The organism is Rhizobium sp. BK650 (genome assembly GCF_014195325.1).
Taxonomy (GTDB): domain Bacteria; phylum Pseudomonadota; class Alphaproteobacteria; order Rhizobiales; family Rhizobiaceae; genus Rhizobium.
Window position 1 is genome coordinate 279,041 of the sequence record NZ_JACIBK010000007.1, and the last position, 57,020, is coordinate 336,060.

At 59.3% G+C, this 57,020-nt stretch carries 53 protein-coding genes and 1 tRNA gene (2 of these 54 running past the window's edge); 35 read left to right on the forward strand and 19 right to left on the reverse strand.

Annotated elements, in window-relative coordinates; translation table 11 throughout:
* From FHX15_RS18945 to hflX, 3 genes are all read left to right on the forward strand, one after another.
* Positions 1-161, forward strand: partial view of a D-amino-acid transaminase gene (locus tag FHX15_RS18945; RefSeq protein WP_184399803.1) — the 3' end only. 703 nt of this gene lie to the left of the window's left edge; only the last 161 of its 864 coding nucleotides appear in the window; its start codon lies off the left edge, out of view; it ends in the stop codon at positions 159-161.
* A gap of 110 nt (positions 162-271) precedes the next feature.
* Positions 272-514 carry an RNA chaperone Hfq gene (gene hfq / locus FHX15_RS18950; protein WP_003539403.1) on the forward strand — a complete coding sequence of 81 codons (243 nt, stop codon included), beginning with the start codon at positions 272-274 and terminating at the stop codon, positions 512-514.
* Positions 515-592: 78 nt separating this feature from the next.
* The gene (gene hflX, locus FHX15_RS18955) at positions 593-1,918 is read left to right on the forward strand and encodes a GTPase HflX (protein ID WP_184399805.1); all 1,326 of its coding nucleotides are present in this window, start codon (positions 593-595) and stop codon (positions 1,916-1,918) included.
* A gap of 16 nt (positions 1,919-1,934) precedes the next feature.
* On the opposite strand, the gene mazG is transcribed toward hflX, so the two are convergent.
* Together mazG and FHX15_RS18965 are read right to left on the reverse strand one after the other, a co-directional pair.
* Positions 1,935-2,780, reverse strand: a complete 846-nt coding sequence (gene mazG / locus FHX15_RS18960) for a nucleoside triphosphate pyrophosphohydrolase (protein ID WP_184399807.1) — start codon at positions 2,778-2,780, stop codon at positions 1,935-1,937.
* A 6-nt stretch (positions 2,781-2,786) separates the two neighbouring features.
* Positions 2,787-3,374 (reverse strand): nucleoside deaminase, encoded by a 588-nt coding sequence (locus FHX15_RS18965; RefSeq protein WP_184399810.1) that lies wholly within the window; start codon positions 3,372-3,374, stop codon positions 2,787-2,789.
* A gap of 48 nt (positions 3,375-3,422) precedes the next feature.
* On the opposite strand from FHX15_RS18965, the gene FHX15_RS18970 reads away from it, so the two are divergent.
* Genes FHX15_RS18970 through FHX15_RS18995 form a run of 6 tightly spaced genes read left to right on the forward strand, consistent with a single transcriptional unit; the run spans position 3,423 to position 8,879 of the window.
* Positions 3,423-3,689, forward strand: a complete 267-nt coding sequence (locus tag FHX15_RS18970; RefSeq protein WP_184399811.1) for a hypothetical protein — start codon at positions 3,423-3,425, stop codon at positions 3,687-3,689.
* Positions 3,673-5,109, forward strand: a complete 1,437-nt coding sequence (gene cysG / locus FHX15_RS18975) for a siroheme synthase CysG (protein WP_184399814.1) — start codon at positions 3,673-3,675, stop codon at positions 5,107-5,109. The genes FHX15_RS18970 and cysG overlap by 17 nt, the downstream gene beginning before the upstream one ends.
* A 1-nt stretch (position 5,110) precedes the next feature.
* The gene (locus FHX15_RS18980) at positions 5,111-5,425 is read left to right on the forward strand and encodes a DUF2849 domain-containing protein (protein WP_184399816.1); all 315 of its coding nucleotides are present in this window, start codon (positions 5,111-5,113) and stop codon (positions 5,423-5,425) included.
* 8 nt (positions 5,426-5,433) lie between these two features.
* The gene (locus FHX15_RS18985; RefSeq protein WP_184399818.1) at positions 5,434-7,104 is read left to right on the forward strand and encodes a nitrite/sulfite reductase; all 1,671 of its coding nucleotides are present in this window, start codon (positions 5,434-5,436) and stop codon (positions 7,102-7,104) included.
* A 10-nt stretch (positions 7,105-7,114) separates the two neighbouring features.
* On the forward strand, positions 7,115-7,627 hold the full coding sequence (locus FHX15_RS18990) for a DUF934 domain-containing protein (protein WP_184399927.1): 513 nt from the start codon (positions 7,115-7,117) through the stop codon (positions 7,625-7,627).
* Positions 7,628-7,667: 40 nt separating this feature from the next.
* A complete protein-coding gene (locus FHX15_RS18995; RefSeq protein WP_184399820.1) occupies positions 7,668-8,879 on the forward strand; it encodes a UbiH/UbiF family hydroxylase in 1,212 nt (403 codons plus the stop codon).
* A 145-nt stretch (positions 8,880-9,024) separates the two neighbouring features.
* On the opposite strand, the gene FHX15_RS19000 is transcribed toward FHX15_RS18995, so the two are convergent.
* Positions 9,025-9,774 (reverse strand): cytochrome c biogenesis CcdA family protein, encoded by a 750-nt coding sequence (locus FHX15_RS19000; RefSeq protein WP_184399822.1) that lies wholly within the window; start codon positions 9,772-9,774, stop codon positions 9,025-9,027.
* Between the two features lie 425 nt (positions 9,775-10,199).
* Here FHX15_RS19000 and FHX15_RS31045 point away from each other — a divergent pair, with 425 nt between their 5' ends.
* On the forward strand, positions 10,200-10,379 hold the full coding sequence (locus tag FHX15_RS31045; RefSeq protein WP_246698108.1) for a hypothetical protein: 180 nt from the start codon (positions 10,200-10,202) through the stop codon (positions 10,377-10,379).
* An 83-nt stretch (positions 10,380-10,462) separates the two neighbouring features.
* Here FHX15_RS31045 and FHX15_RS19005 read toward each other — a convergent pair whose 3' ends face one another.
* A complete protein-coding gene (locus FHX15_RS19005) occupies positions 10,463-10,738 on the reverse strand; it encodes a hypothetical protein (protein WP_184399824.1) in 276 nt (91 codons plus the stop codon).
* 183 nt (positions 10,739-10,921) lie between these two features.
* Positions 10,922-10,997 (reverse strand) — tRNA-Lys (locus tag FHX15_RS19010).
* Positions 10,998-11,660: 663 nt separating this feature from the next.
* Here FHX15_RS19010 and FHX15_RS19015 point away from each other — a divergent pair.
* The 5 genes from FHX15_RS19015 to FHX15_RS19035 all read left to right on the forward strand — a co-directional run bounded on the left by FHX15_RS19015 (position 11,661) and on the right by FHX15_RS19035 (position 16,085).
* Complete coding sequence (locus FHX15_RS19015; protein WP_184399826.1) at positions 11,661-12,950, forward strand: efflux RND transporter periplasmic adaptor subunit; 1,290 nt, start codon at positions 11,661-11,663, stop codon at positions 12,948-12,950.
* 12 nt (positions 12,951-12,962) lie between these two features.
* Entirely contained in the window at positions 12,963-13,676 is a 714-nt protein-coding gene (locus FHX15_RS19020; protein ID WP_184399928.1) for an ABC transporter ATP-binding protein, read from the forward strand.
* Positions 13,666-14,868 carry an ABC transporter permease gene (locus tag FHX15_RS19025; protein WP_184399829.1) on the forward strand — a complete coding sequence of 401 codons (1,203 nt, stop codon included), beginning with the start codon at positions 13,666-13,668 and terminating at the stop codon, positions 14,866-14,868. Before FHX15_RS19020 ends, FHX15_RS19025 begins: the two co-directional genes overlap by 11 nt.
* An 89-nt stretch (positions 14,869-14,957) precedes the next feature.
* Entirely contained in the window at positions 14,958-15,368 is a 411-nt protein-coding gene (locus FHX15_RS19030) for a GNAT family N-acetyltransferase (protein ID WP_184399831.1), read from the forward strand.
* 102 nt (positions 15,369-15,470) lie between these two features.
* Complete coding sequence (locus FHX15_RS19035; protein WP_184399833.1) at positions 15,471-16,085, forward strand: GntR family transcriptional regulator; 615 nt, start codon at positions 15,471-15,473, stop codon at positions 16,083-16,085.
* A 47-nt stretch (positions 16,086-16,132) separates the two neighbouring features.
* Here the strand turns inward: FHX15_RS19035 and FHX15_RS19040 are convergent, their stop codons facing one another.
* Positions 16,133-16,945 carry a ferredoxin--NADP reductase gene (locus FHX15_RS19040; RefSeq protein ID WP_184399836.1) on the reverse strand — a complete coding sequence of 271 codons (813 nt, stop codon included), beginning with the start codon at positions 16,943-16,945 and terminating at the stop codon, positions 16,133-16,135.
* Positions 16,946-17,189: 244 nt separating this feature from the next.
* Between FHX15_RS19040 and pcsA the strand changes: the two genes are divergently transcribed.
* The 14 genes from pcsA to FHX15_RS19110 all read left to right on the forward strand — a co-directional run bounded on the left by pcsA (position 17,190) and on the right by FHX15_RS19110 (position 33,338).
* Entirely contained in the window at positions 17,190-17,915 is a 726-nt protein-coding gene (gene pcsA / locus FHX15_RS19045) for a phosphatidylcholine synthase (RefSeq protein WP_184399838.1), read from the forward strand.
* An 11-nt stretch (positions 17,916-17,926) separates the two neighbouring features.
* Positions 17,927-18,907 carry a quinone oxidoreductase family protein gene (locus FHX15_RS19050; protein WP_184399840.1) on the forward strand — a complete coding sequence of 327 codons (981 nt, stop codon included), beginning with the start codon at positions 17,927-17,929 and terminating at the stop codon, positions 18,905-18,907.
* Positions 18,908-18,946: 39 nt separating this feature from the next.
* Complete coding sequence (locus FHX15_RS19055) at positions 18,947-20,515, forward strand: ABC transporter ATP-binding protein (RefSeq protein WP_184399842.1); 1,569 nt, start codon at positions 18,947-18,949, stop codon at positions 20,513-20,515.
* Positions 20,505-21,590, forward strand: a complete 1,086-nt coding sequence (locus tag FHX15_RS19060) for an ABC transporter permease (RefSeq protein WP_184399844.1) — start codon at positions 20,505-20,507, stop codon at positions 21,588-21,590. Before FHX15_RS19055 ends, FHX15_RS19060 begins: the two co-directional genes overlap by 11 nt.
* A complete protein-coding gene (locus FHX15_RS19065; RefSeq protein ID WP_184399846.1) occupies positions 21,587-22,507 on the forward strand; it encodes an ABC transporter permease in 921 nt (306 codons plus the stop codon). The genes FHX15_RS19060 and FHX15_RS19065 overlap by 4 nt, the downstream gene beginning before the upstream one ends.
* 52 nt (positions 22,508-22,559) lie before the next feature.
* Positions 22,560-23,636, forward strand: a complete 1,077-nt coding sequence (locus FHX15_RS19070) for a BMP family ABC transporter substrate-binding protein (RefSeq protein ID WP_184399849.1) — start codon at positions 22,560-22,562, stop codon at positions 23,634-23,636.
* A 148-nt stretch (positions 23,637-23,784) separates the two neighbouring features.
* Positions 23,785-24,747 (forward strand): galactofuranose ABC transporter, galactofuranose-binding protein YtfQ, encoded by a 963-nt coding sequence (gene ytfQ / locus FHX15_RS19075; RefSeq protein ID WP_184399850.1) that lies wholly within the window; start codon positions 23,785-23,787, stop codon positions 24,745-24,747.
* A 119-nt stretch (positions 24,748-24,866) separates the two neighbouring features.
* Positions 24,867-26,390, forward strand: a complete 1,524-nt coding sequence (gene ytfR, locus FHX15_RS19080) for a galactofuranose ABC transporter, ATP-binding protein YtfR (protein WP_184399930.1) — start codon at positions 24,867-24,869, stop codon at positions 26,388-26,390.
* Positions 26,387-27,397, forward strand: coding sequence for an ABC transporter permease (locus FHX15_RS19085; protein ID WP_184399852.1), 1,011 nt, complete (start codon positions 26,387-26,389; stop codon positions 27,395-27,397). Before ytfR ends, FHX15_RS19085 begins: the two co-directional genes overlap by 4 nt.
* Positions 27,394-28,362, forward strand: coding sequence for a galactofuranose ABC transporter, permease protein YjfF (yjfF, locus tag FHX15_RS19090; protein WP_184399854.1), 969 nt, complete (start codon positions 27,394-27,396; stop codon positions 28,360-28,362). Before FHX15_RS19085 ends, yjfF begins: the two co-directional genes overlap by 4 nt.
* 13 nt (positions 28,363-28,375) lie before the next feature.
* On the forward strand, positions 28,376-29,149 hold the full coding sequence (locus FHX15_RS19095) for a FadR/GntR family transcriptional regulator (RefSeq protein WP_184399856.1): 774 nt from the start codon (positions 28,376-28,378) through the stop codon (positions 29,147-29,149).
* A gap of 63 nt (positions 29,150-29,212) precedes the next feature.
* Complete coding sequence (glmU, locus tag FHX15_RS19100) at positions 29,213-30,574, forward strand: bifunctional UDP-N-acetylglucosamine diphosphorylase/glucosamine-1-phosphate N-acetyltransferase GlmU (protein ID WP_184399858.1); 1,362 nt, start codon at positions 29,213-29,215, stop codon at positions 30,572-30,574.
* 106 nt (positions 30,575-30,680) lie between these two features.
* On the forward strand, positions 30,681-32,507 hold the full coding sequence (glmS, locus tag FHX15_RS19105) for a glutamine--fructose-6-phosphate transaminase (isomerizing) (RefSeq protein ID WP_184399860.1): 1,827 nt from the start codon (positions 30,681-30,683) through the stop codon (positions 32,505-32,507).
* Positions 32,508-32,630: 123 nt separating this feature from the next.
* A complete protein-coding gene (locus tag FHX15_RS19110) occupies positions 32,631-33,338 on the forward strand; it encodes a DUF502 domain-containing protein (RefSeq protein ID WP_184399862.1) in 708 nt (235 codons plus the stop codon).
* Between the two features lie 6 nt (positions 33,339-33,344).
* Here FHX15_RS19110 and recG read toward each other — a convergent pair whose 3' ends face one another.
* Positions 33,345-35,450, reverse strand: a complete 2,106-nt coding sequence (gene recG / locus FHX15_RS19115; RefSeq protein ID WP_184399863.1) for an ATP-dependent DNA helicase RecG — start codon at positions 35,448-35,450, stop codon at positions 33,345-33,347.
* A 93-nt stretch (positions 35,451-35,543) separates the two neighbouring features.
* On the opposite strand from recG, the gene FHX15_RS19120 reads away from it, so the two are divergent.
* Both FHX15_RS19120 and mfd read left to right on the forward strand, forming a co-directional pair.
* Positions 35,544-35,843 (forward strand): succinate dehydrogenase assembly factor 2, encoded by a 300-nt coding sequence (locus FHX15_RS19120; RefSeq protein ID WP_184399865.1) that lies wholly within the window; start codon positions 35,544-35,546, stop codon positions 35,841-35,843.
* Complete coding sequence (gene mfd / locus FHX15_RS19125; protein WP_184399867.1) at positions 35,843-39,349, forward strand: transcription-repair coupling factor; 3,507 nt, start codon at positions 35,843-35,845, stop codon at positions 39,347-39,349. Before FHX15_RS19120 ends, mfd begins: the two co-directional genes overlap by 1 nt.
* A 58-nt stretch (positions 39,350-39,407) precedes the next feature.
* On the opposite strand, the gene FHX15_RS19130 is transcribed toward mfd, so the two are convergent.
* Positions 39,408-40,079, reverse strand: coding sequence for a DsbA family oxidoreductase (locus FHX15_RS19130; protein ID WP_184399869.1), 672 nt, complete (start codon positions 40,077-40,079; stop codon positions 39,408-39,410).
* A 126-nt stretch (positions 40,080-40,205) separates the two neighbouring features.
* Positions 40,206-42,008 (reverse strand): extracellular solute-binding protein, encoded by a 1,803-nt coding sequence (locus FHX15_RS19135; protein ID WP_184399871.1) that lies wholly within the window; start codon positions 42,006-42,008, stop codon positions 40,206-40,208.
* Positions 42,009-42,294: 286 nt separating this feature from the next.
* Here FHX15_RS19135 and FHX15_RS19140 point away from each other — a divergent pair, with 286 nt between their 5' ends.
* Positions 42,295-42,966 carry an invasion associated locus B family protein gene (locus FHX15_RS19140; RefSeq protein ID WP_184399873.1) on the forward strand — a complete coding sequence of 224 codons (672 nt, stop codon included), beginning with the start codon at positions 42,295-42,297 and terminating at the stop codon, positions 42,964-42,966.
* Positions 42,967-43,081: 115 nt separating this feature from the next.
* On the opposite strand, the gene hspQ is transcribed toward FHX15_RS19140, so the two are convergent.
* From hspQ to FHX15_RS19155, 3 genes are all read right to left on the reverse strand, one after another.
* The gene (hspQ, locus tag FHX15_RS19145; protein WP_132651471.1) at positions 43,082-43,411 is read right to left on the reverse strand and encodes a heat shock protein HspQ; all 330 of its coding nucleotides are present in this window, start codon (positions 43,409-43,411) and stop codon (positions 43,082-43,084) included.
* Between the two features lie 154 nt (positions 43,412-43,565).
* Positions 43,566-44,975 carry a type I glutamate--ammonia ligase gene (gene glnA, locus FHX15_RS19150; protein WP_184399874.1) on the reverse strand — a complete coding sequence of 470 codons (1,410 nt, stop codon included), beginning with the start codon at positions 44,973-44,975 and terminating at the stop codon, positions 43,566-43,568.
* Positions 44,976-45,055: 80 nt separating this feature from the next.
* Entirely contained in the window at positions 45,056-45,394 is a 339-nt protein-coding gene (locus FHX15_RS19155) for a P-II family nitrogen regulator (RefSeq protein WP_003539626.1), read from the reverse strand.
* A gap of 344 nt (positions 45,395-45,738) precedes the next feature.
* On the opposite strand from FHX15_RS19155, the gene FHX15_RS19160 reads away from it, so the two are divergent.
* A complete protein-coding gene (locus FHX15_RS19160; protein ID WP_184399876.1) occupies positions 45,739-47,211 on the forward strand; it encodes an NAD(P)H-hydrate dehydratase in 1,473 nt (490 codons plus the stop codon).
* A gap of 4 nt (positions 47,212-47,215) precedes the next feature.
* Here FHX15_RS19160 and FHX15_RS19165 read toward each other — a convergent pair whose 3' ends face one another.
* The 3 genes from FHX15_RS19165 to uvrA are packed head-to-tail and all read right to left on the reverse strand — an operon-like array spanning position 47,216 to position 51,429.
* Positions 47,216-48,022, reverse strand: coding sequence for a DUF72 domain-containing protein (locus FHX15_RS19165; protein WP_184399878.1), 807 nt, complete (start codon positions 48,020-48,022; stop codon positions 47,216-47,218).
* Between the two features lie 24 nt (positions 48,023-48,046).
* The gene (locus FHX15_RS19170) at positions 48,047-48,508 is read right to left on the reverse strand and encodes a GNAT family N-acetyltransferase (RefSeq protein ID WP_184399880.1); all 462 of its coding nucleotides are present in this window, start codon (positions 48,506-48,508) and stop codon (positions 48,047-48,049) included.
* Complete coding sequence (gene uvrA / locus FHX15_RS19175) at positions 48,505-51,429, reverse strand: excinuclease ABC subunit UvrA (RefSeq protein ID WP_184399882.1); 2,925 nt, start codon at positions 51,427-51,429, stop codon at positions 48,505-48,507. The genes FHX15_RS19170 and uvrA overlap by 4 nt, the downstream gene beginning before the upstream one ends.
* Before the next feature lie 255 nt (positions 51,430-51,684).
* On the opposite strand from uvrA, the gene FHX15_RS19180 reads away from it, so the two are divergent.
* Positions 51,685-52,230, forward strand: a complete 546-nt coding sequence (locus FHX15_RS19180) for a single-stranded DNA-binding protein (RefSeq protein ID WP_184399884.1) — start codon at positions 51,685-51,687, stop codon at positions 52,228-52,230.
* A gap of 47 nt (positions 52,231-52,277) precedes the next feature.
* Here the strand turns inward: FHX15_RS19180 and FHX15_RS19185 are convergent, their stop codons facing one another.
* Positions 52,278-52,925, reverse strand: coding sequence for a MarC family protein (locus tag FHX15_RS19185; RefSeq protein ID WP_184399886.1), 648 nt, complete (start codon positions 52,923-52,925; stop codon positions 52,278-52,280).
* 225 nt (positions 52,926-53,150) lie between these two features.
* Between FHX15_RS19185 and gyrA the strand changes: the two genes are divergently transcribed.
* Positions 53,151-55,952: a DNA gyrase subunit A gene (gene gyrA, locus FHX15_RS19190; protein ID WP_184399888.1), complete on the forward strand. Its 2,802-nt coding sequence runs from the start codon at positions 53,151-53,153 to the stop codon at positions 55,950-55,952.
* 377 nt (positions 55,953-56,329) lie between these two features.
* Here the strand turns inward: gyrA and FHX15_RS31490 are convergent, their stop codons facing one another.
* The 3 genes from FHX15_RS31490 to FHX15_RS19200 all read right to left on the reverse strand — a co-directional run.
* A complete protein-coding gene (locus FHX15_RS31490) occupies positions 56,330-56,464 on the reverse strand; it encodes a hypothetical protein (RefSeq protein ID WP_281413820.1) in 135 nt (44 codons plus the stop codon).
* Positions 56,465-56,501: 37 nt separating this feature from the next.
* Positions 56,502-56,711: a hypothetical protein gene (locus FHX15_RS19195; protein WP_184399934.1), complete on the reverse strand. Its 210-nt coding sequence runs from the start codon at positions 56,709-56,711 to the stop codon at positions 56,502-56,504.
* Positions 56,712-56,809: 98 nt separating this feature from the next.
* Positions 56,810-57,020 carry the 3' portion of a hypothetical protein gene (locus tag FHX15_RS19200; RefSeq protein WP_184399890.1) on the reverse strand. The gene runs 62 nt beyond the window's last position, so 211 of the gene's 273 nt are visible here — the last part of the coding sequence; the start codon falls outside the window, past its right edge — the gene reads right to left on this strand; the stop codon is at positions 56,810-56,812.

The window sequence follows — 57,020 nt, forward strand, 5'->3', positions numbered from 1 at the left end:
AGATGATGGCAGCCCGCGAGGTCTTCATCACCGCCGCCACAAGCATTTGTTTTCCGGTCGTTTCCATTGATGGACAGGCGATTGCGAACGGTCATCCCGGAAGCCTTTCGCAGAATATTCGCGAAGCCTTTTTCGACGTTGCGGAAAAGATTACGATTTGATACCAAGATTTGCTGGGCAGGAGGAATGAGGGTGCCACCTGCCTTGCTGGAGAGGTTGATTGATATTCTACCGGCTTGATCAGGCCGGCAATAAAGAAAGAAGCGGCGCGATGGCGGAACGTTCTCAGAATCTGCAGGACTTATTTCTCAATACTGTACGCAAACAAAAGATTTCCCTGACAATCTTTCTGATTAACGGCGTAAAACTCACGGGCGTTGTCACGTCATTCGACAATTTCTGTGTTCTTCTCCGGCGTGACGGACATTCGCAGCTCGTGTATAAGCACGCTATCTCGACAATCATGCCTGGTCAGCCAATGCAGATGTTCGAGAGCGAAGAAGCAGCGTCCTAAACAAGGCCGGCCGTCATTTCGACACGCGATACAAAGAACGATTCCATCATCCCTGAAGCCGCCAAGCACAGGGATGATATGCGCGCGACCGTTGTCGTGCCGGTGCTGAAATCGCGCTCGCGCGGCGGGCAAACCGAATCGGCATCGACCCGCACGCCGGAAAGCCGTCTCGACGAAGCGACGGGTCTTGCTGAGGCGATCGATCTCGATGTCGTGAACGCTTCCATCGTGCCGGTCAATGATCCGCGGCCGGCGACACTGCTGGGCACGGGCAAGATCGAGGAAATCAAGCACCTGCTCGACGAGCGTGATTCCGGTCTTGTGATCGTCGATCATCCGCTAACGCCGGTGCAGCAGCGTAACCTTGAAAAGGAATGGAACGCCAAGGTCATCGACCGGACAGGCCTGATCCTGGAAATCTTCGGCCGCCGCGCCTCCACCAAGGAAGGCACGCTGCAGGTCGATCTCGCGCATCTGAACTATCAGAAGGGCCGCCTGGTTCGAAGCTGGACCCACCTTGAACGCCAGCGCGGCGGCGGCGGCTTCATGGGTGGTCCGGGTGAAACCCAGATCGAAGCCGACCGGCGCCTGTTGCAGGACCGTATCATCAAGCTTGAACGCGAGCTGGAGCAGGTGGTGCGCACCCGCCAGCTTCACCGAGCCAAGCGCAAGAAGGTACCGCATCCGATCGTGGCGCTCGTTGGTTATACGAACGCCGGCAAGTCGACGCTGTTCAATCGCATCACGGGCGCAGGGGTTCTCGCAGAGGACATGCTCTTTGCGACGCTCGATCCGACGCTGCGCCGCATGAAGCTGCCGCATGGCCGCACCGTCATCCTGTCCGACACTGTCGGCTTCATCTCCGACCTGCCGACTCATCTGGTCGCCGCCTTCCGCGCGACGCTGGAAGAAGTACTTGAAGCTGACCTCATCCTGCATGTGCGCGACATGTCCGACCTGGACAACCAGGCCCAGAGCGCTGACGTGCTGCGCATCCTGAACGACCTCGGCATCGACGAGGCCGAAGGCCAGCGACGAATCCTCGAAGTATGGAACAAAATCGACCGGCTGGAGCCTGAAAGCCATGATGCTATCGTGCAGAAGGCTTCCGGCACGCAGAATGTGATTGCCGTTTCTGCGATCAGTGGCGAGGGCGTGGACAGGCTGATGGACGAGATCAGCCGTCGTCTGTCTGGCGTCATGACGGAAACGACGATTACGCTGCCCGTCGACAAGCTGGCGCTGCTGCCGTGGCTCTACGATCATGCCGTCGTCGATAGCCGTGAGGACAATGAGGACGGTTCGGTGACGCTCGACCTGCGTCTGTCGGAAACCGAGGCTGCCGAACTGGAACGCCGCATTGGCAATGGTCCGAAGCCTGCCAAGGAAGACTGGGAGCGATAGGTCCGTTTGACGGAGTTTAGTCCGCCCCGGTCGCGACTGCCCGTTCTATCGCCTTGGCTGCCTGCCAGATTTCCTCCATCCGCTCTAAGCTGGCTGCCTCCAGCGTCTCACCTTCTGCATCAAGAACCGTCTCAATGTGGTTGAATCGGCGCCTGAATTTGGTGTTCGTTCCCCGCAGCGCCTGTTCCGGATCGGCCTTCACGTGTCGGCCGATATTGACGACCGCAAAAATCAGGTCGCCGAGCTCATCGGTGACCTTTGATTTATCGCCCTCGCGCAGTGCGACGCGCAGTTCGTCGACCTCTTCCTGGATCTTGTCGAGGATCGGTTCGGGTGCCGACCAGTCGAAACCGACCTTGGCGGCGCGCTCCTGAAGTTTGAGCGCCTCTGTCAGGGCAGGAAAACTGCGCTGCACCGAGCCAAGGAAGCCGGCTTTGAAAGCTTCTGACATGCCGCGGCGCGCCCGGCGCTCCGAACGCTCGCGCTTTTCAGCCTGTTTGATCTCGTCCCACTGTTTCTTCACAGCATCGGGCGTGTCCGCGTCCGAACGAGCAAAAACATGCGGATGCCGGCGGATCATCTTGCGGGTGATGGCTTCCACAACATCACCGAAGGAAAATTCGCCTGCTTCTTCGGCCATGCGCGCATGAAAGACCACCTGCAGCAGCAGATCGCCGAGTTCGTCGCAGAGGTCGTCCATGTCGTTGCGCTCGATAGCATCGGCAACCTCATAGGCTTCCTCGATCGTGTAGGGCTTGATGCTTTCGAAATCCTGCTCGATGTCCCACGGGCAGCCGGTTTTCGGATTGCGGAGAGCCGCCATGATCTCGATCAGGCGTGAAATGTCTTTCGAAGGTTCCATGGTCTCTCAGTTCAGCGGAATGTCGTTGGAGCTTTTGGCGGCCTGATAGGTATTGGAGAGGCCGGCATAGCGCGATTTGATCCGTGCCGTCTGCGCCTTGAGCGCGGCTCTCAACTGCTCATCCTCGGTTTCGACTAGATCGGCGATTGCGAAACTCTTCCAGAATGCATTCTGGCGCCGATAGCCGCCGGGCTCGAGCCCGAAGACCTCCTTCAGGATTTTCAGGTCATGCGGGATCGCGAAGCTGTCACGCGAATCCTCGTGGCTGAAGAAATAATAGAAATTATCAAAGCCGGCCCAGGTGATTGCGGACATGCACATCGTGCAGGGTTCGTGCGTCGAAAGAAAGATCAGGTCCTTGGTCGCCGGCTTGTCGTTGAGTTCGTAGAAGCGTTTCAGCGTATGCACTTCGCCGTGCCAGAGCGGATTTTCCAGCTCGTTATTGGTTTCGGCGACGATGACCGACAGATCGGATTTGCGCAGGATCGCGGCGCCAAACACCTTGTTGCCGGTGGCGACACCAAGTTCCGTCATCGGCAGGATATTCTCTTCCATGACCTGCAGCAGGCGGGCGGCGATTGTCTTTTCCGGCATGAAATTCTCCTGTTCGTCCCATCCTAGCGCCCATCGGAGTGAAGCGGAATGCGCAACTGTTTCGCAGGCGACTTTGCCACAAGCTTTCTTGGTGTCGCCGGTCATTCGGCAGGCGGTCTGCCGCGAAAAAACCTGGTGGTGGCTCACGATATGTGGTTTTTGCGCCGCACGGGTGAGTTTTCTCAAATCATTGGTCAACCGGGTAAAAGAATACGCCGCTGGCCGGCCTTTGGAATTCTGTTTCTTCATACGCTTGCTTGGAAAATGCATATTCGGCCATCTTCGAAGTGGATCGAGAATGCCTTCCAGGACTGAACAGCTTTCGGTATTTCCCGCCTTCTTTCGCGTGGAAGGTCGGGTTGCTGCCGTTTTCGGCAATGGCGATGAAGCTTTCGCCAAGGTTCGCCTGCTCATGAACACGCAGGCGCGCATCATCGCGCATGCCGATCGCCCCGAGGCCGATTATCACGCCTTCCTGATTGCCAATCGTATCGAAACTGTCCGCGACTCCTTCGCGCCCGAGCAGCTTGAAGGTACTGTTCTGGTATTCGCTGCGACTGGCGACGCCGAGCAGGATCGCCGAATCGTCGGAGCGGCCCGCGCGGCGAAAATCCCGGCCAATGCCGTCGACCAGCCCGAATACTGCGATTTCTACACGCCGGCTCTCGTAAATCGTGCGCCCGTTGCCGTCGCGATTGGTACGGAAGGCGCCGGTCCCGTGCTCGCCCAGATGATCCGGGCTCAGATCGACCAGCTTCTGTCGCCCTCTCTCGGGCGCCTCGCAACGCTTGCGACGAGCTATCGCAAGGCAGTCGAGCATCTTGTCCCACGCGGCGTTTCCCGCCGCATCTTCTGGCGTCGTTTCTTTTCCGGCCCTGTGGCAAATGCCGTTGCCAGCGGCAATCTCCCGCAGGCCCGCAGCGCCGCCAATGGCCTGTTGCGCTCGCTTGATCGCGTCGAAGGCTATGTCTGGCTGGTTGGCGCCGGTCCGGGTGCCGAGGATCTGCTGACGCTGCGTGCTCAGCGCGTCATGATGGAAGCTGATGTTATCGTCTATGACGCGCTCGTGCCGCAGGCGATCGTTGATATGGGCCGCCGCGATGCCGAGCGTCTTTCGGTCGGCAAGCGCAAGGGGTGCCATTCAAAATCTCAGGAAGAGATCAACGACCTTCTGGTCGAGCTTGGCCGCCGGGGCAAGCGCGTCGTGCGCCTGAAAAGCGGAGATCCCTTGGTCTATGGCCGGGCAGGGGAGGAAATGGCCGCTTTGCGTGCTGCCGGTATCTCCTATGAGATCGTCCCGGGCATCACCTCGGCCTTTGCCGCCGCTGCCGATTTCGAACTGCCGCTGACGCTGCGCGGTGTTGCCTCTTCGCTGGTCTTTACGACCGGTCATGATCTGACCGGTGACGTTCTGCCTGATTGGGCGAGCCTTGCCGTTTCCGGTGCGACAATCGCCGTCTACATGGGCCGCACGGTCGCGGCCTCTGTCGCCGAGCGGCTGATGCAGGCCGGCATTCCCGCCGAAACCACGGTCGCTGTCGTCGAGAATGCCAGCCGCGCCGACCGCCGCCTGTTGCACGGCACCCTGAGCGATCTTCCCGACCTGCAGCATCGTGACGAATTGACGGGGCCGGTGATGGTCGTTATCGGCGATGCGGTCGCAGGCGCCAACTTCGAACTGTCCGAACCGCTGGTGCGTGAGCGTGTCCGGTTCGATGAATTTGTAAGGAGCTGACATGGTAGACAAGGTTCTGACCGCCAACCGCCTGACGGACGGCGTTGCAGTCTGGCTGAATGCTAATGGCGAGTGGGTACTTTCGTTGCAGGAAGCGCTCGTCGCTCGCCATGCCGAAGCCGTTGCGGCCATCGAGGAGATCGGCAAGAAATCCTACGCGGACAACAAGGTCGTTGACGTCGCAGTCGTCGACGTCCAGGAAGTCAACGGTCAGCTCTGGCCGCTGCGTCTGCGCGAGCGCATCCGCGCCCAAGGCCCGACCATGGAATATGCGCCCGGCTACAAGCCGGCTGATCCAGAATTCATTGCAGTCTGAGGAAGACGATGTACCGTTACGACGAATTTGACCACGCCTTTGTCGCCGAGCGCGTCGAGCAGTTTCGCGACCAGGTCCAGCGCCGCCTTTCGGGCGAACTGGCCGAGGACGCGTTCAAGCCGTTGCGCCTGATGAACGGTGTCTACCTGCAGCTCCATGCCTACATGCTGCGCATTGCCATTCCCTATGGTACGCTGAGCTCGCGTCAGCTGCGCATGCTCGCCCATATCGCCCGCACCTATGACCGCGGCTATGGCCACTTCACCACCCGTCAGAACCTGCAATTCAACTGGCCGAAACTATCGGAAATCCCCAATGCGCTTGCCGACCTCGCGACCGTTGAAATGCACGCGCTCCAGACCTCGGGCAATTGCATCAGAAACGTGACGGCCGATCACTTCGCCGGCGCTGCCGCCGATGAGATCGCTGATCCGCGCCCTTACGCCGAAATCCTGCGCCAATGGTCGTCCGTCCACCCGGAATTCTCCTTCTTGCCGCGCAAGTTCAAGATTGCCGTGACCGGTGCCGAGCGTGACCGCGCCGCCATCCAGGTCCACGATATCGGCCTGCATTTGAAGAGGAATGACAAGGGCCAGATCGGTTTCGCCGTCTATGTCGGCGGCGGTCAGGGCCGCACACCGATGATTGCCAAGCTGATCCGCGACTTCCTGCCGGAAGAGGACCTGCTCTCCTACACCACCGCCATCGTGCGCGTATACAATCTTCACGGCCGCCGCGACAACAAGTACAAGGCGCGCATCAAGATTCTCGTGCATGAGACCGGTGCCGAAGAGCTCGCCCGCCAGGTCGAGGTCGAGTTCGCACAGCTGAAGGATTCCGAGCTGAAACTGCCGGAACGGGACGTTCAGGCCATTGCAGCCTACTTCGCGCCGCCGGCCCTGCCGGAGCGTTCCGAGGGCTGGGAAAATCTGGCTCGCTGGAAGAAGGCCGATCCGGCTTTCGCGCGTTGGGTCCAGCAGAACGTCCAGCCGCACAAGAACCCCGATTACGGGATGGTGACGATCTCGCTGAAGCCGATCGGCGGTATTCCGGGCGATGCATCCGATTCCCAGATGGATGCGATTGCCGATATCGCCGAAGAATATGCCTTCGACGAAATCCGGGTCAGCCATGAGCAGAACCTGATCCTGCCCCATGTGGCGCTCGCCGATCTCGAAGCCGTCTATCGCGGCCTTGTTGCCATCGATCTCGCCGAAGCCAATGCCGGCCTGATCACCGATATCATTGCCTGTCCGGGGTTGGACTATTGCGCGCTCGCCAATGCGCGCTCCATCCCGGTCGCGCAGGAGATCTCCCGTCGCTTCGGCGATCCCGCCCGTCAGGCGGAGATCGGCGAGCTGAAGATCAAGATTTCCGGCTGCATCAATGCCTGTGGCCACCACCATGTCGGCCATATCGGCCTGCTGGGTGTGGAGAAGAAGGGTGCCGAACTCTACCAGATCACGCTTGGCGGCTCCGGTGACGAGCACACCTCTATCGGCGAAATCATCGGTCGCGGTTTCGAGCCCGACAAGGTAACGGATGCGATCGAGACGATCGTCGATACCTATCTCGGCCTGCGTCAGGACCCATCGGAAACCTTCCTCGCCGCCTATCGCCGCGTGGGCCCGCAGCCTTTCAAGGATGCGCTCTATGGCTCGGCGGCGGAAGCGGCATAAGGAGGGGATGATGATGAAGATCTGGAGAGAAGCCGGTTTTGTCGAGAACGATCCCTGGGTGGTCGAGACCGACGAGGTAAAGGCGACGGGCGATCAGAAGCCGCTTTTGACGCTCGACGAACTGATCGCCAAGGCCGACGAGAGCAACGATGTCAGCTTCGGTGTGCTGATCAAGCCGGCCGACGATGTCTTGAAACTTGAGCCCTATCTCTACCGCCTCGAAATCGTCGCGGTGGCTTTCCCGGCCTTCAACGACGGGCGTGCCTTCAGCCATGCTTCACTGCTACGTCAGCGTCTTGGTTACGCGAATGAACTGCGTGCGGTCGGTGATGTGTTGATCGACCAAGTGCCGCTGATGCTACGCGTCGGCATCGACAGTTTTGCTGTCACCAACGAGACGGCGATCCGCCGGCTGTCGGAAAAGCGCCTGCCGTCCATTCCGCATCATTATCAGCCTGCGGCGCGTGACGCCGAAGCCGGCAAAGGCTATAGTTGGCGCCGTCAGGCAAAGCCGGCCGCCTGAGGCTGCCGGTTCTGCCGTCTTTTGATGACGGAACGATAGCATGAGCAAATTCGAAGTGGCGGTGATCGGCGGCGGTCTCGCCGGTATGATCGCCGCGGTCGCCCTGGCACGCGGCGGCCGCACCGTGGCGCACGTCGCCCCTCCATCTCTCAAGGATGATCGCCGCACTACGGCGCTGATGGACCAGTCGATTCGCTTCCTGGACCGGCTCACGCTTTGGGAAAAGCTCCGTCCTGCTGCCGCGCCGCTCACCAGCATGCGCATAGTCGACGGCACAAACCGCCTGTTGCGTGCGCCGACCACGACCTTCCGCTCCGCCGAAGTGGGACTCGATGCCTTCGGCTATAATTTCCCGAACAAGGCATTGATGGACGTGCTCGAAGCTGCCGTGGCCGCCGAGGGCAATATCACCCGTTTCACCGACATGGCTGAAACGATCGGGATCTCCAAGGACTCTGTAACTGTTACGCTCACAGGCGGCGGAGAGGTTGCCGCCGATTTCGCCATTGGCGCTGACGGCCGCAAGTCGAAGCTGCGGGAGACGGCCGGCATCGATGTGCGCACCTGGTCTTATCCGCAATCGGCCATGGTGCTGAATTTCACCCATACGCTGCCGCACCAGAATATCTCCACCGAATTCCACACGGAGCACGGCCCGTTCACGCAGGTTCCGCTGCCGGGCAACCGTTCCAGCCTCGTCTGGGTGCAGAATCCGTCGGATGCGACGGCACGCGCCGAGCTTTCACTCGCCGAACTCAGCAATGTCGTGGAAGAGCGCATGCAGTCCATTCTCGGCAAGGTCGAGGTTGAGGAGGGCGTGCAGATCTGGCCGCTGTCGGGCATGATGGCGCATCGTTTCGGCAAGGGGCGCTTCGCGCTGATCGGTGAAGCCGCCCATGTTTTTCCGCCGATTGGCGCGCAAGGTCTCAACCTCAGCCTGCGCGATATCATGGCCCTGACCGATCTTCTATGCGTGCACGCCGAGTTGCCCATTCCCGCCGATGCCGGTAGCAGCTTCGATCGAAAACGCCGCGCCGACATCATGACGCGCACGGCAAGCGTCGATCTCTTGAACCGTTCGCTGCTCTCCGACTTCCTGCCGGTGCAGGTGCTGCGCGCTGCAGGCCTGCATGTGCTGTCTGCCATTCCGCCACTGCGCAACATCGTCATGCGCGAAGGCATCGAGCCGGGCCGCGGCTTTCGCGATATTCCGGACGCGATCAAGGAACGGCTAAAGCGGAAGAAAGCCTGATTTTTGCAATCGGACAGAGCGACGATAGTCGCGGTGATCAGCACTATCGCTGAGACCCATTCCTGCCAGCTACCAATAGCCGGGTGATGATGAATGATACTGGCTGACAGATCTCCCGGTTGGTTGAGGCAGGAGAGGCTCCCGGTCACCCGATTTGCATCAGGATTGGAAAGGTCTGCTGGAACCAGATTGCAACATTGCTCACCCATCCGAGCAGAAAGGCGAGGCCGGTCAGCACGAGGAAGATGCCCATAACCTTCTCCACCGTGCCGAGATGCCGGCGGAAGCGCGACAGGAAGCGCATGAAGGCCCCCGAAAAACCGGCAGCGATCCAGAAGGGTACGGCAAGGCCGAGCGAATAGATGGCGAGCAGCCCAGCGCCGGAGCCGACCGTTTCGCGTGACGCAGCAACGCCGAGGATTGCCCCAAGCACCGGCCCGATGCAGGGCGTCCAGCCGAATGCGAAAGCCAGTCCCATAACGTAAGCGCCGGTCAGCGTTGCCGGCTTGCCGCTACTCTGGAAGCGGGCTTCCCGCGCCAGAAAGCCGACGCGGAAAAGCCCGAGGAAATTCAGCCCCATGACGATGATGATCAGGCCGCCGATCTTGGACAGCAGATCAAGGTGCTGACGCAGCACCATGCCGATCGTGGAAGCACCGGCACCGAGCGCCACGAAGACAGTCGCAAAGCCGAGCGTGAAGAAAAGTGCAGAGAAAAGCACGCCGCGCCGTACATCCGGTGCCGCAGCAACCGTGCCACCGCCGCGGAACTGCTCGACCGAAATGCCCGCCATATAACAGAGATAAGGCGGAACGAGTGGAAGCACGCAAGGCGACAGGAAGGAAAGCGCTCCGGCAATCAGCGCGCTCCAAAGGGAAATATCGGCAATCGACACGCATTCTCTCCGGCAGCAATCGAGCGATGTTCCTACCGCCGCAAAAGGGGGATTGCCAATCACCTTTTTGCGCTGATCGGAGTTGGCGAGCGAACCCGTGCGTTCCGAAGCGGGACAGAGCATGTGGATACTAACTGGCTATAAACCATCACAGACACTGTGAATGGATCGACTCACGCGCTCTCGCTCGTATCGCCGGGCATTTGCGGACACCCCACTGCAAATGCCGGGAGGTCCGGCTGGGTATGCGAGAGGCCGATGCCGGATCTCCCGCTGGCGGTCGACCCATCACTGCTAGTGGTGTGAACAGGAGTTGCGCCCTCGGGATTGCGGAAATAGCTGTAAGATTTCCGATATAAAACCGCATTCAGTTGCGGTGACTGCGTGATAGATTGCCGCCAGAGAATCTACGAGGAGAAGCATTTATGAGCAGATTTCGGGCATTTGTGGCGGTCGGAGCGCTGATTGGCATTTCGGTGTTGACGGCATGCGCAACTCCCCCGAATTCATACGGCTCGGCGTCAGGCTACGTGCCAGGAGATTCGTTGAACAGAGCATGCCAGGATGGTTTCCGGCCGAGAGACGGCCGTTCCTGCAGCTATTGACGACAACCGGACGAGACATCGAGCCGGCAGGATCGTTGCGAGCCGCTTAGAGCACTCTTGCTCATCCGTCCGGCAACATCCCGTCAGTGCAGTTGCGGCTCGCCCTCATCTTCATCGAGGAAACTTCGCACGCCATCTCGCTCTGCTGTAGCCAGGAATTCTTCCCAGGCGTCCAGATCCGTGGCAAATTTATCTTCCCAGATCGTCACGATTTCGGTTTGGGAGATGACCTCGAGGGTCCAGTCTCCATTGGTGCCCGCCGGCCGAAATATATCGACGAGCACGGTTATTCCGCCGTCTTCGAACTCGCCGGAGAAATCAGAGTGTTCGAGTTTCGGTTCCTGGGTCTTCTTCGCCATTTCAATCTCCGGCACCGAAAGGTGCATCATTCTCATAAGTACCCGCGATATGAACGTGTCGCATTCTCGGACGTTGGTCGTCGGACGAGCGCGATCAGGCCGATTGCCTGAGCCTTCGCGCACCCAACCTTACGTCGATTCGCAAATCGTCATCTCTACCGCAGTGAAAATAAAAGGAGTTTTTGGTGAGAGCGATGGGATTCGAACCCATGACCTACTGATTAAAAGTCAGTTGCTCTACCGGCTGAGCTACGCTCTCCCTCTCCGCGGGTGCGAAGCACCCCGGCTGGAAGTGCGCGGAACATAGGCAGGCGACCTACTGTGGTCAACCGAAAAATCTTCTCATTCAATATATCGGACACATTTCTTGCGCACGACCATTTTTTTAAACCGGCATTACCCCAACATTCCCGATTGAGCGCAACAGATCTGGAACTCATTAATTCGGTAAGTGTGATGACAGCGATGCCAGTCAACGCGCAAAGATCAGGCACTTCATCGAAGAATAGGTAACTTCCCGCAGTCGAAAGCTGGCGATCCGATGGGCGCGCCGCAGAAAGCAGAATTACTCGAATTGCGCCAAGGCCGATGCCGCGGCGGGCACCAACCTTTGATGCCGCGGGATTAAAGCTGACCGGTGCCGCGGCTTTCCAGAGTCGCGGATCGCTCTAAATAGATGGAGAGCGATGCCGAAACCGCTGCGTCAGACTCAACTCTGGATATTGCTTTCGATCCTTGTCAGTTTCCTGTCGAACAACTTGCGCCAACTGCGCCATCCGGCTGTTTCCTTACGGATATTTCATGTTTTTCAGCCGCATTTCCGTACCATCATAAGGGCATCGGTAATGTTGGGTTCATCTTCATTATGATTATTTCGGCGTGAACCAAGCCTGACACGAGGCAAGCATATATCGAGGATTAGATGGACAGTTTGGAAGCTGGCAAAGAGACCGTAACAGGCGCAAACGCCGATCTGGCTGCCGTGCTTGCTGCCGGCCGGCGGAGCGGAGGGCGTCGCTGGCGTGGCCGGCTGATCGTCCTGGTGCTTTTGATCCTTGCCGCCGCGGCTGCTTCCTATTTCTACATGGGCCGAAGCCGCGCTGAGTTCACCTACGCGACGCAGCCGGTCAAGCGCGGCGACCTGACGGTGCTCGTCACCGCCACGGGTTCGGTCCAGCCGACCCAACAGGTGGATATATCGAGCGAACTGTCGGGCACGATGCGCGACGTCAATGTCGACTATAACAGCACTGTCAAGGCAGGCGATGTTCTGGCCGTGCTCGATACGAATAAGCTGGAAGCGGACGTAAAGAGCTCTCGCGCCAAGCTCAATTCGGCAAAAGCCAATGTGGTCAAGGCGAATGCCGATCTGCAATCGGCGGCGACATCGCTTGATCGCTTGAAGAGCCTTGTCAAAAGCAACGTCTCCACCCAGCAGAGTCTTGACGACGCGACCTACAAATATGACTCGGCAGTCGCCGCCAAGGATATCAACGAGGCCGACGTGCTGGCCTCCGAGGCCAACCTGCAGCTTGCCGAGGTCAATCTCGGCAAGGCAAAGATCGTCTCGCCGATCGATGGCGTGATCCTGACCCGCTCCGTCGATCCAGGTGCAACCGTTGCCGCCTCGCTCTCGGCGCCCGTGCTGTTCACCATTGCCGGCGATCTGAAGAAGATGGAGCTGCAGGTGGATATCGATGAAGCCGATGTCGGCCACATCGCCGTCGGTCAGAAGGCGACCTTTACGGTCGATGCCTATCCGGATCGCACTTTCCCTGCTGTCATCGAGCAGATCCGCTTTGCTTCGGAGGTGGTAAACAATGTCGTCACCTACAAGGCTGTCCTATCGGTGGACAACGCCGACCTGCTGCTGCGCCCCGGCATGACGGCGACATCAGATATTACCGTCGAGGCCATCAAGGATACGCTTATGGTCCCAAACGCGGCCTTACGTTATGCTCCGCCGCAGACGGAAGCGCGTAGTGGCCGCGGTGTCTTAAGCCTTTTCCGCCCGCCGCGTCCATCGCGCAGTGGTGGCGGCGATCCGAAGCTGACCGGTACGCAGCGCCGCGTTTGGGTGCTTCGTAACGACCATCCGGCACCGGTCGTGATCCAGGTTGGATCCTCCGACGGCCAGTTCACACAGGTCATCTCGGGTGAGCTTACCGAAAAGGATGCTGTTATCACCGATGCCGCAGCGCGGACGAACTGACGGGAGCCAATGATGGAACGCCCGCCACTTCTTGAATTCAGGCAGGTCTCGAAAGTCTACGGCGAGGGCGCTGCGGCCATCCGTGCGCTTGATCATGTAGACCTTTCGATCCGCACGCATGAATTCGTCGCGATCATGGGGCCGTCCGGCTCCGGCAAGTCTACGGCGATGAATATTCTCGGCTGCCTCGATGTACCAACCTCCGGTGACTATGTCTTTCAGGGCATTTCCACAAGCGGCTTTGATCGCAGCCAGCTGACGCTTCTTCGCCGTCATATGCTGGGTTTCGTCTTTCAGGGTTTCAACCTGTTGTCGCGCACATCGGCAGTCGAAAATGTCGAACTGCCGCTGATCTATCGCGGCATGGCGGTCGGCGCGCGGCGAAAGCGCGCCAAGGAGGCACTCGGCCTCGTCGGCCTGTCGGGCCGGGAGCATCACAAGACGCAGGAACTCTCCGGCGGTCAGCAGCAGCGCGTGGCGATCGCCCGCGCCATCGTGACCGAACCTGCACTGCTGCTCGCCGACGAGCCGACTGGCAATCTCGATACCAAGACCAGCATCGAGATCATGGATCTGATGACCCGGCTGAACCGCGAACAAGGCATCACTATCGTCATGGTCACGCATGAGCCTGATATCGCCGCCTATGCGGGGCGCCTGCTGCGCTTTGTCGATGGCAAGCTGGAAACCGAAGCGGAGCATCAGCGGAGGGCACATGTTCTTTGAAACGCTGAAGCTCGCGCTGCGCGCCATCCGCCGCAACCTGCTGCGGTCCTTTCTCACTGTACTCGGCGTCGTCATCGGCGTAGCCGCGGTTATCGCGCTTGTGACCATCGGCAACGGCACAACAGCGCAGGTTTCTACCGAGCTTTCGCGACTCGGCACAAACATGCTCTTCGTGCGCCCGGGCCAGTTCGGTCCCGGCCGGGCCAGTTCCGAGGCGCGGCGCTTTACGCTGAAGGATGTCGAGGCGATCCGCGATCAGGTTTCCGGCCTTCGGGCAGTTGCGCCGTCCAATCAGTCGACGGCAACCGTCATTTTTGGCGGCCAGAACCATTCCACCACGGTATACGGCACGACCAATGACTATTTCATCGCGCAGGACTGGGACCTGGCGTTCGGCCGCAATTTCACGCCGGCCGAGGAACGAGGCCAGTCGCGCTGCATCATCGGCGAGACCGTGCGCGAACAGCTTTTCGGCGCCGCCGATCCGACCGGTCAGCAGATCCGGGTCGGCAAGGTTTCCTGCCCGGTCATCGGCGTCCTGGCAAAGCGCGGTCAGTCCGGTATGGGCAACGATCAGGACGACGTCGTCGTCATGCCAGTCAAGGTTTTCCAGCGCCGCATCAGCGGCAGTTCCAACGTGCCGACGATCCTTATTTCGGCTCGTGACGGCGTCTCGACCTCGAAAGTGCAGGCCGATGTCGAGAACCTGCTGCGTGAACGCCGCAAGATCATCCCTGGCCGCCAGGATGATTTCAACGTCAACGACATGACGCAGATCGCTGAAGCCATGACTGGCACGACGACGCTGCTGACGGGCCTGCTTGGGGCGGTCGCCGCTGTCAGCCTGCTCGTTGGCGGTATTGGCATCATGAACATCATGCTCGTGTCGGTTACGGAGCGTACGCGAGAGATCGGTATTCGCCTAGCCATCGGCGCTCTCGAAAATCAGGTGCTGACGCAGTTCCTCGTCGAGGCTGTCGCCCTCTCGCTCTTCGGCGGTATCGCCGGCATTCTGCTCGGCCTGACGCTCGCATACGGTACAGTCAGCTTCCTCAATGTCCCCTTCGTGGTCAGCCCGCTCATCATCTTCATCGCCTTCGTCTTTTCGGCGGCGATCGGCATGATCTTCGGCTTCTTCCCTGCCAGACGTGCAGCGCAGCTTAATCCTATCGAGGCGCTGCGCCACGAATAGCGTTTGGCCGACCTGATCGTGCTCTCCTGCTTCTCACGGGCCTCTCATGTGGTTTTGGGATATTCATGATAACTGACCAGGAGCTCACCTTGCTGAGAAGAGCAATTATTGCCGACATTCCGAGACTTAAGATCATCCGGTCGTCCGTTGTCGAAAATGTCCTTGGCGATGCATCCAGAGTACTTGATGCCCATTATGAATGGTTCGTCGTCAATCCCGGCATTTTTTTATGGAAGGAACAAAGTGAAATTGTTGCCTTCTCCGCCGCCGACCCGCGCGATGGGAGCATCTGGGCATTGTTTGTCCTTCCGGAATTTGAAAGCAGGGGTATTGGCTCGGCATTACTCGAGGCTTCCTGCAACGTGCTGAAAGCCGCTGGGCTCTCGCGAGCATGGCTGACGACCGATCCAGGCACGCGGGCGGAGCGCTTCTACAGGAACGCCGGATGGGAGGTCGTTGGCACAAAGAATGACGAGCTGCTCCTTGAGCGCATCTTCTAAGTCGACAGTCTCCCCGGTGCAGAATTTTCGAAACATCACAGTGGCTTGCAAGATTTCAGGAGGTCCATGTATGATATATCAGACCGGAATGGATTCGTCCGCATGCAGGAATCGCTAAGCCATCTCGCCTATCTTGCACTTGAGCACGCCATTGTAACGCTGGCTCTCGTGCCTGCAGCGTTGGTGACGGAAAAGCAGCTTATCGATCTTGCTGGTCACGGCCGTACGCCGGTGCGCGAAGCGATCCAGAAACTCGCCTGGCAAGGGCTGATCGTGGTGAAGCCGCGCGTCGGCCTGCAGATTGCCGAAATCAACGCCGAAGACCATGCCAATGTGATGCAGGTTCGCCGCAAGCTGGAGCCGGTGGCAGCAGCGCTTGTTGCCGATGCCGCCAATGAGGAGCAGAGATTGAGCCTCATCGCCTGTGCTCGCGCGATGGAGGAATGCGCCATCTGCGGCGACTTGGCGGGCTTCTTTGCCGCTGACAAGGCGTTTGACGAAATCCTTGAAGATGCCTGTCCCAACCGCTTCATCACGGCGGCGCTGGGGCCGGTCCAGACGCATTCCCGCCGCCTGTGGTATTCGACCGCCAACCCCGAACGAATGGATCGCTCCATCTTTCTCCATGTCGCGGTGATCAAGGCCATTCAACAGGGTGAAGTTGAGCAGGCGCGCAAGACCATGGCCGATCTCATCGATTATCTGAGCCAGAAATAGAAACGGCCCCGTTTCCGGAGCCGCTGCCTGGAATATGTACTGCAGCCTCAGCCGACGAACGCCCGCTCGATCACGAATTCTGCAGGCTTGCTGTTGGCGCCCTCTTCGAGCCCAGCCTTCTCCAAAAGCTCCTTCGTGTCCTTCAGCATGGCGGAGGAACCGCAGATCATGCCGCGGTCGAGAGCCGGATCGATCGGCGGGATTCCGAGATCGGTGAAGAGTTTGCCGGAGGAAATCAGGTCGGTAATGCGGCCGCGATACTCGAAATCCTCGCGGGTGACGGTTGCATAGTGACGGAGCTTGTCACCGACCACTTCCTGGAGGAGCTCGTCGTTCCGGATCTCTTCGACGAGATCAAAGCCGTACTTCAGCTCGGAAATCTCACGTGTCGTGTGGGTAAGGATGACCTCATCGAACTTCTCGTAGGTTTCCGGATCGCGGATGAGACTCGCGAACGGCGCAATGCCTGTGCCGGTGGAGAACATATAGAGGCGCTTGCCGGGGGTGAGCGCATCGAGAACCAGCGTGCCTGTCGGCTTCTTGCGCATCAGCACCTGATCGCCGGGCTTAATGAGCTGCAGATGCGAAGTCAGCGGGCCATCCGGGACCTTGATGGAGAAGAATTCCAGCTCTTCGGCCCAGGCGGGGCTTGCAATCGAATAGGCTCGGAAGATCGGCTTGCCATCGACCATGAGGCCGATCATCGCGAACTCGCCCGAGCGGAAGCGGAAGCCATCCGGCCGGGTCATCGTGAAGCGGAAGAGCCGATCGGTATAATGCGTCACGCTCAGCACCGTCTCGGCATAGACACCGGCGGGAATGGCAGAGGCGAATTCTTCGGTCTTTGCAGGAGCGTTCATTTCGATATCGGGCTCGTCGTTCGCAAGATGATCATCACATGCGAGGCAGATATTACAAAACCCCGCTAAATTAAAGGCAATCCATTCCATCGCATGGCTGAGGAGCGAAATATGCATGTCATGGTCAGGATTCGCTGGCTATGGCGAACTGTCGCTTTTGCGCTGGCTAAGCTGTTCAAAGGATGCATATTAGGCGAAAAGTCGCCCGCCTCGGCGTGGCGCGCGACAGGTGGTACGGGGGAACATGAAAATCTTCAACTATAAGCGCGTTCCTTACGCGGAAATGCGTGCATTCTCCGTTCATATTCTGACGGCTTCTGGTTCCTTTCTCGCATTCCTCGGTGTGGTCGCCGCTGCCGAACTCCGTTTTGTCGACATGTTCTGGTGGCTGGGCCTTGCGCTTCTGGTCGACGGCATCGACGGGCCGATCGCCCGCAAGGTGCGTGTCAAGGAAGTGCTGCCGAATTGGTCGGGGGACACGCTCGACAACATCATCGATTACGTGACCTATGTGCTGCTGCCGGCATTCGCGCTCTATCAGAGCGGCATGATTGGCGAACCCTGGTCCTTCGTTGCCGCCGGCATGATTGTCGTGTCCAGCGCCATCTACTATGCCGACATGGGCATGAAAACGGAGGAGTATTTCTTTTCGGGCTTCCCCGTTGTCTGGAATATGGTGATTTTCACGCTCTTCGTCATGCATGCGGGCGAGATGACGGCCTTTATCGTCGTCACCGTCTCTGTGATCCTGACCTTCCTACCGATCAACTTCCTGCATCCCGTGCGGGTCCAGCGCCTGCGCTCGCTGAATCTAGGCATCTTCCTGCTCTGGTCGGCGCTTGGCGCCTACTCGCTGCTGATGCGCTTCGACATGCCACAATGGGCGGTCGCTCTCTTCATTGTGAGCGGCATCTATCTTTACGTCATCGGCGCGGTGCTCCAGTTCTTCCCGGCACTCGGACGCAAGTGAGGTAGAGAGCGATGGCAAAGACGAAGGCGGTTTCTTTTTCCAGAAACGGTGGACCTGAGGTTTTCGAATATGTCGATATCGATCTGCCGCCGCCGTCAGCAGGCCAGGTGCAGATTCGCCACGAGGCGGTCGGCCTGAATTTCATCGATGTCTATTTCCGCGACGGCACCTACAAGGCGCCGTATCTGCCCTTCGTGGCCGGCAAGGAAGCCGCTGGCGTTGTCACGATCATCGGTCCCGGTGTGACCGATTTTGCCGTTGGCGACCGCGTCGCCTATGCGGGCTCTGATGGCGCCTATAGTACTGAGCGCAACATCGACACGAAACATCTGGTGAAGGTGCCAGAGGGCATTAGTCTGGAAACCGCAGCCGCCATGATGTTGAAAGGCATGACTGCAGAATATCTTTTGAACCGCACCTTCAAGGTCGGTCCCGAAACCGTGTTGCTCTTCCATGCCGCGGCAGGCGGCGTCGGCCTCATCGCCGGCCAGTGGGCAAAGGCGCTTGGCGCAACCGTCATCGGCACGGCAGGCTCTGCCGATAAGGTTCAGCTTGCACTTGAGCACGGCTATGATCATGTCATCAATTACCGAACCGAGAATTTCGCAGAGCGCGTTCGGGAGATCACGGGCGGCAAGGGCGTCGACGTGGTCTATGACTCGATCGGCCGCGACACCTTTCCGCAATCGCTGGATTGCCTGAAACCGCGCGGGCTCTTCGCCTCGTTCGGCCAATCCTCCGGCGCGATTGAGAATTTCACCATGGGCCATCTCGCCCAAAGGGGCTCGCTCTACGCGACGCGCCCGACGCTCTTTACGTATATCGCGTCACCTCAGGAGCTTACCGATTGTGCAAACAATCTATTTGATGTTGTGCGCAGCAACAAAGTGCGTATCAATATAAATCAAACCTATCCGCTGAGTGAGGTTGGGCGGGCCCACTCAGATCTGGAAACAAGAAAAACAACCGGAACGACGCTGCTGATTCCATGAGATCCAAAGGGACCGGTCGGCAGAAGAAATGAGGGGAACGTGTCGCCATTGAATGTGCCGGCTTCCGGTGCGTTATTATCGGTTCAGAAGCTCACGAAATTCTTCGGCAGCTTTGCCGCCTGCAATGAAATCGATCTCGATATAGCACCGGGCGAAATCCATGCGCTTCTCGGCGAAAATGGCGCGGGCAAATCCACACTGGTCAAGATGCTTTTCGGCGTTCTGGAGCCGACAGACGGGCAGATCCTCTGGAAGGGCAAGCCGGTCATGATCACATCCCCCGGTGAGGCCCGCAAGCTTGGCATCGGCATGGTCTTCCAGCATTTTTCGCTGTTTGAAGCGCTTACTGTTGCTGAAAACATCGCGCTTTCTCTCGACGACAGCATTCCAATCGGCAGGATCGCAGAGGAGGCGAGGGCGTTGTCTGAGGCCTATGGCCTTCCGCTCGATCCGCACGCCCATGTTGCCGATCTCTCCGTCGGCGAGCGCCAGCGCATTGAGATCGTCCGCGCGCTCTTGCAGAACCCCAAGCTCATCATCCTGGACGAACCGACCTCGGTGCTGACGCCGCAGGAGGCCGACAGGCTTTTCGACACGCTTTTCAAGCTGCGTGCGGAGGGCCGCTCCGTTCTCTATATCAGCCATCGACTGGAAGAGGTGCAGCGCATCTGTGACCGCGCCACCGTGCTTCGCCATGGCCGCGTGACCGGCGCCTGTGATCCGAAACAGGAAACGCCGGCCTCTCTCGCGCGCATGATGGTCGGCAGCGAAGTGGCAGCTGTTACCCATCCGGAGCGCAGCGACAAGGGCGAAGTACAGCTTGCCGTCTCGAACCTCTCGGTTGCCGCCCGCACACCCTTTGCCATGCCGTTGCGTGATATTTCCATGGCCGTGCACTCCGGCGAAATCCTCGCCATTGCCGGCGTTGCGGGCAATGGCCAGAGCGAGCTTTTTGATGCGCTGTCAGGCGAATATCCGATCTCTTCGGCCGAAGCGATCGTTATCCGCAAGAAGCCTGTCGGCACGCAGGGCATCACCGCCCGCCGTCTGCTCGGCGCCGGCTTCGTACCGGAGGAGCGGCATGGCCACGCCGCTGTTTCCGCGATGAAATTGTCCGACAATCTCGTCCTCGCCCGCAGCCAGTCTGATCGAAAGGCTTTTCTGGGCGTCCTCGGTATCATCAGGCATGGCGCCGTAAAATCCGCAGCGCGCCGCATTTCCGAGGCCATGGACGTTCGCAAGAGCGGCGATGATCCAGCCGCAGGTTCGCTTTCTGGCGGCAATCTGCAGAAATTCATCGTCGGCCGCGAGCTGGACCGACAGCCGGCGGTTCTGGTCGTCAACCAGCCGACCTGGGGTGTGGACGCGGGTGCCGCAAGCCGTATCCGCCAGGCGCTCGTCGATCTCGCAAAGACCGGTTCAGCCGTCGTCGTTATCAGCCAGGATCTTGATGAGATCTTCGAGGTGGCGACCGATATCGCCGTCATTTCTGAAGGGCGGCTGTCCAAACCCTATCCGGCCGGTGAACTGACGCGCGAAAAGATCGGCCTGCTGATGGGCGGCCTGCATGAAGGCAAGCAAGCCGGGGAGCCCGCTCTTGCGCATTGAACTGGAAAAGCGCTCGCAGGTTTCGAAGCTCTTTGCTTTCGTCTCGCCGCTCCTAGCCCTCGTTCTGACGCTGGTCGCCGGCGCGATCGTGTTCGCTACGCTTGGCAAGGATCCGGTCGAGGCACTGGACGCCTTCTTTCTAGAGCCGCTTCTGGAAGTCTGGTCCCTGCATGAACTCGCAGTCAAAGCCGCGCCGCTGATCCTCATCGCTGTCGGTCTCGCCGTCTGTTATCGCTCCAACAACTGGAATATCGGCGCCGAAGGCCAGTTCACCATTGGTGCGATCACCGGTTCCTATATCCCGATTGTCTTCTACGACTGGCACTCGCCGCTGGTTCTGCCGCTGATGCTGATCCTTGGTGCGGTTGGCGGCGCACTGTTTGCTGCTATTCCCGCATTGCTCAAAGCCCATTTCAACACCAACGAAATCCTGACGTCGCTGATGCTGGTCTATATTGCACAGCTCTTTCTCGACTGGCTGATCCGCGGCGCATGGCGCGATCCCAAGGGCTTCAATTTTCCCGTCTCGCGCGACTTTGCACCGGAAGCGATCGTGCCAGCAATATGGGAAGAGTCCGGTCGCGCCCATTGGGCCTTCATTTTCGCGATCGTCGCGGCTGTCCTCGTCTGGTTCATGATGCGCTTCACTCTGAAGGGATTCGAAGTCGCCGTGCTCGGCCAGTCGGAACGGGCAGGGCGTTTCGCTGGCTTTTCCTCGAAGAAGATGATCTGGTTCAGCTTTCTCTTTTCCGGCGCGCTCGCAGGCCTTGCCGGGATATGCGAGGTCTCGGGCTCGATCGGCCACCTGCAGCCGGCAATTTCGCCTGGCTACGGCTTCACTGCCATCATCGTCGCCTTCCTCGGTCGCCTCAATCCGCTCGGCATCATCGCTTCGGGTCTGGTATTGGCATTGACTTATCTGGGCGGTGAGGCTGCGCAGCTTTCGATCGGTGTTTCGGACAAGGTTACCCGCGTCTTCCAGGGGCTGATCCTGTTCTTCGTGCTCTCCTGTGACACGCTGATCTATTACAAAATCCGTATCGTCTGGTCGCGGGTAAGGGGCGGCGCGGCATGAGCATCTTCGAAGCCATTCTTCTGACCGTCATTACCGCCTCCACGCCGCTCGTCATCGCGGCGCTTGGTGAACTCGTGACGGAGCGCTCCGGCGTCCTCAATCTCGGTGTCGAGGGTATGATGATCATGGGCGCTGTCGCTGCCTTCGCCGGCGCGCAGATGTCGGGATCGCCCTATGCCGGAATCATCTGCGGCATCGTTGCGGGCGCGCTTTTCTCGCTGCTCTTTGCCTTTTTGACTCTGACGCTGGTCGCAAACCAGGTGGCGACAGGCCTTGCGCTGACCCTCCTTGGCCTTGGCCTCTCCGGCCAGATCGGCGAACCCTATGTCAGCGTACCCGGCATTCAATTGAAGGAGATCGCCATCCCGCTCCTTTCGGAGATACCGGTTATCGGCCCGGTTCTCTTCAAGCAGGATCTGATCTTCTATCTGTCGATCGCCTTGCTCGTCGGCGTCAGCTGGTTTCTGTTCAGAAGCCGCCCCGGTCTGAAGCTGAGAGCAATCGGTGACAGTCATGGTTCTGCCCACGCGCTCGGCATTCACGTGATTCGCACGCGCTATCTCGCCGTCATGTTCGGCGGTGCCTGCGCGGGTCTTGCCGGTGCGCAGCTCTCGCTCGTCTATACGCCACAGTGGGTTGAGAACATGTCGGCCGGCCGCGGCTGGATCACGCTGGCGCTGGTGGTTTTCGCCTCCTGGCGCCCGTGGCGAGTGTTTGCCGGCGGTTATCTGTTTGGAGCAGTTACGATCCTGCAGCTTCATGCGCAGGCTTTCGGTCTCGGCGTCCCCGCGCAATTCCTCTCGATGCTGCCCTATGCTGCGACTATTGTGGTTCTGATCATCATTTCTCATAATCGGCGAACGACGTTGATCAATACGCCCGCGTCGCTTGGAAAAGCCTTCGTACCGGAGCGATAGAACAAGAATACAGATAGGTTTTCGGAAAATCTTCAAACCAACAGGGGTCATCATGAAGAAGTTCGCACTTACACTTGCCGCATCGGCCGCAGCCGTGATCGGCCTATCCTCAGCTGCCGCGGCAGCGGACAAGACGAAGGTCTGCTTCGTCTATGTCGGCGCGCACAACGACGGCGGTTATTCGCAGGCGCACGATGTCGGTCGCCAGCAGGTCCAGGCAGAATTCGGCGACAAGATCGAAACGCCTTATCTCGAAAACGTGCCGGAAGGCCCGGATGCCGAACGCGCCATCGAGCGCCTTGCGCGCTCCGGCTGTAAGCTGATTTTCACGACGTCCTTTGGCTTCATGGACGCGACGGTCAAGGTTGCCGCCAAGTTCCCCAAGGTCAAGTTCGAGCACGGCACCGGCTACAAGGCCGGCCCGAATCTGGCGACCTACAACTCGCGCTTCTATGAAGGTCGCTACATCCTCGGCCAGATCGCCGCCAAGACATCGAAGAATCACGGCGCCGCCTATATCGCTTCCTTCCCGATCCCGGAAGTTGTGATGGGTATCAACTCCTTCGAGCAGGGCGCCAAGTCGATCGATCCGAGCTTCAAGCTCAAGGTCATCTGGGTCAACACCTGGTTCGATCCGGGCAAGGAAGCTGATGCCGCCAAGGCCATGATCGACCAGGGCGTCGATGTGCTGACACAGCACACCGACACGACGGCGCCGATGCAGGTTGCCGAAGAACGCGGCATCCACGCATTCGGGCAAGCGTCCGACATGATTGCGGCTGGCCCGAAGGCGCAGCTGACGGCGATCGTCGATACCTGGGGCAATTATTACTCCAAGCGCGTCCACGCGCTGCTCGATGGCACCTGGAAGTCCGAGCAGAGCTGGGACGGCCTGAAGGACGGCATTCTCAAGATGGCGCCCTATACGAACATGCCCGACGATGTGAAGAAGATGGCCGAGGAAACCGAAGCCAAGATCAAGTCCGGCGAACTGCATCCATTCACCGGTCCGATCAACAAGCAGGACGGCACGCCCTGGCTGAAAGCCGGCGAAAAGGCTGATGACGGCACGCTGCTCGGCATGAACTTCTACGTCGAAGGCGTGGATGATAAGCTGCCGGCACAGTAAGCAGAGTTTGTAACTCGCAGTTGCGAAAAGGCGCTCTAAAAAGAGCGCCTTTTTTGCTGCAGTGCATACCAAAATGCTCATTTACAAAAGTATTACTATATGATTTTTTGACCCTGCGCCGCGAGACGCGGCATTGGGAGAGGAAATCATGAAATTGAAGACTGCACTTTTGAGTGCCACGATTCTGGCTGCCTGCATGTTCGGTTCGGCTTCGGCCGCCGGCTTGACTGTCGGCTTCTCGCAGATCGGCTCCGAATCGGGCTGGCGCGCGGCTGAAACGACAGTGACCAAGGAACAGGCCAAGAAGCGCGGCATCGATCTGAAGTTTGCCGATGCGCAGCAGAAGCAGGAAAATCAGATCAAGGCTCTGCGCTCCTTCATTGCTCAGGGCGTCGATGCCATTCTCATTGCTCCAGTTGTCGAGACGGGCTGGGACGACGTTCTGAAGGAAGCCAAGGAAGCCAAGATCCCGGTCATCCTTCTCGACCGGACCATCAAGGCGCCTGACGATCTCTACCTAACAGCGGTTACCTCCGACTTGGTCCACGAAGGCAAGGTCGCGGGCGACTTCCTGGTCAAGACCGTCGGCGACAAGAAGTGCAATGTCGTAGAGCTGCAGGGTACGACGGGTTCGTCGCCGGCCATCGCTCGCAAGAAGGGCTTCGAAGAGGCTCTTGCTGGCCACGACAACCTGAAGATCGTTCGCAGCCAGACCGGTGACTTCACCCGCACCAAGGGCAAGGAAGTCATGGAAAGCTTCCTGAAGGCGGAGAATGGCGGCAAGGATATCTGCGCTCTCTATGCCCATAACGACGACATGGCCGTCGGGGCCATCCAGGCGATCAAGGAAGCCGGCCTGAAGCCGGGCAAAGATATCCTCGTCGTCTCCATCGACGCCGTGCCCGATATCTTCAAGGCCATGTCCGAAGGCGAGTCGAACGCTACGGTCGAGCTGACGCCGAACATGGCGGGTCCGGCTTTCGATGCGCTCGAAGCTTACCTCAAGGACAAGAAGGCTCCGCCGAAGTGGATCCAGACCGAGTCCAAGCTGTACACGCCTGCTGACGACCCCAAGAAGGTCTACGAGGAAAAGAAGGGTCAGGGCTACTGATATGAACCTGGAACCACACCGGCCCATCATGGGCCGGTGTGGAACTACCGGTGCCGGCCGGGCTTCATGCCCGGTTTTGGCACGGGCGCAAGGCGCAATATCAGGAAGCAGCAGCCCTCATGGTTCACAATTTCGAGAATATTCTCGCAGCGTCCGGCATATCGAAGTTCTTTCCTGGTGCCGTTGCCCTGGACAAGGTCGATTTCACGCTGCGCCGCGGTGAGGTGCATGCGCTTCTTGGCGAGAACGGCGCCGGCAAGTCGACGCTCATCAAATGCATTACCGGCGCCTATCGCCGCGATGCCGGAAGCCTAATGCTCGAGGGTGTCGAGATCGATCCGGCCGATACACTGGCCGCCCAGAAACTGGGGATCGGAACTGTTTATCAGGAGGTCAACCTCCTCTCCAATCTCAGCGTTGCAGAAAACCTCTTCCTCGGCCGCCAGCCGAAGCGGTTCGGCATGATCGATGCCCGGACTATGAACAGGCAGGCAAGTGAGCTTCTGGCCGGCTACGGCCTGGACATCGACGTGACCGCGCAGCTTGACCGCTTCTCAGTCGCCGTCCAACAGATCGTGGCGATCGCCCGTGCCGTCGATCTCTCCGGCAAGGTTCTCATTCTCGACGAACCAACGGCAAGCCTCGATACTCACGAAGTCGAGATGCTCTTCGGGGTTGTAAGAGACTTGAAGAAGCGTGGCCTAGGTATTGTCTTTATTACACATTTCCTCGAGCAGGTTTACGCGATCAGCGACCGTATCACTGTGCTGCGAAATGGCCGGCTCGTCGGCACGAATGATGCGGCTGAACTTCCGCGCCAGAATCTCATTGCCATGATGCTCGGACGCGAACTTGCACAAACGGAGCATGCCGCCAGAGAGCACACCATTGCCGCCGGCGAGGTCAAATATTCTTTCGAAGGATTCGGAAAGCGCGGAAAGGTGAAGCCATTCGATCTCGTTGTCCGCGTCGGCGAAGTCGTCGGGATCGCAGGGCTTCTTGGATCGGGACGTACAGAGACCGCCGAACTCATGTTCGGCATCGAAAGTGCCGATAGCGGTGTCGCCAAGATCGATGGAAAGCCGGTGACGCTTTCCAGTCCACGCATGGCGATCGGCAAGGGCTTCGGCTTCTGCCCGGAGGACCGCAAGACGGATGGCATTATCGGCGACCTGTCGATCCGTGAGAATATCGCACTTGCTCTGCAGGCCCGTCGTGGCTGGGCGCGACCGCTTTCGCGCGCCGAGCAGAATGCGATCGCTGACGAATATATCAGGGCGCTCGATATCCGCACGACCGACCGCGAAAAGCCAATCAGGCTTCTGTCGGGCGGCAATCAGCAGAAAGCGATCCTTGCCCGCTGGCTCGCTACGAATCCGGATTTCCTGATCCTGGATGAACCGACCCGCGGCATCGACGTCGGCGCCCACGCCGAGATCATCAAGCTCATCGAGCAGTTGTGCGCCAGGGGCATGTCCCTGATCGTGATTTCCTCCGAACTTGAGGAGCTCGTTGCCTACAGCTCGCGCGTCATCGTCCTGCGCGATCGCGAGCACATCGCTGAATTGACCGGTGAGCGCATTACCGCCGCCGGCATTGTCGACGCCATCGCTGCGGCCGACAAACGAACGGAGGATGCATGACTGCCTCGCTGAGGGCGCTGGGCTTTCGTCTTGCGCCGCAATTGATTGCGCTTTTGGTTGTTCTTCTTATGAATTTCAGCCTTTTCCCGCAGTTTCTTGATGTAATTGTTCAAAATGGCCGTCTCTATGGGAGCATCATCGATGTGCTCAATCGCGGCGCGCCCGTGGCGTTGCTGGCCATCGGTATGACGCTGGTGATCGCCACGAAAGGCATCGACCTTTCGGTCGGCGCGGTCATAGCGATCTGCGGCGCAGTCGCAGCCTCCTCGATCGTCGAAGGCAACTCGCTTGCTTATACACTGGCACTTACTCTGGTCATCGGTTTGCTCTGCGGCGTCTGGAACGGCTTCCTCGTTGCCGTCCTCAATATCCAGCCGATCATCGCGACCCTCGTTTTGATGGTCGCCGGCCGCGGCATCGCCCAGCTCATCACCGAAGGTGCCATCATGACCTTCAACGATGATGGACTGATCTTTCTTGGCAGCGGTTCCTTCGCCTTCCTACCCATGCCCGTCGTCATCTGGCTGATCGTCGGCCTGCTGGTCGTCCTGCTGGTCCGCCGCACCGCGCTCGGCATGTTGATCGAAGCCGTCGGTATCAACAGGCGCGCGAGCACACTCTCCGGTGTGCAGACGCCGGTACTGCTGATGGCTGTCTATATGCTGAGCGGCCTCTGTGCTTCGATTGCGGGTCTCATCGTTGCAGCAGACATCAAAGGCGCGGATGCCAACAACGCCGGCCTTTGGCTGGAGCTCGATGCTATCCTCGCCGTTGTCGTCGGCGGCAACTCGCTGCTCGGCGGGCGTTTCAGCATAGTTGGCTCGCTGATAGGCGCGATGATCATTCAGGCGGTCAATACAGGTATTCTCCTGTCCGGCTTTCCGCCGGAGTTCAATCTTATCATCAAGGCGATCATCATCATCGTCATTCTGGTCATCCAGTCGCCGGCCATGCAATCGCTGACCAGCTTCCTAACCCGCCGGACGGACGCAGGAGCGCGCAAATGAATTCCAAATACCTGCCGCTCCTTGCAACGATCGTCATCTTCATACTCGCCTACGCGGTCTGCACGCTGCAATATCCGAACATCCTGTCGACCCGCGTCATCGGCAACCTGCTGACGGATAATGCCTTTCTCGGCATAGCGGCCGTCGGCATGACCTTCGTCATCATCTCCGGCGGCATTGATCTTTCGATCGGCTCCGTCATCGCTTTCACCGGCGTTTTTCTCGCCGTGATCTTGCAGAAGACCAGCATTCATCCGCTTGCCGCTTTCGCGATCGTCCTCGTCATCACCACGGCTTTCGGCGCTGTCATGGGCATGATCATCCATTTCCTGCAGATGCCGCCCTTCATCGTGACCCTCGCCGGCATGTTCCTTGCCCGCGGTATGGCCTATGTCCTGTCGATCGACAGCATTCCGATTGATCACGAATATTATTCGACGCTAACGAGCCTCTACTATCGTCTGCCGGGCGGTGGCCGCCTGACGCTGATCGGCGCCATCATGCTGATCGTGTTCGCAGTGGGCATATTCATCGCCCATCGCACCCGCTTCGGCACCAATGTCTATGCGCTCGGCGGTGGCGTGCAGACGGCGCAGCTGATGGGTGTTCCGGTGGGGCGCACGACGATCCAGATCTACGCCCTATCCGGTTTCCTGGCGGGCCTATCCGGAATCGTTTTTTCCCTATACACCTCTGCAGGATATTCTCTTGCGGCGGTGGGCGTCGAACTCGATGCCATTGCGGCAGTCGTCATCGGAGGGACGCTGCTGACGGGAGGGGCGGGATTTGTGGCGGGGACCTTTGTCGGTCTGCTGATCCAGGGGCTCATTCAGACTTACATCACCTTCGACGGTACGCTGTCGAGCTGGTGGACGAAAATCCTGATTGGCCTGCTGCTTTTTGCATTCATGGTAATGCAAAAAGCCATCCTTTTCCTTTCGAGTCTCAACAGGAGATACGGCTAGGAGGAGTGACGGATTGCGCAACCGACAGCTTGAAACCCGTAAGGCAGGGCGAAGAACCCGAACAAGCCACGCGCATGTCGTCGATGAACTCGGCCGAGCGATCGTCGCCGGCACTTATCCTGTCGGCACCATCCTGCCGGGAGACGGGGAGCTGGCTCAGCGCTTCAAGGTCTCGCGCACGGTGCTGCGCGAAACGATGAAGACGCTCGCCGCCAAGGGCATGGTCGTCGCAAGGGCGCGTGTCGGTACGCGTGTGACGGAAAAGAACTTCTGGAACATGTTCGACACTGAGATCATTTCCTGGCATTTCGCCAACGGTGTGAGTGAAGAATTTCTCCTGCACCTTTACGATATCCGGCTGGCTTTCGAACCTTTTGCCGCCGGCCTCGTGGCGGAACGCGCGACCCCGGAGGAGATCGAATTGCTGCGCGGCCTGGCGCTCGACATGGCCGCCAGCGACCATACCGCCGACAGCCTGGCGCTTGCCGATCTGCGGTTCCATCTCGCCGTTTCGGAAGCATCTCACAATCCCTTCATGCGCACGCTCGGCGGGCTCATCGAGGCGGCACTCGTCGGCATGTTTCGCATGAGTACGCCGCCCTCGCAGAACGGCTTCGCCAACATAGCCGAAACGCACATGCGTATTGTCGAGGCCATCGCCGCGGGCAATAGCGCAGCGGCGCGCAAGGCAATGGAAGATGTCATCGTCGACGGCAGGGAACACGTTCACGAAGCCTTCTCCGCGCTCGCCCAGACCACAATTTCCTTGCCGATTTCGACTTTTTGAAGCCTCGCCTTGCTGCTATGAGCGGCAGAACAGCCGATCTGCAATGGATTCTCGGAGTCTGCCATGGAACGCACCTGCCTTGCCGTCATTCTCGCCGCGGGCGACAGCACGCGAATGAAGTCCGTGAAGTCGAAGGTGCTGCATGAGGTCGCCGGCCGGCCGATGATTGCCCATGTCGTCGATGCAGTGGCCGCGACCGGTGTTTCCTCCGTTGCGCTCGTCGTCGGCCGCGATGCCGAGAAAGTGGCGGAGGCTGCCGATATCGGCGGCGTGACGATCAAATCCTACGTTCAGGGACAACGGCTCGGGACCGGCCACGCTGTCCTCGCTGCTCATGCGGCAATTGCCGAAGGCTATGACGATATCCTCGTCACCTACGGCGACGTGCCGCTGCAGACGCCCGGTCCGCTCGTTGAGGCGCGAAAGGCACTGGCCGAAGGCAGCGATATCGTCGTCATTGGCTTCCACACGGACCGCCCGACCGGCTATGGCCGCCTCCTCGTCAAGGACGGCGAACTGATGGCCATCCGCGAAGAGAAGGACGCCACCGATGCCGAGCGCGTCGTCAAATGGTGCAATAGCGGCCTGATGGCGATCAACGGACGTAAGGCGATCGAATTGCTGTCGCGCATCGGCAACAGCAACGCCAAGGGCGAGTATTATCTGACCGATCTCGTCGAGATCGCCCGCTCGCTCGGCGGCCGGGTCACCGCCGTCGATGCACCCGAAGTCGAGATGGCCGGCTGCAACAACCGCGCCGAACTGGCCGCGATCGAACGTTTCTGGCAGGAGCGCCGCCGTCATGAGCTGATGCTCTCAGGCGTGACGATGATCGCTCCGGAAACCGTTTTTCTCTCCTATGATACTGTCATCGGACAGGACGCGCTGATCGAGCCGAACGTCGTCTTCGGCCCCGGCGCCGTCATCGAAAGTGGAGCGGTCATCCATGCCTTCTCGCATATCGAGGGCGCCCATGTCAGTGAAGGCGCAACGGTCGGTCCGTTCGCGCGTCTGCGTCCGGGGGCAGACCTCTCGGTCGGTTCCAAGGTCGGCAATTTTTGCGAGGTCAAAAACGGCAAGATCGGCGAGGGCGCCAAGGTCAACCATCTGACCTACATCGGTGACGCCGTCATCGGCTCCGGTACCAATATCGGCGCCGGCACGATCACCTGCAATTATGACGGAGTGAACAAGTTCGAGACCGTCATCGGCAAAGATGCCTTCATCGGCTCGAACTCCTCGCTGGTCGCACCGGTCACTATCGGCGACAGCGCTTATATTGCATCGGGCAGCGTCATTACTGCCGATGTCCCCGCTGAGGCGCTCGCCTTCGGCCGTGCTAGGCAGGAGATCAAGCCCGAGCGGGCCAAGCTCCTGCGCGAACGGGCGCTAGCCATCAAGGCGGCGAAGAAGGCCAAGGGGTGAACTTTCTTCGGTAACGTGCGGAAATCGAAAGTGACCGCGCTACCAATTGAGAAATAAAAGAGAATCGCTAGGACTGGCGTCAACATTGGCGTTGAGGGGTATTTGCATGTGCGGAATTGTAGGGATCGTCGGAAATATGCCGGTTGCGGGCCGTCTTGTCGATGCGCTGAAGCGGCTGGAATATCGCGGTTACGATTCCGCCGGCGTCGCCACGATCCATGAGGGCGTGATGGATCGCCGCCGCGCCGAGGGCAAGCTCTTCAATCTCGAAAAGCGACTGGACAGTGAACCGCTGCCCGGAACGACGGGCATTGCACACACCAGATGGGCAACCCATGGCGTGCCGAACGAGACCAACGCCCACCCGCATTTCGTCGAAGGCGTCGCGGTCGTCCACAACGGCATCATCGAGAACTTTTCGGAACTGCGTGATGAACTGAGCCATGAAGGGGCGACCTTCGAAAGCCAGACCGACACGGAAGTGGTCGCTCATCTGATGGCGAAGTATTTGCGCGAGGGTCTTTCTGCGCGCGAAGCCATGCTGAAGATGCTGAACCGCGTCACCGGCGCCTATGCGCTCGCTGTCATGCTGAAGAACGACCCCAGTACGATTATGGCCGCCCGCTCCGGCCCGCCGCTTGCCGTCGGCTACGGCAAGGGTGAGATGTTCCTGGGCTCGGATGCCATCGCTCTTTCGCCCTTTACAAACGAAATTACCTACCTCGTCGACGGTGACTGCGCGATCATCACCCGAGATGGCGCGACGTTGCTCGATTTCTCCGGCAAGGTCGTGAGACGTCCACGCCAGATTTCGCAGGCGACGGCCTATGTCGTCGACAAAGGCAATCACCGCCATTTCATGGAGAAGGAGATCTACGAACAGCCGGAGGTCATCTCTCACGCGCTTAGTCATTATGTGGATTTCGCCGCCAACACGATCAGCCCCAATGCAGCCGCCATTGATTTTAAGGCCGCGACTGGCCTCGCAATCTCTGCCTGCGGCACGGCCTATCTTGCTGGCTTGATCGGCAAATACTGGTTCGAACGCTATGCGCGCCTGCCGGTCGAAATCGACGTCGCTTCGGAATTCCGTTACCGCGAAATGCCGCTGCAGCCATCGCAGGCAGCCCTGTTCATCTCGCAGTCGGGCGAGACCGCCGATACGCTGGCCTCGCTCCGTTACTGCAAGGACAACGGCCTGAAGATCGGCGCCGTTGTCAACGTACGGGAGTCGACCATTGCCCGCGAATCCGATGCCGTCTTCCCGATCATGGCCGGCCCGGAAATCGGCGTCGCCTCCACCAAGGCTTTTACCTGCCAGCTTGCCGTGCTTGCTTCCTTGGCGATCGGTGCCGGTCGTGCGCGCGATATGATCAGTGCCGACGAGGAGAAGGCGCTGGTGCGACATCTGGCGGAAATGCCGCGCATCATGAGTCGGGTCCTGAATCTCATCCAACCGCAGATGGAAGGCCTGTCGCGCGAACTCTCCAAGTGCAAGGACGTGCTTTATCTCGGCCGCGGCACCAGCTTCCCGCTTGCGATGGAAGGTGCGCTGAAGCTCAAAGAAATCTCCTATATTCACGCGGAGGGATATGCCGCGGGCGAACTCAAGCACGGTCCGATCGCGTTGATCGACGAAAACATGCCCGTCATCGTCATTGCGCCTTACGACCGTTTCTTTGAAAAGACCGTGTCTAATATGCAGGAAGTCGCAGCCCGCGGCGGTCGCATCATCTTCATTACCGATGAGAACGGTGCGGCTGCTTCGAAACTGCCGACCATGGCGACGATCGCGCTCCCAAATGTCGATGAAATCATCTCGCCGATGATCTTCTCGCTGCCGATCCAGCTGCTTGCCTACCACACGGCTGTCTTCATGGGCACGGATGTCGACCAGCCGCGCAACCTCGCAAAATCGGTGACTGTGGAGTAGCCCCGCACGGGCTGAAACCTGTTGTGCGACAAGGCGAATTCTGGCAATTTTGAGTCTATGGACACAGGGGGAAGGCCGCTTCGACGGCCTGTCTGAAGACTGAAACGGAGTTCATCAGGAAAGATGACCGAGAAGGCTCCCCGAGTGCCGGTCGCGATGCGGCTGAGGAATAATTTCCTCGCCGGTCTTATCATTTGCGCGCCGATCGCAATCACCATCTGGCTGACCTGGACTTTCATCCATTGGTCGGACAGTTGGGTGCGGCCCTATATTCCGACGCGCTGGAATCCCGAGAGCTATCTCAACTTTGCCATTCCCGGTTTTGGCCTGCTGATTGCCGTGGTTCTGATCACCATCGTCGGTTTCCTTGGCAAGAACCTTATCGGCCAGACCATTGTCCGTTTCGGCGAATCCGTCGTGCATCGCATGCCGCTGGTGCGTACCGTCTATAGGAGCGTCAAGCAGATTTTCGAAACGGTGCTGAAAGAGCAGTCGAACTCCTTCAAGAAGGTCGGCCTCATCGAATACCCCAGCCCAGGTCTCTGGGCGCTTGTCTTTATCGCCACGGACGCCAAGGGCGAGATCGCCTCGAAGTTCAACGCGATGGGGCAGGACATGGTCGCCGTCTTCATGCCGCCGACACCGGTGCCGACGGCGGGATTCCTGATCTTCGTGCCGCGCGAAAAGATCGTCATGCTCGACATGAGCCCCGAAGATGCGGCGAAGTTCCTGATTTCAGGCGGCCTCGTCGCCCCCGAATATATGCCGCGCGATTTGAAGCAGAAGAACTTTCCTCACCCGAAGCCCCTTGCGGTTTCCAAGGCCGATTGATGGCATTTAGCCAGCTCGCAGGAAGCGGATGGCCTCGTCGCGGCGGAAGAGGTAGAGCAGGGTGCGCACTGCCTGCCCACGCTCGCTCGTCAGTTCCGCATCGCGTTCGATCAGATGGGCCGCATCCTTGCGGGCGATTTCCAATAGATCGGCATGCGCCTCCAGGCTGGCGATACGAAAACCCGGCGTGCCTGATTGCCGCGTACCCAGAAGTTCCCCTTCGCCGCGTAGCTTCAGGTCCTCTTCCGCAATCCGAAAGCCGTCTTCCGTCTCGCGCATGATGGAGAGCCGCGCATGACCCGTCTCGCCGAGCGGCCCCTTGTAGAGCAGGATGCAGGTCGAAGCCTCGTCTCCACGTCCGACACGGCCGCGAAGCTGGTGCAATTGAGCTAGCCCGAAACGCTCGGCATGTTCGATCACCATGATCGTCGCATCCGGCACATCGACGCCGACTTCGACGACGGTTGTGGCTACCAGCAGCCGCAGTTCACCGCTTTTGAAAGCAAGCATGACTGCATCTTTCTCCGGCCCGCTCATCCGCCCGTGAATGAGACCGATGCCTGGACCGAGCGCTGACACCAGCGTCGCGTGCCGCTCCTCCGCCGACATAAGATCGACTTCTTCGGATTCCTCGACCAGCGGACAGATCCAATAGGCCTTCTTGCCGTCGGCCAACGCACTCCTCAGCCGCCCGACGATCTCGCCGGTCCGCTCGGTCGGCACCGTGATCGTCTGGATCGGCTTTCGACCCGCCGGCTTCTCCGTCAGTTTCGAGACATCCATGTCGCCGAAGGCGGCCAGCACCAGGGTGCGCGGGATCGGCGTTGCGGTCATGACCAGCATATGTGGAGAGATACCCTTTGCCGTCAGCCGCAGGCGCTGATGCACGCCGAAACGATGCTGTTCGTCGACAACCGCCAACATCAGGTTCTTATAGTTGACACTATCTTGAAAGAGCGCGTGAGTGCCAATGATGATCTGGGCTTCGCCCGAGGCGATGCGTTCGAGAATATCTTCCCGCTCGCGCCGCTTGGTGCGCCCCGTCAACACCTCGACGTTGAGACCGGCGGCAGCCGCGAATTTCGAGATCGTCGCATGATGCTGCCGGGCGAGGATTTCGGTCGGCGCCATCAGCACGGCCTGGCCACCACTCTCGATAACGGCAGCCATCGACAGCAGTGCAACCAGCGTTTTGCCGGAGCCGACATCTCCCTGTAGAAGCCGCAGCATGCGGTCGTCACCAGCCATATCCCTCAGGATATCGGCAACCGCTTCCGTCTGGCTACGCGTTGGGGAAAAGGGAAGTCCTTGCAATATCTTGTTGCTGATTTCTCCAGTAGAATGTACGGGCTGACCAGCCACTTTGCGCAGCCGCTGGCGCACGAGCGCCAGAGACAGCTGCCCCGCCAGAAATTCGTCATAAGCGAGCCTGCGCCGGGCAGGGGTCTGCGGATCGATATCAGAAATGTCCCGCGGCTCGTGCAGCATATGAAAACTGTCACGGATAGACGGCAGGCCCTGCTTCTGCGCGAGCGGAAGATCGATCCATTCCGGCAGTTCCGGCATGCGCGACAGCGCCACCTCGATGATCTTCCGTAGCGTCTTCGGAGAAAGCCCTGCCGTCAACGGATAGATCGGCTCGACCAGCGGCAGGTTCTCGGCGTCGCTCGCCTTGACGATATAGTCGGGGTGGACCATCGAGGCGCGGCCATTGAACCAATCCACCTTGCCGCTGACGGTCACGTCCTCGTCCATCGGCAGCTGCTTTTCAAGCCACGCTGCCTGACCGCGAAAGAAGACCAGCGCCAATTCACCAGTCTCGTCATGCAGGAACACACGATAGGGAATGTTGCGATTGCCGCGCGGCGGCGCCTGATGCCGGTCGACGCGCGCCGTGATCGTGACGATCGCGCCCTGCGGCGCGCGGGCGATCCCAGGCTGGTTACGTCGGTCGATCAGCGAGTAGGGCGCGTGGAACAGAAGATCGATGACCCGGCAATCCTCAGGAGACTCGCGCCCGAGCAGCTTGACGAAGAGCTCCGAGATCTTCGGGCCGACACCTGGAAGGCCCGAAATAGGCGAAAACAGCGGATCGAGAATGGTGGGGCGCATGAGTGCAAAATGCGATGAACAATAGGGCCTTGGCAAGGCTGACAAGCTGCTTTCCAGGGGCTATAGAGGCGCATCAACAAGGAAGGTGATGCCATGACAGGTGTAACGCTCACGAGCGCCGGCCTCGACCCCCGCCGCCGCCGGATTCTTTTCCGCTGCTGGCACCGCGGTATCAGAGAGATGGACCTTGTTTTCGGTCAGTTTGCTGAGAACGAACTTCCCACCATGAGCGAAGCCGAACTCGACGAGTTCGAGACGATCATGGGCGAAGAGGATAATGACCTTGTGCGTTGGATCATGGGAACCTGGCCGACGCCCGAACATTTGCAAACGCCCATGTTTGCCCGCATTGCCGCCTACAAACCCGATTTCGACCTGCCCAGGAAGCCGTAATGATCCCTGGTTTTGATGCCAAAAAGCTCGCAGCCGCCGCCGAGCCGCTGACGATCGGCAACGTGCCTGCGGGCATGGAGCCGCTGCTGCTTTCCGAACTCGCCCGCAATGGTGCGCCGGTCGCCTATGTGCTGTCGGATGGTCAGCGCATGGCCGATCTGGAGCAGATGCTGGGCTTCGTCGCCCCCGACATCCCGGTCTTGACGCTGCCTGCCTGGGACTGTCTTCCTTATGACCGCGTCTCGCCGAGCGCGGATACCTCGGCACGGCGTCTTGCCGCCCTTTCTGGCCTGATCGCCCACCACAAGAAGCCGCATGCGGCAATCGTGCTGGTGACGGTCAATGCCCTGCTGCAGAAAGTGGCGCCGCGGGACATCATCGAAAGCTTGGCTTTCTCGGCTCGCCCTGGCAATCAGGTGCGGATGGATGATATTGCCGGCCGGCTAGAGCGCAATGGTTTCGAGCGTGTCGCAACCGTGCGCGAAGTCGGCGAATATGCCGTGCGCGGCGGCATTCTCGACGTTTTCGTGCCCGGTTCGGAAGAGCCCGTCCGTCTCGATTTCTTCGGCGATACGCTGGAGAGCATCCGCAGTTTCGATCCGGCCAGCCAACGCACGACGGGGCAGGTGCGCTCCCTCGACCTCAACCCGATGAGCGAGGTGACGCTGACGCCGGATACGATCAGCCGTTTCCGCAAGAATTACCTCTCTACCTTCGGTGCCGCCACCCGCGATGACGCGCTTTACCTCGCCGTCTCCGAGGGCCGCCGCTATCCCGGCATGGAGCATTGGCTGCCGCTTTTCTACGAAAAGCTGGATACGGTGTTTGATTACCTCGCCGGCTTTCGTATCGTTACCGATCATACCGTGCGCGAAGCGGCCGAAGAACGCTCCAAACTCGTCTACGACTATTACGATGCTCGCCTGAACTCCGGCCAACAGGGCAAGGGGCAGATGGCGCAGGGCACGCCCTATAAGCCGGTCACGCCCGGCCAGCTCTATCTCGACAGCAAGACCTTCGCCCGCACGCTCGATGCAATCAATACCATTCGTGTGTCGCCCTTCAACGAACATGAAGGGGAAGCTCGCCGCGTCGTCAATCTCGACGCGCGTCAGGGCCCGCGGTGGGCACGCTCCAATGCCGAAGGGGGCGGCGATGCAGAGCGCATCAACGTCTTCGACGTCGTCGTCAAGCATATCTCTGACAGACGCGCCGGAGGCGCGAAAATTGTCATTACCGCCTGGACCGAAGGTTCGCTGGAACGCCTGCTGCAGGTGCTGAACGAACACGGCCTTGAACGCGTCAAACCGGTCACCGACCTGAAGGACGTGTCGGGTCTAGCGAAAGGCGAGGCGGCAGCAGCGGTACTCAGCCTCGAATCCGGTTTCGAAACCGGCGACCTCGTTGTCATCGGCGAGCAGGACATTCTCGGCGATCGTATGGTGCGCCGTTCCCGCCGCCGTAAGCGCGCCGCTGACTTTATCTCTGAAGTTGCTGGCCTCGACGAAGGCTCGATCGTCGTCCATGCCGAACATGGTATCGGCCGTTTTGTCGGCCTGCGGACCATCGAGGCGGCCGGTGCGCCGCATGCCTGCCTCGAACTGCAATATGCCGACGACGCCAAACTCTTCCTGCCGGTCGAAAACATCGATCTGCTCTCGCGTTTCGGCGGCGAAAGCACCGATGTCCCGCTCGACAAGCTGGGTGGCGGCGCATGGCAGATGCGCAAGGCCAAGCTAAAGAAGCGCCTGCTGGATATGGCCGATGCCCTGATCCGCATCGCGGCCGAACGGCTGACGCGTCACGCGCCGGTGCTGACGACGCCGGAAGGTCTTTACGACGAATTCGCCGCCCGCTTCCCCTACGACGAAACGGAAGATCAGGAAAACGCCATCGAGGCGGTGCGGGGCGATCTCGGCGCCGGTCGCCCGATGGACCGCCTCGTCTGCGGCGACGTCGGCTTCGGCAAGACCGAGGTCGCACTGCGCGCCGCCTTCGTCGCTGCCATGAACGGCGTGCAGGTCGCCGTCGTCGTGCCGACGACGCTGCTCTCCCGTCAGCATTTCAAGACCTTCTCAGAGCGCTTCCGCGGTCTGCCGATCCGCATCCAGCAGGCCTCGCGCCTCGTCGGCTCCAAGGAGTTGGCGCTGACGAAAAAGGAAGTGGCCGACGGCAAAACGGATATCGTCGTCGGCACGCATGCGCTGCTCGGCGCCGGCATCAAGTTTGCCAATCTCGGTCTGCTGATCATCGACGAAGAGCAGCATTTCGGCGTCAAGCACAAGGAGCGCCTGAAGGAGCTTAAGAGTGACGTGCACGTGCTGACGCTCTCGGCAACGCCGATCCCGCGCACGCTGCAGCTTGCCATGACCGGGGTGCGCGAACTCTCGCTCATCACCACGCCGCCGGTCGACCGCATGGCGGTGCGCACCTTCATTTCGCCCTTCGACAGTCTCGTCATTCGCGAAACGCTGATGCGCGAGCACTATCGCGGCGGCCAGAGCTTCTATGTCTGCCCGCGTCTTGCCGATCTTGCGGATGTGCACGCCTTCCTGCAGTCCGACGTGCCGGAGCTGAAGGTAGCGGTCGCCCACGGCCAGATGCCGGCCGGAGAGCTGGAAGACATCATGAACGCCTTCTACGAAGGCCGTTATGATGTGCTGCTCTCGACCACCATCGTCGAATCCGGCCTTGACGTGCCGACGGCCAATACGCTGATCGTCCACCGCGCCGATATGTTCGGCCTTGCTCAGCTCTACCAGCTGCGCGGCCGCGTCGGCCGCTCGAAAGTGCGCGCCTTCGCGCTCTTCACGCTGCCGGTCAACAAGGTGCTGACGGCGACGGCCGAGCGCCGGCTCAAGGTGCTGCAGTCCCTGGACACGCTTGGCGCCGGCTTTCAGCTGGCAAGCCACGACCTTGATATCCGCGGCGCCGGCAATCTGCTCGGCGAAGAACAGTCCGGCCACATCAAGGAAGTCGGCTTTGAGCTTTACCAGCAGATGCTGGAAGAGGCCGTTGCTGAAGTGAAGGGCATCGACGAGATCGCCGATACCGGCTGGTCGCCGCAGATCTCCGTCGGCACGCCGGTCATGATCCCTGACAATTACGTGCCGGATCTACACCTGCGCATGGCGCTCTATCGCCGCCTTGGCGAACTCACTGATCTTAAGGAGATCGACGGCTTCGGCGCCGAAATGATCGACCGCTTCGGTCCGATGCCGGCTGAAGTCCAGCATCTGCTGAAGATCGTCTACATCAAGTCGCTCTGCCGCACGGCCAATGTCGAGAAGCTCGATGCCGGTCCGAAGGGTGTGGTCGTCCAGTTCCGCAACAAGGAATTCCCGAATCCGGCCAATCTCGTCGGCTACATCGGAAAGCAAGGCACGATGGCGAAGATCCGCCCGGACCACAGCCTGTTCCTGACCCGCGATCTGCCGACGCCGGAAAAGCGCCTTCAAGGGGCTGCCGTTATAATGACGCAGCTTGCAGAGCTCGCAAAAAGTTAAGGGCAGCCGGGCGACCCGGGCTGCCCTCTATTTCTTTTTCATGTGGCGATTGCCGGCGTCAGTTCATCCCGGCGTGGGCTTCGGCCTTCGCCTTGGCGATCTCGCGCAGCGCGCCTACCAGCACGTCCGGCGTCTGCGCGCCGCTGACGGCATATTGCTGGTCGAAGATGAAGAACGGCACGCCATTGACGCCCATTCGTTGCGCCGCGTCGATTTCCGAGAGAATGACGCCCCTGTCTGCGTCCGAGGCAAGCAGTGCGGCGATGACTGAGCGCTGCAGGCCAGCCTTCTCGGCAATATCGAGCAGCACTTCGTGATCGCCGACATTACGGCCTTCCTCGAAATTCGCCTTGAACAATGCCGAGACCACCGCTTCCTGCTTCTGCCGGTCCTCGACGACAGCCCAATGGATCAGCCTGTGCGCATCAAGCGTGTTCGGCCCGATCTTGATAGCTTCGAAATTGAAGTTGATGCCGACCTCGCGGCCGTATTCGGTCAACATCTTGTGCGCCTGCGCCACGCGTTCTGCGCCACCGAGCTTCTGCTCCAGCATCTTCTTCTGGTCGACGCCTTCGGGCGGATAGTCCGGATTGAGCCGATAGGGGCGCCAGTTGATGTCGACGCCGACTTCATCCTGCACCTCGGCGATTGCCAGCTCCAGCCGTGCCTTGCCGAGATAACACCACGGGCAGACGACATCGGAGACAACGTCGATGGTGATGCGTTCCATTCTGATTTCCTTCTTCCTCCGGCTTTCGATGATGGCCGGCCCAATCCTCTGGAGAATGTCTTTCGGCAATCTTTAGAGGAAGGTCGAGGCAAGAGAAAGGAAATAGAATAAAGTGAGCATATACGGTTATTGCGCGCTCGTGTCCCACCAGGTCTGCAACTGGTAGCCATAGAGTGGCATCGTGTCGGGACGGCCGATGCGCTTGTTCCGAGCCACCCATTGCTGATCGATGTGGTAGAGCGGCAGCACATAGTGGCTGGAAAGCAGCAGCCGGTCATAGGAGCGTACGGACGCCGTGAAGTCTTCGGTGGATCGTGCGCGTAACAGATGATCGATCAGCGTATCGAGATTGGGATCGTTGGCGCCGGCGAAGCTGTCCGTTCCTTCACGTGTCCGCGCGGCGGATGACCAGCGGCCGAGTTGCTCGTTCCCGGGTGAAAGGGACGAGGTATAGGCCTTCATGATCATGTCGTAATCGAAGGTGTTCGTCCGGCTCTGGTACTGCGAATCATCGACGGTCCGGATCGAGGCGGCGACACCGATCGTCTGCAGCGAACGTTGGTAGGCGACAGCGAGTTTTTCCTGATCGGGGTTCTGCGTCATGATCTCGAAGGCAAGTTGCTTGCCGTTTGAATCCGCCATCTTGCCGCCCTGGATCGTGTATCCCGCCTGCTTCAGAAGGTCGACGGCCTGTTTCAGAACCTTGCGATCGCGTCCCGAGCCGTCGGTCTCCGGCAGCTTGTAGCTGCCGTCCAGAATGGCGGGATCGATGTGGTCCTTGATGGGGCCGAGCAGTTCCAATTCACGCGCATCCGCCGGCACTCCGAAACTCGAGAGATCGGAATTTTGCCAGAAGCTTTGCGTGCGCTTGTAGGCACCAGAATACAGGTTTTTGTTAGCCCACTCAAAGTCGAAGGCCAGCGACAGGCCTTCACGCACCTTGATATCGGCAAAGATCGGTCGCCTTGTATTGAAGACGAAGCCCAGCATGCCGCTCGGCAGTTTCGGCTGGAAGACATCCTTCACGACGGTTCCCGATAGTGCAGCCGGGAAATCATAGGCATTGGCCCAGTGACCGGGATTGCCGTCGAGATAAATGTCGATATCGCCTTTCTTGAAGGACTCGAACAACGTCGTATCCTGCAGGAAATATTGCACGGTGATCTGGTCGTAATTGTCCATGCCGACCTTGGACGGAATATCCTTGCCCCAGTAATTCGGGTCACGCTCATAGGTGATGCTCTCGCCAGGCTTGAGGCTCTTCACCTTGTAGGGGCCGGATCCAACGGGCGGCGTCAGCGTAGTTCGGTCGAAAGTCTCGGCATCGATCGCATGCTTCGGCAGGACCGGGAACAGGCCGAAGATCAGCGGCGTCTCGCGATCCGCCTTTTCGTTGAAGGTGAAGCGCACGCCATGTTCGCCGACCTTCTCCATCTTGGAGACTAGGTCGAGGCGTTTGGAATATGGCGGACGGCCCTTGTCGCGCAACAATTCAAACGAGAAGATCACGTCTTCAGGTGTCACCGTCTGTCCGTCCGACCATTTGGCCTTCGGATTGAGATTGAACTGCACGAAGCTGCGGTCCTCGTCCCATTCCACTGTTTCGGCCAGCAGACCATACAGCGTGAAAGGCTCGTCGCTGGAACGCTGCAGCAGTGCCTCATAGACCAGATTGCCGAACTGCGGATCCCACATGCCGCGCGCGGTCGTCCGGTTGCTCTTAATGATGAAGGGATTGAGATTGTCGAACGTGCCGACCACACCGTAGTTGATCTTTCCGCCCTTCTTCACATCAGGATTGACGTAAGGGAAGTGCTTGTAATCGGCAGGCAACGCCGGTGAACCATGCATGGCAATGCCGTGAACGGGTTCTGCGACGGCGGCACTGCCGATCAGCGTGAAAGCGGCGAGAAGGGCGATCCGGAGCATTGCTGAAATTCCTTGATGCACGGCAATGGGCACGATTCGCCGCAAGGTTAGCATGGGAGCGCTCAATTCCAACCGCAGCCGCGGCTTTCTTTACCTATGTGCCAAAATGCCCGCGAAATTGCCAAAGAAATACTGGATATCTTCAACGGTGCGATGTAACACGTGACCCGAAGTTTTGGGGTCATGCATTTGCCTTAATTTTCCATGAGGTGAAGTGCCGAACGAACCCGGTGGTTGGGGCGGCCGAACGTAGCCCCGCAACGGATATCAGGAGACGGAATTCGTTATGATGTTCAAGTCTGAAAAGAAAATGCGGGCAGCACTGTCCGTTATGGCAGTGATCTTCGGCGCTTCGGCTCCGGTCTCGTCCTTCGCACAGGACCCGGCCGCCCAGGCTCCGGCGGCTTCGGCCGACGCTCCCGCACAGGCCGCCGGTGCACCGCGCCTCGGCTGGTACAAGACCTGCAGCAAGCAGGAAGACAACGACATCTGCGTTGTTCAGAACCTGGTTCTCGCCAATGGCGGCCAGCTCGTTACGGCTGTTGGCCTGATCTCCGTTTCCGGCAAGATCAACCGGAAGATCCTTCAGGTTTCGGTTCCTGCCGCACGCCTGATCCCCCCGGGCATTGCTATGCAGATCGATGGCGGTAAGGCTCAGAAGCTCGACTACGCCGTCTGCCTGCCGGATAAGTGCACGGCTGAAATCCCGCTGACGGACGCCATGATCGCAAGCCTCAAGAAGGGCACGGACGTGGTCTTCACCTCGATCAACTTCCGCCGCGCTCCGAACCCGATCAAGGTTTCGCTCGAAGGCTTCACAGGCGCCTATGACGGCGAACCGGTTTCCGAATCGAAGCTTGCCGAAAGCCAGCGCAGTCTGCAGGACAGCATGCAGAAGAAGGCTGAGGAAGCCCGCAAGAAGCTGGAAGACGCTCAGAAGGCAGCAAAGGCTCAGTAACAGAGCCTTTCCTCTCAGGAATTGACGAAAAACCCGGCTTCGAGCCGGGTTTTTTGTTGCCAAAAGAAAGGCTCCGACATGCAGAGCCTTGTCACGGAGAGTTATAAGATCCGACTTAGTGGGCGAAGCTCATCTTGGGTTTGAACTGGCCCGTCGGGCTGCGGTCGAAAATCTGTTCGACCTGCGGATTGCGAAGTGGCGTGTCGCTTTCATCGCTCACCAGGTTCTGCTCGGAAACGTAAGCGACATATTCGCTGTCATCATTTTCGGCGAGCAGATGGTAGAACGGCTGGTCCTTGCTAGGGCGGACTTCTGCGGGAATGGAGTTCCACCATTCCTCCGTATTTGCGAACTCCGGATCAACGTCGAAGATGACGCCCCGAAACGGAAAAACCTTGTGCCGGACCACTTCGCCTATACTGAACTTTGCAACTCTTTCTTTCATGGTACGACTTCCTTTCTCACCCAATTTGGTGATCGGTCCCCCGCAAATCAAGATTTTTGCGGGATTCGTCACATGACTGTCATCTCTGCCCATCGGCCCTCATGACCTCCGGATCGAAAAAAGCCCCGGTGAACCGGGGCTTTCAACTCTTGTCTTATGCCGAGTAGTACATGTCGTATTCGACCGGATGCGGCGTCATTTCGAAGCGCATCACCTCGGCCATCTTCAGTTCGATGAACGCATCGATCTGATCGTCATCGAAGACACCGCCGGCTGTCAGGAACTTGCGGTCCCTGTCGAGGCTTTCCAACGCTTCGCGCAGCGAACCGCAGACGGTCGGGATCTTCTTCAGTTCCTTCGGCGGCAGGTCATAGAGGTCCTTGTCCATGGCCTTGCCGGGATGGATCTTGTTCTTGATGCCGTCGAGGCCGGCCATCAGCATGGCAGCGAAGGCGAGATAGGGGTTTGCGGTCGGATCCGGGAAGCGGACTTCGACGCGCTTTGCCTTCGGGTTGGAGCCGAACGGAATGCGGCAGGAAGCCGAGCGGTTGCGAGCCGAATAAGCGAGCAGAACCGGTGCTTCGTAACCCGGGACGAGGCGCTTGTAGGAGTTCGTCGACGGATTGGTGAACGCGTTGATCGCCTTGGCATGCTTGATGATGCCGCCGATATAATAGAGGCAGGTTTCGGAAAGGCCCGCATATTCGTCGCCGGCAAAGGTCGGCTTGCCGCCCTTCCAGATTGACTGGTGCACGTGCATGCCTGAGCCGTTATCTCCGAAGATCGGCTTAGGCATGAAGGTTGCCGTCTTGCCATAGGCATTGGCGACCTGATGAACGACGTACTTGTAGATCTGCATCTTGTCGGCGTTGCGAACGAGCGTGTCGAACTTGATGCCGAGCTCGTGCTGGGCGGCAGCCACTTCGTGGTGGTGCTTTTCAACGACGACGCCCATTTCCGAGAGCACCGTCAGCATCTCCGAACGCATATCCTGGGCGCTGTCGACGGGCGGAACCGGGAAGTAGCCGCCCTTGACGCGCGGACGGTGGCCGAGGTTGCCGGTCTCATAGTCGGTGTCGTCGTTCGACGGCAGTTCGGTCGAGTCAAGCTTGAAGCCGGTATTGTACGGATCAGCCTTGTACTTGACGTCGTCGAAGACGAAGAATTCGGCTTCCGGGCCTACGAAGATCGTGTCGCCGATGCCGGATGCCTTCAGATAGGCTTCGGCCTTCTTGGCGGTGCCGCGCGGATCGCGGTTATAGGCTTCGCCGGAAACCGGATCGAGGATGTCGCATACGATGACCATGGTCGATTGAGCGAAGAACGGGTCCATGTGCACCGTTTCGGTATCGGGCATCAGCACCATGTCGGACTCGTTAATGGCCTTCCAGCCGCCGATCGAGGAACCGTCGAACATGACGCCGTCGGCGAACATGTCTTCATCGACGCAGGATACGTCCATCGTTACGTGCTGCAGCTTGCCCTTGGGGTCGGTGAAGCGCAGGTCGACGAACTTTACGTCGTTTTCCTTGATCTGCTTCAGGATTTCGCTTGCACTCGCCATAAGATGCTTCCTCTGTTTTGTGATGACGTTACGTTATGTGCGATGAGGATTAGATGAGCTTTGCCGGCAGGCAAAGCTTGTCAGATGGCATCGATACCGGTTTCACCGGTGCGGATGCGAATAACCTCTTCGACGTTCGAAACAAAGATCTTTCCGTCGCCGATGCGCCCCGTCTGCGCGGCTTTGCGGATTGCGTCGATGACGGCCTCCGCGTTTTCGTCTGCGAGCACGACCTCAACCTTCACCTTCGGCAGGAAATCGACGACATATTCGGCGCCGCGGTAGAGCTCGGTATGGCCCTTCTGGCGACCGAAGCCTTTCGCTTCCGTGACAGTGATACCCTGCAGACCGACTTCCTGAAGGGCTTCCTTCACCTCGTCCAGCTTGAAAGGCTTAATGATCGCTTCGATCTTTTTCATGAGAAAATGTCTCTCCGCTTCTCCTGTTAAAGCAGGTACTGTCCCGCTCGCGGGATATGATGCAGATATCGTGCCAGTTTGAAATCCATCTCCGTCAAAAAATCCCGGATTTTTATCCGCGAAGCGTTGTTTGCCGGCGTTTGCATGTCGTTTTGATAAGAAACAAGGTGAGAGAAGTCGTTTTTTTCGCCAAAAAGTCCCAAAATGCGGAAAAATCCTGCTCGCCTCGATTTTACGATGGCTGTCTCGATTCGGTTTAAAAATAGGCAAATGCACAAAATATGGACTTCTATTTTCGCGAACATGCGGTTGTTTTTTAGGCGCTTTTTGAATTGAATGAGAGTATGAGCCAGCGCCTTTCCGATCTCCTTCTGACACCTGCTGAAATGGCGGCCGCCGATAGGGCTGCAGCGCAGTCTGGCATCGATTCCTATGGATTGATGGAAAAGGCGGGTGGCGCGGTAGCAGCCGCGGCGCTGCGCCTTTACCCGGGCGCCTCACGCTTTGCTGTTTTTTGCGGTCCTGGCAACAATGGCGGTGATGGCTATGTGGTCGCCCGGTTGCTGCAGGAGAGCGGAGCGCGCGTGGAGATATTCCATCTCGGCGATCCAGAGAAACTAAAGGGTGACGCGGCCCGTGCGAGGGCGGTCGTTACGTTGAAGGAAGGGGACATCGGCCAATATGATCCGCAGCAGGGCGATGTCGTCGTTGACGGTCTCTTCGGCGCCGGCCTCGCGCGTGACGTGCCGCCAGACGTGGCCGCTCTGATCCGTAAGGTGGACGAGGCAAGAATCCCCGTTATCGCCATCGACTTGCCTTCTGGCCTGGATGGGCACACCGGCATTGTACTTGGAGCTGCCTTCCGCGCTTCACATACCGTGACCTTCATGACTCGCAAGCCTGGCCATCTGCTGATGCCAGGCAGGGAACTTTGCGGTAGCCTTGAAGTCTTCGACATCGGCATTCCGGGCCGCATCATCAGAGCACAGGCGGAGGGCTTGGTCGCCGAGAACGGGCCTGCCGTCTGGCGCTCGGTCATGCCGGCGGAACAGATGGAAACCCACAAATATAAACGCGGCCACCTTGTCGTGTTTTCGGGAGAAGCGAGCAAGACGGGCGCAGCCCGTATGTCGGCCATGGCCGGCCTGAAGGCCGGGGCAGGGCTTGTGACCATTGCCGCGCCGACCGAGGCGCTCGCCGCCAATAGTGCGCATTTGACCGCGATCATGCTGTATGCCATCGAGGACGCGGCTGCATTGAAGGTCTGGCTTGAAGATGCACGACTTCAGACCTTTGTTCTCGGTCCAGGTTTCGGCATCGGAAAGAAGGCCCGCAAATTCGTGTCCCTGCTGAGCGACCGTCATTTGGTCCTCGACGCCGATGGCATCAGCTCTTTCAAGGATGATCCGCAGGCGCTGTTCGAACTGTTCAAGGGAGAACCACGCCTCGTGCTGACGCCCCATGACGGTGAATTCGCACGCCTCTTTCCCGATATTGCTGCCGACAATAGGGCAGGCAAAGTGGACAAGGCATTGGCCGCTGCCCGCCGCTCCAATGCCGCGATTATCTACAAGGGAGCCGATAGCGTCATCGCCTCACCGGACGGACGGGCACTTATCAACACCAACGCGCCGGTTTGGCTTGCAACCGCCGGCTCCGGCGATGTGCTGGCAGGCATTATCGGCGGTCTGCTCGCCCAGGGCCTGCCCACCTTTGAGGCCGCAGCCGCCGCCGTCTGGCTGCACGGCGAGGCAGGGCATCGCGCCGGCAAGGGCCTGACGGCCGAAGATCTCGCCGCGCGCGTGCTGCCCTTCTGAACGACTACCTGTCGATCAGCTTCTGCAACGCGATTGCCCCATGCGGCGCATTGACTTTGCCTTCGTGGATCATGAAGGCAAAAACATCGCGCGGCTCAGTCTTGACCTTCCTGTTCTTGTCAATCAGCGGCAGGTCATCAGGCACATTGCCTTCGGCCCAGCTCTCAAGGCGCTTCGCCCAATTCTTCAGCTCCGGTTCCGGATAACAGGTCGGAATATCGTCCGATCCTTTCTGTAGCCGCGTGTAGACGAAATCCGCCGTCACGTCGGCAATCATCGGATAGTCGAAATGCTCGGCGCAGACGGGAGCCACACCATATTTATCGAGCAATGCGATGAACTCCGGCACCTTGAATGAATCGTGCCGAACTTCCACGACATGGCGCAGCTTCAGCCCGTCCTGCTTTTCCGGCAGCAGCTTCAGGAAGGCTTCGAAATCATCGGGATCGAATTTCTTTGTCGGTGCGAATTGCCAGAGTAGGGGCCCCAGGTGAGCGCCGAGTTCACTGATGCCGGAGGAAAGGAATTTCTCCATTGATTCACCGGCCTCGGCAAGCACGCGCCTGTTCGTGGTAAAGCGCGTTGCCTTCAGGGAAAAGATAAAGCCATCGGGCACGTCCGCCGCCCACTTGGCGAAGACTGCGGGCTTCTGTGTGCTGTAATAGGTGCCGTTGACCTCGATGACTTTGAGCTGGCGGCTGGCATAGTTCAGCTCGTCCTTCTGCTTGAGATCGTCAGGAAAGAAATGGCCGCGCCACGGCTCGAAGGTCCAGCCGCCAATGCCGACGCGGATCGTGCCCGATTTGCTCATCTGTTCCTCCTTGCTTGCGATCGCTCAGATCGCGCCAACCTTCTTCGTCATATCGACAACGGTCCATCCTGGCCGATAGGGATTGGGCCGGCGACCCGTTTCCTGAAAACCGAAGGCGGAATAGAGAGCGATGTTCCGCTCCATCCGCGCATTGGTGTAAAGCCGCATTTCCGGCACGACCCATTCCCGCGCCTTGTCCTCCAGCCAGGTGAGCATCGCAACGCCATGTCCCGATCGCTGAAATTCAGGAGAGACGGCGATGCTGAACAGCATCACGTGATCGGTATGGCGCTCGACGATCGAAAGCCCGGCTACAGCGCCACCGGCATCCCGCAGCCAGACTTCGCCACGTTCGATCCGTGGCGCATAATCTTCCGTCACCGGGATTGGCGGATAGCCAAACAGGTCGGTATAAGGCTGATAGGCAGCGGTCGTCAGTGCCACGACCACAGGCAATTCCGCAATCGTGGCAAGCCGCATGATCATTCCGCCGCCGCGACCGTCTTCTTGACTGGCCGCCGCTCCAGCAATTCCTTGAGGAATTGGCCGGTATAGGAGCGCTTCTCTTTCACGATCGTCTCGGGTGTGCCGACAGCCACGATCTCTCCTCCGCCGTCCCCACCTTCCGGGCCGAAATCGAGGATCCAGTCGGCGGTCTTGATAACCTCGAGATTGTGCTCGATGACAACGACCGAATTGCCTTGGTTGACCAGCTCGTGCAGCATTTCCAGAAGCTTGGCAACGTCGTGGAAGTGCAGACCGGTTGTCGGCTCGTCGAGAATATAGAGCGTGCGACCGGTCGAGCGCTTCGACAGCTCCTTGGCAAGCTTGACGCGCTGCGCCTCGCCGCCCGAAAGCGTGTTGGCCTGCTGGCCGACCTTGATATAACCGAGGCCGACATCGAAGAGCGATTGCAGTTTGTCCCGCACCGCAGGAACCGCAGCGAAGAATTCCACGCCTTCTTCCACCGTCATGTCCAGCACGTCGGATATCGACTTGCCCTTGAAGGTCACGTCGAGCGTTTCTCGATTGTAGCGCTTGCCGTGGCAGACATCACAGGTGACGTAGACGTCGGGCAGAAAGTGCATCTCGATCTTGATGACGCCGTCGCCCTGGCAGGCTTCACAGCGGCCACCTTTGACGTTGAAAGAGAAGCGCCCGGGCTGGTAGCCGCGCGCCTTTGCTTCCGGAAGGCCGGCAAACCAGTCACGGATCGGCGTGAAGGCGCCGGTATAGGTGGCCGGGTTAGATCGCGGCGTGCGCCCGATCGGCGACTGGTCGATATCGATCACCTTGTCGATATGTTCGAAGCCGTCGATGCGGTCGTGATCGGCAGGGATCTCGCGTGCGCCCATGACGCGGCGCGCCGCCGACTTATAGAGCGTTTCGATCAGGAAGGTAGACTTGCCGCCGCCCGATACACCCGTCACAGCCGTGAAGACTCCGAGCGGGATGGCCGCCGTGACATTTTTCAGATTGTTGCCGCGCGCGCCGACGACCTTGATCTCCTTGCCCTTCTTCGGCTTGCGCCGTTCTTCAGGCAGCGCAACACCGAGTTCGCCCGACAGATATTTGCCGGTCAGCGACTTCGGATTGGCCATGATCTCCTGCGGCGTGCCATGAGCCACCACTTGGCCGCCATGCACACCGGCTGCCGGGCCGATGTCGACGACATCGTCGGCCGTCAGGATCGCGTCTTCGTCATGTTCGACGACAATGACCGTATTGCCGATGTCGCGCAGGTGCTTCAGCGTATCGAGCAGCCGGGCATTGTCGCGCTGATGCAGGCCGATCGATGGCTCGTCGAGCACATAGAGAACGCCGGTCAGGCCCGAGCCGATCTGTGAGGCAAGGCGGATACGCTGGCTCTCGCCGCCCGACAACGTGCCGGAATTGCGCGACAGGCTGAGATATTCGAGACCCACATCATTGAGGAACCGAAGGCGGTCGCGGATTTCCTTCAGGATACGTACGGCGATTTCGTTTTGCTTGGCGTTGAACGTCCCCGGCAGCCCTTCGAACCAGTCGCGTGCGACGCGGATCGACATTTGCGTAACTTCGCCGATATGCAGTTTGTTGATCTTGACCGCCAGCGCTTCCGGCTTCAGTCGGAAACCGTTGCAGGCCGGGCAGGGAGCGGCCGACATGAAACGCTCGATATCCTCGCGCGCCCAGGCGGAATCGGTTTCCTTCCAGCGTCGCTCGAGATTGGGCACGATGCCCTCGAAATTCTTGGAGGTCGTGTAGGAACGCGCGCCATCGGCATAATGGAATTCGATCTTCTCCTCGGTGCCGTTCAGGATGACATCTCTGGCCCTTTCCGAAAGATCGCTCCACCGGCTGCCGAGCTTGAAACCGAAATGTTTGCCGAGCGCTTCGAGCGTTTGGTTGTAATAGGGCGAAGTGGACTTGGCCCAAGGCGCAATGGCCCCGTCGCGCAGCGTCCGTTCCGGCTCCGGCACGATGAGATCAGGGTCGATCTTCTGCTGTGAGCCGAGGCCGTCGCAGGTCGGACAGGCGCCGAATGGGTTGTTGAACGAGAAGAGTCGCGGCTCGATCTCGGGAATGGTGAAGCCGGAGACCGGGCAGGCAAACTTTTCCGAAAACAGCACGCGCTCATGCGTCTCGTTGAGCGACTTGTTGGCCGAGCCGCCAGCCGCGGTTTCCTCTGAAGGAAGCGGCTTGTCGGCAAATTCCGCGACGGCAAGCCCATCGGCGAGCTTCAATGCCGTCTCGAAACTGTCGGCCAGGCGCGAGGCCATGTCGGGTCGCACGACGATACGGTCGATGACGACGTCGATATCGTGCTTATATTTCTTGTCGAGGACAGGCGCATCGGCGATCTCGTAGAACTGGCCGTCTACCTTGACGCGCTGGAAGCCCTTTTTCATGAGCTCCGCCAGTTCCTTCTTGTACTCGCCCTTACGGCCGCGGATCATCGGCGCAAGAATATAAAGACGCGTGCCTTCCTCGAAAGCGAGCACCCGGTCGACCATCTGGCTGACCGTCTGGCTTTCGATCGGTAAGCCCGTGGCAGGCGAATAGGGAACGCCGACGCGCGCAAAAAGCAGGCGCATATAGTCGTAAATTTCGGTAACGGTGCCGACCGTCGAGCGCGGGTTGCGCGAGGTCGTTTTCTGTTCGATCGAGATGGCTGGCGAAAGCCCGTCGATCTGGTCGACATCGGGCTTCTGCATCATTTCCAGGAATTGGCGCGCATAGGCCGAAAGGCTTTCGACATAGCGGCGTTGACCCTCGGCATAGATCGTGTCGAAGGCGAGGGAAGATTTGCCGGAACCGGAAAGACCGGTCATGACGATCAGCTTGTTGCGCGGCAGATCGAGGTCTATGCCCTTCAGATTATGCTCGCGCGCGCCGCGGATGGAGATCGTCTTCAGTTCGCTCATCGTCTCTGCTTCAAGTCGTTCGGGGAATAACAGCCCTTATTTAGTGATGCCAGCGGGCGAGTCGAGGCTGAATATCCGGTACGACAAAGGTTTTCGATTCTGTTGACAGGATCATAGTGAATAATTAGAACAAATAAAGAACAAAATTCCTTGTGGATTAAGACGACCTGGATACGCACCGCCGGTCCTCTATGGTTTAAGGTGCGCCGATGATTTTTAAACGCCGCCGGGCAGGGCGGCAGTAAGGTGAATGATATGGCTGGCAGTGTGAATAAGGTAATTCTGATCGGAAACGTTGGCGCCGATCCCGAAATCCGGCGCACGCAGGATGGCCGGCCGATCGCCAATCTCCGCATCGCGACCTCGGAAACCTGGCGTGACCGCAATTCCGGTGAGCGCCGCGAAAAGACCGAATGGCACACCGTCGTCGTCTTTAACGAAGGTCTCTGCAAGGTCGTCGAGCAGTATGTAAAGAAGGGCGCCAAGCTCTATATCGAAGGCGCGCTGCAGACCCGCAAGTGGCAGGACCAGAACGGCAACGACCGTTATTCGACGGAAATCGTGCTGCAGGGCTTCAATTCGACCCTCACCATGCTCGACGGTCGTGGCGAAGGCGGCGGTGCTGGCTCCGGCTTCGGCGGCGGTCGTGGTGGCGATGACTTCGGTGGCGGCTATGGTGACGATTACGGCTCTGGCCAGTCCTCCGGCGGCGGTCGCAGCGGCGGCGGCAATCGTGGCGGCAGCACCGGCGGCGGAGGCGGCAACTTCTCGCGCGATCTCGACGATGACATTCCGTTCTGATCGACGCTCTCAAGAAATGAACTTAGCGGCGCCCCTGGGCGCCGTTTTCAATGGGGCGTGGCGCTGATCAGATTGAGTGCTGATTTTGCCCCGTCCACGACGAACTGGGCCGCAAGTGCGGCAAGGATCACGCCCAGAAGGCGGGTGAGGATCGCCCGGCCGGTCACGCCGAGGAAGCGGTCGAGCCGGTCGGCGAGGAAGAGCACCATTAGTGTGATCAAGAGGCAGCCCGCGATGACGCCGATCAATTGCGCCCGCCCGACCGTGGAGGGCAGGGTCCCTCCGAGCAAGATCGTCGCCGAAATGGCTCCTGGCCCGGCAATCAGCGGCAGGGCTAGGGGGAATACGGCGATATTCTCGATATGATCCTTGGTGATCGCCACTTCCGTGGTCTTTTCCTTGCGGTCCTGGCGCCGCTCGAACACCATTTCGAAAGCGATCCAGAAGAGCAGCAATCCGCCCGCGAGCCGGAAGGCGCCGATCGAAATGCCGAGCACGCCGAGCACGCTGGAGCCGAATAGCGCGAAAACGGCAAGGATGATGAAGGCGATTGTGGTGCCGCGCAGCGCCACCTGCTTTCGCTCCGGGCGGCTCATGCCGACTGTGAGGCCGAGAAAGAGCGGGGCGAGCCCCGGTGGATCGATGGTGACGAGCAGCGTCGTGAACGCGTTGATTAATTGGTCGGCGCTTGCCATCGCTTGTCCAAAACCCCATATAGATGCTTGTTTTTGATGATTGTGATGTGCGGCTCTTCATTTGGCAAATACATGATCGTCGATTGCCTCCTGCCCATGGGCAAAAGCCTCGATTTGCCCTCTTTCGACCGCAAAAGCCTGTTCAAAACCCCTGGCCAAATTGGCGCGGGAACAGGCTTTCCGCTATAGATCTTCGAGTGATTCTAGAAGAGAACGTGAACCGTTTTGACTGAGCAAACACCCCCCGGCGGCGGGAAGCTCCCGCCAGGCATCGAGCCGATCTCCATTATGGAGGAAATGCAGCGGTCGTATCTCGATTACGCGATGAGCGTTATCGTGTCCCGCGCGCTTCCCGACGTGCGCGACGGCTTGAAGCCCGTGCATCGGCGCATCCTCTACGGCATGTCCGAGCTCGGCATCGACTGGAACAAGAAATACGTCAAATGCGCCCGCGTCACCGGGGACGTGATGGGTAAATACCATCCCCATGGCAACGCAGCGATTTACGATGCGCTCGCACGCATGGCGCAGGACTGGTCGCTCCGCCTGCCGCTCATCGACGGCCAGGGCAATTTCGGTTCTGTCGATGGCGACCCTCCGGCGGCCGAACGTTACACCGAATGCCGCCTGCAGAAGGCCGCCCATTCGCTGCTCGACGACCTCGACAAGGAAACGGTCGACTTCCGCGACAACTATGACGGCACGCTCTCCGAGCCGGTCGTGGTCCCAGCCAAGTTCCCGAACCTGCTGGTCAATGGTGCGGGCGGCATTGCCGTCGGCATGGCGACCAACATTCCGCCGCATAACCTTTCGGAAGTCATCGACGGCTGTATTGCGCTGATCAATGATCCGGCGATCGAGCTGCCGGAACTGATGCAGATCATTCCTGGGCCCGACTTCCCGACAGGAGCCAAGATTCTCGGCCGCTCCGGCATCCGTTCAGCCTACGAAACCGGCCGCGGTTCCGTCGTTATGCGCGGTGTCGCCACCATCGAGCCGATGCGTGGCGACCGTGAACAGATCATCATCACCGAAATCCCCTATCAGGTGAACAAGGCGACGATGATCGAGAAGATGGCCGAACTGGTGCGCGAAAAGCGCATCGAAGGCATCTCGGATCTGCGCGACGAGTCCGACCGCCAAGGCTACCGCGTTGTCGTTGAGCTGAAGCGCGACGCCAATGCCGACGTCATTCTGAACCAGCTCTATCGCTACACGCCGCTACAGACCTCCTTCGGCTGCAACATGGTGGCGCTAAACGGCGGCAAGCCGGAACAGTTGACGCTGCTCGACATGCTCCGCGCTTTCGTGTCCTTCCGCGAGGAAGTCGTTAGCCGGAGAACGAAATTCCTCCTCCGCAAGGCGCGCGAACGCGCCCACGTCTTGGTCGGTCTGGCAATTGCCGTTGCCAATATCGACGAAGTCATCCGCGTCATCCGCCAGGCGCCCGACCCGCAGTCGGCCCGTGAAGAACTGATGACCCGTCGCTGGCCGGCGGAGGATGTCGAAAGCCTGATCCGTCTTATCGACGATCCGCGCCACCGCATCAACGAAGACTTGACCTACAATCTCTCGGAAGAGCAGGCCCGCGCGATCCTCGAGTTGCGTCTCGCTCGTTTGACGGCCCTCGGCCGCGACGAAATCGGCGATGAACTCAATAAGATAGGCGAGGAAATCAAGGACTACCTCGATATCCTCTCGTCGCGTGTCCGCATCCAGACCATCGTCAAGGACGAGCTGATTGCCGTTCGCGACGAGTTCGGCACACCGCGCCGCACCGAGATCATCGACGGCGGTCTCGAAATGGACGATGAAGACCTCATCGCCCGCGAAGACATGGTCGTGACCGTCTCGCATCTCGGCTATATCAAGCGCGTGCCGTTGACGACCTATCGTGCGCAGCGCCGCGGTGGCAAGGGCCGCTCCGGCATGACCACGCGCGACGAAGATTTTGTAAGCCGGCTATTTGTGGTCAACACTCACACGCCTGTTCTGTTCTTCTCGTCACGCGGCATCGTCTATAAGGAAAAGGTCTGGCGCCTACCCATCGGCACGCCGACCTCGCGTGGCAAGGCGCTCATCAACATGCTGCCGCTCGAACCCGGCGAACGCATTACGACGATCCTACCGCTGCCCGAGGATGAGGACAGCTGGGATAATCTCGACGTCATGTTCTCGACGACGCGCGGCACGGTTCGCCGCAACAAGCTGTCGGATTTCGTCCAGGTGAATCGCAACGGCAAGATCGCCATGAAGCTGGACGAGGAGGGTGATGAAATCCTCTCCGTCGAGACTTGCACGGATCAGGACGACGTCCTTCTCACGACTGCACTCGGCCAGTGCATCCGCTTCCCGGTCGATGATGTCCGCGTCTTTGCCGGCCGCAACTCGATCGGTGTGCGCGGCATCAACCTCGGCGATGGCGATCGCATCATTTCGATGACGATCGTCGGCCATGTCGATGCCGAGCCGTGGGAGCGTGCTGCTTATCTCAAACGCTCGGCCGCCGAGCGTCGTGCGACGGGCGTGGACGAAGAGGATATCGCTCTGGTCGGTGAAGAAGTCACCGAAGGGGGACAGCTCTCCGACGAACGCTACGAAGAGCTGAAGGCACGCGAGCAGTTCGTGCTGACGGTCTCGGAAAAGGGCTTCGGCAAACGCTCGTCCTCTTACGATTTCCGCATCTCCGGCCGCGGGGGCAAGGGTATCCGCGCCACTGACACGTCGAAAACGGGCGAGATCGGCGAACTCGTCGCCGCCTTCCCTATCGACGACGGCGACCAGATCATGCTCGTCTCGGATGGCGGCCAGCTGATCCGCGTTCCGGTCGGCGGCATCCGTATCGCCAGCCGCGCTACCAAGGGTGTCACGATCTTCTCCACTGCCAAGGACGAGAAGGTTGTCTCCGTCGAGCGCATCAGCGAGCCGGAGGAAGAAGAGACAGCGGAAAACGGTGACGAAGCCGTAGTTTCCGATGGCGAAGCTCCTGTCTCGGGCGAAGCTGACGAAACCCCATCGACTGAATAATTCACCACATTCACTTCGCAAACCGGGCGGCCTCTGCCGCCCGGTTTTTTTATTGCACTATGAAGAGCTTGCCGGTTGATGTTGTGGGCAGGTGGACGAGGCGAGGGGTGCGGGCCGGCATTCGGCAGCGGCGGTGTTGCTGCGGGACGGCTTCTGGCAGAGCCGCAAAGCGATTCCGTTCGGCCCTCCCTGTAGAACTTCCCGCTGAAGATGACATGACCATTCTCGATGACGCGGCAGAGCTGACATCGACCCGGATCCCCTGCCGCTGCGAAAGAGCGGCCTCGCGCTGCGCCATGTCGTCGACATGAAAAAAGCCGGATGCAGAACATCCGGCTTGTATTTCTGTATTTCTACTTCCGGTTCAGGAGTCGTGCTTAAAAGACGCTATGCCTCTCCTTCAGCGACTTTCCTTCTTTGCTCTCACGGCGCAGCGCGGAAATCGTCGAGGTCACCGACACTATGAACATGATGCTGATGAGTGCTGTCAGGACTGTCAGGATCGTGAACATGGTGGCGTTCCTTTCTGGAGAGTTGCGTTCCTGCTCCTCAGTACTGGCCGAGAACGCTTACGGAGCGAGCCGAAGCATAGGGGCCATATACCTTGGAAACATTAATCTTCTGGCTGTCATAGAGAGCGATTGTGGCAGTCAGCATGCCCGTTACCATTACCATCCAAAGCACGTTAATCATGGCGATCTTGCCAGGCATGTTCATTCCCTTCCTGCCGCGCTTCCGCATTTCGTATGTGTCGATCAAGTGAACGCATCCGTCTTAAAATGGTTCCCGTCGGATGTTGACGGGGGGTTTACCAACCGTGTTCTGAAGCGACCTTGAATGCCTTGTTCATCTGCCGTTCAGAATTCAAATCGATTAGAACGCATGCCGCCAACCTGACGCATGATGGCCGCATGTTCGTTGATATCCCGTCGGACCCAAAGCTGGCGCCGATTAGCGACATAACCGTAGAAAAGTTCTGCAATCAGCGAGAAACTAACGGCCATTGCAATCAGGATAATCAGCATGATCAGGGTCTTTCCGGGAGCGACGCTGCCGGGACCGGCGGCG

Coding starts and splice junctions, on each gene's coding strand:
- hfq (WP_003539403.1), top strand. CDS start 272: ATGGCGGAACGTTCTCAGAATCTGCAGGACTTATTTCTCAATACTGTA.
- hflX (WP_184399805.1), top strand. CDS start 593: ATGCGCGCGACCGTTGTCGTGCCGGTGCTGAAATCGCGCTCGCGCGGC.
- mazG (WP_184399807.1), bottom strand. CDS start 2,780: ATGGAACCTTCGAAAGACATTTCACGCCTGATCGAGATCATGGCGGCT.
- FHX15_RS18965 (WP_184399810.1), bottom strand. CDS start 3,374: ATGCCGGAAAAGACAATCGCCGCCCGCCTGCTGCAGGTCATGGAAGAG.
- FHX15_RS18970 (WP_184399811.1), top strand. CDS start 3,423: ATGCGCAACTGTTTCGCAGGCGACTTTGCCACAAGCTTTCTTGGTGTC.
- cysG (WP_184399814.1), top strand. CDS start 3,673: ATGCCTTCCAGGACTGAACAGCTTTCGGTATTTCCCGCCTTCTTTCGC.
- FHX15_RS18980 (WP_184399816.1), top strand. CDS start 5,111: ATGGTAGACAAGGTTCTGACCGCCAACCGCCTGACGGACGGCGTTGCA.
- FHX15_RS18985 (WP_184399818.1), top strand. CDS start 5,434: ATGTACCGTTACGACGAATTTGACCACGCCTTTGTCGCCGAGCGCGTC.
- FHX15_RS18990 (WP_184399927.1), top strand. CDS start 7,115: ATGATGAAGATCTGGAGAGAAGCCGGTTTTGTCGAGAACGATCCCTGG.
- FHX15_RS18995 (WP_184399820.1), top strand. CDS start 7,668: ATGAGCAAATTCGAAGTGGCGGTGATCGGCGGCGGTCTCGCCGGTATG.
- FHX15_RS31045 (WP_246698108.1), top strand. CDS start 10,200: ATGAGCAGATTTCGGGCATTTGTGGCGGTCGGAGCGCTGATTGGCATT.
- FHX15_RS19005 (WP_184399824.1), bottom strand. CDS start 10,738: ATGGCGAAGAAGACCCAGGAACCGAAACTCGAACACTCTGATTTCTCC.
- FHX15_RS19015 (WP_184399826.1), top strand. CDS start 11,661: ATGGACAGTTTGGAAGCTGGCAAAGAGACCGTAACAGGCGCAAACGCC.
- FHX15_RS19020 (WP_184399928.1), top strand. CDS start 12,963: ATGGAACGCCCGCCACTTCTTGAATTCAGGCAGGTCTCGAAAGTCTAC.
- FHX15_RS19025 (WP_184399829.1), top strand. CDS start 13,666: ATGTTCTTTGAAACGCTGAAGCTCGCGCTGCGCGCCATCCGCCGCAAC.
- FHX15_RS19035 (WP_184399833.1), top strand. CDS start 15,471: ATGCAGGAATCGCTAAGCCATCTCGCCTATCTTGCACTTGAGCACGCC.
- FHX15_RS19040 (WP_184399836.1), bottom strand. CDS start 16,945: ATGAACGCTCCTGCAAAGACCGAAGAATTCGCCTCTGCCATTCCCGCC.
- pcsA (WP_184399838.1), top strand. CDS start 17,190: ATGAAAATCTTCAACTATAAGCGCGTTCCTTACGCGGAAATGCGTGCA.
- FHX15_RS19050 (WP_184399840.1), top strand. CDS start 17,927: ATGGCAAAGACGAAGGCGGTTTCTTTTTCCAGAAACGGTGGACCTGAG.
- FHX15_RS19065 (WP_184399846.1), top strand. CDS start 21,587: ATGAGCATCTTCGAAGCCATTCTTCTGACCGTCATTACCGCCTCCACG.
- FHX15_RS19070 (WP_184399849.1), top strand. CDS start 22,560: ATGAAGAAGTTCGCACTTACACTTGCCGCATCGGCCGCAGCCGTGATC.
- ytfQ (WP_184399850.1), top strand. CDS start 23,785: ATGAAATTGAAGACTGCACTTTTGAGTGCCACGATTCTGGCTGCCTGC.
- ytfR (WP_184399930.1), top strand. CDS start 24,867: ATGGTTCACAATTTCGAGAATATTCTCGCAGCGTCCGGCATATCGAAG.
- FHX15_RS19085 (WP_184399852.1), top strand. CDS start 26,387: ATGACTGCCTCGCTGAGGGCGCTGGGCTTTCGTCTTGCGCCGCAATTG.
- yjfF (WP_184399854.1), top strand. CDS start 27,394: ATGAATTCCAAATACCTGCCGCTCCTTGCAACGATCGTCATCTTCATA.
- glmU (WP_184399858.1), top strand. CDS start 29,213: ATGGAACGCACCTGCCTTGCCGTCATTCTCGCCGCGGGCGACAGCACG.
- glmS (WP_184399860.1), top strand. CDS start 30,681: ATGTGCGGAATTGTAGGGATCGTCGGAAATATGCCGGTTGCGGGCCGT.
- FHX15_RS19110 (WP_184399862.1), top strand. CDS start 32,631: ATGACCGAGAAGGCTCCCCGAGTGCCGGTCGCGATGCGGCTGAGGAAT.
- recG (WP_184399863.1), bottom strand. CDS start 35,450: ATGCGCCCCACCATTCTCGATCCGCTGTTTTCGCCTATTTCGGGCCTT.
- FHX15_RS19120 (WP_184399865.1), top strand. CDS start 35,544: ATGACAGGTGTAACGCTCACGAGCGCCGGCCTCGACCCCCGCCGCCGC.
- mfd (WP_184399867.1), top strand. CDS start 35,843: ATGATCCCTGGTTTTGATGCCAAAAAGCTCGCAGCCGCCGCCGAGCCG.
- FHX15_RS19130 (WP_184399869.1), bottom strand. CDS start 40,079: ATGGAACGCATCACCATCGACGTTGTCTCCGATGTCGTCTGCCCGTGG.
- FHX15_RS19135 (WP_184399871.1), bottom strand. CDS start 42,008: ATGCTCCGGATCGCCCTTCTCGCCGCTTTCACGCTGATCGGCAGTGCC.
- FHX15_RS19140 (WP_184399873.1), top strand. CDS start 42,295: ATGATGTTCAAGTCTGAAAAGAAAATGCGGGCAGCACTGTCCGTTATG.
- hspQ (WP_132651471.1), bottom strand. CDS start 43,411: ATGAAAGAAAGAGTTGCAAAGTTCAGTATAGGCGAAGTGGTCCGGCAC.
- glnA (WP_184399874.1), bottom strand. CDS start 44,975: ATGGCGAGTGCAAGCGAAATCCTGAAGCAGATCAAGGAAAACGACGTA.
- FHX15_RS19155 (WP_003539626.1), bottom strand. CDS start 45,394: ATGAAAAAGATCGAAGCGATCATTAAGCCTTTCAAGCTGGACGAGGTG.
- FHX15_RS19160 (WP_184399876.1), top strand. CDS start 45,739: ATGAGCCAGCGCCTTTCCGATCTCCTTCTGACACCTGCTGAAATGGCG.
- FHX15_RS19165 (WP_184399878.1), bottom strand. CDS start 48,022: ATGAGCAAATCGGGCACGATCCGCGTCGGCATTGGCGGCTGGACCTTC.
- FHX15_RS19170 (WP_184399880.1), bottom strand. CDS start 48,508: ATGATCATGCGGCTTGCCACGATTGCGGAATTGCCTGTGGTCGTGGCA.
- uvrA (WP_184399882.1), bottom strand. CDS start 51,429: ATGAGCGAACTGAAGACGATCTCCATCCGCGGCGCGCGCGAGCATAAT.
- FHX15_RS19180 (WP_184399884.1), top strand. CDS start 51,685: ATGGCTGGCAGTGTGAATAAGGTAATTCTGATCGGAAACGTTGGCGCC.
- FHX15_RS19185 (WP_184399886.1), bottom strand. CDS start 52,925: ATGGCAAGCGCCGACCAATTAATCAACGCGTTCACGACGCTGCTCGTC.
- FHX15_RS31490 (WP_281413820.1), bottom strand. CDS start 56,464: ATGTTCACGATCCTGACAGTCCTGACAGCACTCATCAGCATCATGTTC.